The sequence below is a fragment of the Levilactobacillus andaensis genome (assembly GCF_016861695.1).
Lineage (GTDB): Bacteria > Bacillota > Bacilli > Lactobacillales > Lactobacillaceae > Levilactobacillus > Levilactobacillus andaensis.
In genome coordinates this window covers 115,343-166,971 of sequence record NZ_BOLP01000006.1, presented here as the reverse complement: position 1 = coordinate 166,971, position 51,629 = coordinate 115,343, and the positions used below count along the sequence as shown (strand labels likewise).

The 51,629-nt window shown below is 50.9% G+C and carries 43 protein-coding genes (1 of these 43 cut by a window edge); 19 read left to right on the top strand and 24 right to left on the bottom strand.

Features of this window, described 5'->3' with window-relative positions; translation table 11 throughout:
* Positions 1 to 314 precede the first annotated feature (314 nt).
* Positions 315 to 1,211: a hypothetical protein gene (locus tag JUF10_RS06875; protein WP_236008178.1), complete on the top strand. Its 897-nt coding sequence runs from the start codon at positions 315 to 317 to the stop codon at positions 1,209 to 1,211.
* A 1,460-nt stretch (positions 1,212 to 2,671) separates the two neighbouring features.
* On the top strand, positions 2,672 to 4,366 hold the full coding sequence (locus tag JUF10_RS06870; RefSeq protein WP_203641481.1) for an oleate hydratase: 1,695 nt from the start codon (positions 2,672 to 2,674) through the stop codon (positions 4,364 to 4,366).
* Between the two features lie 217 nt (positions 4,367 to 4,583).
* Here JUF10_RS06870 and lepB read toward each other — a convergent pair whose 3' ends face one another.
* Positions 4,584 to 5,168: a signal peptidase I gene (lepB, locus tag JUF10_RS06865; RefSeq protein WP_048734394.1), complete on the bottom strand. Its 585-nt coding sequence runs from the start codon at positions 5,166 to 5,168 to the stop codon at positions 4,584 to 4,586.
* A gap of 221 nt (positions 5,169 to 5,389) precedes the next feature.
* On the opposite strand from lepB, the gene JUF10_RS06860 reads away from it, so the two are divergent.
* From JUF10_RS06860 to JUF10_RS06850, 3 genes are all read left to right on the top strand, one after another.
* Complete coding sequence (locus JUF10_RS06860; RefSeq protein WP_048734396.1) at positions 5,390 to 5,782, top strand: cytidine deaminase; 393 nt, start codon at positions 5,390 to 5,392, stop codon at positions 5,780 to 5,782.
* A gap of 983 nt (positions 5,783 to 6,765) precedes the next feature.
* Positions 6,766 to 7,119 (top strand): PadR family transcriptional regulator, encoded by a 354-nt coding sequence (locus tag JUF10_RS06855; RefSeq protein ID WP_203641480.1) that lies wholly within the window; start codon positions 6,766 to 6,768, stop codon positions 7,117 to 7,119.
* Between the two features lie 2 nt (positions 7,120 to 7,121).
* On the top strand, positions 7,122 to 8,624 hold the full coding sequence (locus JUF10_RS06850) for a DUF4097 family beta strand repeat-containing protein (protein WP_203641479.1): 1,503 nt from the start codon (positions 7,122 to 7,124) through the stop codon (positions 8,622 to 8,624).
* Between the two features lie 886 nt (positions 8,625 to 9,510).
* Here JUF10_RS06850 and JUF10_RS06845 read toward each other — a convergent pair.
* The gene (locus JUF10_RS06845; protein WP_203641478.1) at positions 9,511 to 9,753 is read right to left on the bottom strand and encodes a hypothetical protein; all 243 of its coding nucleotides are present in this window, start codon (positions 9,751 to 9,753) and stop codon (positions 9,511 to 9,513) included.
* Positions 9,754 to 10,001: 248 nt separating this feature from the next.
* Between JUF10_RS06845 and JUF10_RS06840 the strand changes: the two genes are divergently transcribed.
* On the top strand, positions 10,002 to 10,526 hold the full coding sequence (locus tag JUF10_RS06840) for a MarR family winged helix-turn-helix transcriptional regulator (protein WP_048734407.1): 525 nt from the start codon (positions 10,002 to 10,004) through the stop codon (positions 10,524 to 10,526).
* Between the two features lie 837 nt (positions 10,527 to 11,363).
* Here JUF10_RS06840 and JUF10_RS06835 read toward each other — a convergent pair.
* The 3 genes from JUF10_RS06835 to JUF10_RS06825 all read right to left on the bottom strand — a co-directional run bounded on the left by JUF10_RS06835 (position 11,364) and on the right by JUF10_RS06825 (position 13,938).
* Positions 11,364 to 11,978, bottom strand: coding sequence for a sugar O-acetyltransferase (locus tag JUF10_RS06835; RefSeq protein ID WP_203641477.1), 615 nt, complete (start codon positions 11,976 to 11,978; stop codon positions 11,364 to 11,366).
* 36 nt (positions 11,979 to 12,014) lie between these two features.
* On the bottom strand, positions 12,015 to 13,331 hold the full coding sequence (locus JUF10_RS06830) for an MFS transporter (protein WP_203641476.1): 1,317 nt from the start codon (positions 13,329 to 13,331) through the stop codon (positions 12,015 to 12,017).
* Between the two features lie 79 nt (positions 13,332 to 13,410).
* A complete protein-coding gene (locus JUF10_RS06825) occupies positions 13,411 to 13,938 on the bottom strand; it encodes a DUF1440 domain-containing protein (protein WP_203641475.1) in 528 nt (175 codons plus the stop codon).
* A gap of 793 nt (positions 13,939 to 14,731) precedes the next feature.
* Here JUF10_RS06825 and JUF10_RS06820 point away from each other — a divergent pair.
* On the top strand, positions 14,732 to 17,002 hold the full coding sequence (locus tag JUF10_RS06820; protein WP_203641474.1) for an ATP-binding cassette domain-containing protein: 2,271 nt from the start codon (positions 14,732 to 14,734) through the stop codon (positions 17,000 to 17,002).
* A gap of 355 nt (positions 17,003 to 17,357) precedes the next feature.
* Here JUF10_RS06820 and JUF10_RS06815 read toward each other — a convergent pair whose 3' ends face one another.
* Together JUF10_RS06815 and JUF10_RS06810 are read right to left on the bottom strand one after the other, a co-directional pair.
* The gene (locus JUF10_RS06815; protein WP_203641473.1) at positions 17,358 to 17,633 is read right to left on the bottom strand and encodes a type II toxin-antitoxin system RelB/DinJ family antitoxin; all 276 of its coding nucleotides are present in this window, start codon (positions 17,631 to 17,633) and stop codon (positions 17,358 to 17,360) included.
* A gap of 105 nt (positions 17,634 to 17,738) precedes the next feature.
* Positions 17,739 to 18,584, bottom strand: coding sequence for a GRP family sugar transporter (locus JUF10_RS06810; protein ID WP_203641472.1), 846 nt, complete (start codon positions 18,582 to 18,584; stop codon positions 17,739 to 17,741).
* A 234-nt stretch (positions 18,585 to 18,818) separates the two neighbouring features.
* Here JUF10_RS06810 and JUF10_RS06805 point away from each other — a divergent pair, with 234 nt between their 5' ends.
* Complete coding sequence (locus tag JUF10_RS06805) at positions 18,819 to 20,345, top strand: hypothetical protein (protein WP_203641471.1); 1,527 nt, start codon at positions 18,819 to 18,821, stop codon at positions 20,343 to 20,345.
* 399 nt (positions 20,346 to 20,744) lie between these two features.
* Here the strand turns inward: JUF10_RS06805 and JUF10_RS06800 are convergent, their stop codons facing one another.
* Complete coding sequence (locus JUF10_RS06800) at positions 20,745 to 21,137, bottom strand: tautomerase family protein (protein ID WP_203641470.1); 393 nt, start codon at positions 21,135 to 21,137, stop codon at positions 20,745 to 20,747.
* Between the two features lie 904 nt (positions 21,138 to 22,041).
* Here JUF10_RS06800 and JUF10_RS06795 point away from each other — a divergent pair.
* The 4 genes from JUF10_RS06795 (at position 22,042) to JUF10_RS06780 (ending at position 26,422) form a co-directional block, all read left to right on the top strand.
* Positions 22,042 to 22,824: a WxL domain-containing protein gene (locus JUF10_RS06795; RefSeq protein WP_203641469.1), complete on the top strand. Its 783-nt coding sequence runs from the start codon at positions 22,042 to 22,044 to the stop codon at positions 22,822 to 22,824.
* A gap of 123 nt (positions 22,825 to 22,947) precedes the next feature.
* A complete protein-coding gene (locus tag JUF10_RS06790; RefSeq protein ID WP_203641468.1) occupies positions 22,948 to 24,012 on the top strand; it encodes a WxLIP family cell surface protein in 1,065 nt (354 codons plus the stop codon).
* A 34-nt stretch (positions 24,013 to 24,046) separates the two neighbouring features.
* Entirely contained in the window at positions 24,047 to 24,523 is a 477-nt protein-coding gene (locus JUF10_RS06785; protein WP_203641467.1) for a hypothetical protein, read from the top strand.
* Positions 24,524 to 24,529: 6 nt separating this feature from the next.
* A complete protein-coding gene (locus JUF10_RS06780; protein WP_203641466.1) occupies positions 24,530 to 26,422 on the top strand; it encodes a hypothetical protein in 1,893 nt (630 codons plus the stop codon).
* A gap of 252 nt (positions 26,423 to 26,674) precedes the next feature.
* On the opposite strand, the gene JUF10_RS06775 is transcribed toward JUF10_RS06780, so the two are convergent.
* Positions 26,675 to 27,544, bottom strand: coding sequence for a helix-turn-helix domain-containing protein (locus tag JUF10_RS06775; RefSeq protein ID WP_203641465.1), 870 nt, complete (start codon positions 27,542 to 27,544; stop codon positions 26,675 to 26,677).
* Positions 27,545 to 27,655: 111 nt separating this feature from the next.
* On the opposite strand from JUF10_RS06775, the gene JUF10_RS06770 reads away from it, so the two are divergent.
* The 4 genes from JUF10_RS06770 (at position 27,656) to JUF10_RS06755 (ending at position 31,482) form a co-directional block, all read left to right on the top strand.
* Complete coding sequence (locus tag JUF10_RS06770) at positions 27,656 to 28,861, top strand: MFS transporter (RefSeq protein ID WP_203641464.1); 1,206 nt, start codon at positions 27,656 to 27,658, stop codon at positions 28,859 to 28,861.
* A 152-nt stretch (positions 28,862 to 29,013) separates the two neighbouring features.
* Positions 29,014 to 30,219, top strand: coding sequence for an MFS transporter (locus JUF10_RS06765; RefSeq protein ID WP_203641463.1), 1,206 nt, complete (start codon positions 29,014 to 29,016; stop codon positions 30,217 to 30,219).
* Between the two features lie 16 nt (positions 30,220 to 30,235).
* Positions 30,236 to 31,225, top strand: coding sequence for an MFS transporter (locus tag JUF10_RS06760; protein WP_203641462.1), 990 nt, complete (start codon positions 30,236 to 30,238; stop codon positions 31,223 to 31,225).
* A gap of 47 nt (positions 31,226 to 31,272) precedes the next feature.
* Positions 31,273 to 31,482, top strand: a complete 210-nt coding sequence (locus JUF10_RS06755; protein ID WP_203641461.1) for a hypothetical protein — start codon at positions 31,273 to 31,275, stop codon at positions 31,480 to 31,482.
* Positions 31,483 to 31,608: 126 nt separating this feature from the next.
* Here the strand turns inward: JUF10_RS06755 and JUF10_RS06750 are convergent, their stop codons facing one another.
* Entirely contained in the window at positions 31,609 to 31,854 is a 246-nt protein-coding gene (locus JUF10_RS06750; RefSeq protein ID WP_203641460.1) for a type II toxin-antitoxin system Phd/YefM family antitoxin, read from the bottom strand.
* A 66-nt stretch (positions 31,855 to 31,920) separates the two neighbouring features.
* Between JUF10_RS06750 and JUF10_RS06745 the strand changes: the two genes are divergently transcribed.
* Positions 31,921 to 32,463, top strand: a complete 543-nt coding sequence (locus JUF10_RS06745) for a hypothetical protein (protein ID WP_203641459.1) — start codon at positions 31,921 to 31,923, stop codon at positions 32,461 to 32,463.
* Positions 32,464 to 32,624: 161 nt separating this feature from the next.
* On the opposite strand, the gene JUF10_RS06740 is transcribed toward JUF10_RS06745, so the two are convergent.
* From JUF10_RS06740 to JUF10_RS06715, 6 genes are all read right to left on the bottom strand, one after another.
* Entirely contained in the window at positions 32,625 to 33,965 is a 1,341-nt protein-coding gene (locus tag JUF10_RS06740; protein WP_203641458.1) for a hypothetical protein, read from the bottom strand.
* A 506-nt stretch (positions 33,966 to 34,471) separates the two neighbouring features.
* On the bottom strand, positions 34,472 to 34,843 hold the full coding sequence (locus tag JUF10_RS06735; protein WP_203641457.1) for a hypothetical protein: 372 nt from the start codon (positions 34,841 to 34,843) through the stop codon (positions 34,472 to 34,474).
* Between the two features lie 534 nt (positions 34,844 to 35,377).
* Positions 35,378 to 36,040: an ABC transporter permease gene (locus JUF10_RS06730; protein ID WP_048734467.1), complete on the bottom strand. Its 663-nt coding sequence runs from the start codon at positions 36,038 to 36,040 to the stop codon at positions 35,378 to 35,380.
* A gap of 1 nt (position 36,041) precedes the next feature.
* The gene (locus JUF10_RS06725) at positions 36,042 to 36,971 is read right to left on the bottom strand and encodes an osmoprotectant ABC transporter substrate-binding protein (protein ID WP_203641456.1); all 930 of its coding nucleotides are present in this window, start codon (positions 36,969 to 36,971) and stop codon (positions 36,042 to 36,044) included.
* Between the two features lie 12 nt (positions 36,972 to 36,983).
* Positions 36,984 to 37,610 carry an ABC transporter permease gene (locus JUF10_RS06720; protein ID WP_048734472.1) on the bottom strand — a complete coding sequence of 209 codons (627 nt, stop codon included), beginning with the start codon at positions 37,608 to 37,610 and terminating at the stop codon, positions 36,984 to 36,986.
* Positions 37,607 to 38,812, bottom strand: a complete 1,206-nt coding sequence (locus JUF10_RS06715) for a betaine/proline/choline family ABC transporter ATP-binding protein (protein ID WP_203641455.1) — start codon at positions 38,810 to 38,812, stop codon at positions 37,607 to 37,609. The genes JUF10_RS06720 and JUF10_RS06715 overlap by 4 nt, the downstream gene beginning before the upstream one ends.
* A 557-nt stretch (positions 38,813 to 39,369) precedes the next feature.
* On the opposite strand from JUF10_RS06715, the gene JUF10_RS06710 reads away from it, so the two are divergent.
* Positions 39,370 to 39,846 (top strand): Rossmann-fold NAD(P)-binding domain-containing protein, encoded by a 477-nt coding sequence (locus JUF10_RS06710; protein WP_203641454.1) that lies wholly within the window; start codon positions 39,370 to 39,372, stop codon positions 39,844 to 39,846.
* Between the two features lie 918 nt (positions 39,847 to 40,764).
* Here the strand turns inward: JUF10_RS06710 and JUF10_RS06705 are convergent.
* From JUF10_RS06705 to JUF10_RS06670, 8 genes are all read right to left on the bottom strand, one after another.
* Positions 40,765 to 42,138, bottom strand: a complete 1,374-nt coding sequence (locus JUF10_RS06705; protein ID WP_236008177.1) for a DHA2 family efflux MFS transporter permease subunit — start codon at positions 42,136 to 42,138, stop codon at positions 40,765 to 40,767.
* Positions 42,139 to 42,304: 166 nt separating this feature from the next.
* Complete coding sequence (locus JUF10_RS06700; RefSeq protein WP_203641453.1) at positions 42,305 to 43,534, bottom strand: MFS transporter; 1,230 nt, start codon at positions 43,532 to 43,534, stop codon at positions 42,305 to 42,307.
* A gap of 647 nt (positions 43,535 to 44,181) precedes the next feature.
* A complete protein-coding gene (locus tag JUF10_RS06695; protein ID WP_203641452.1) occupies positions 44,182 to 45,135 on the bottom strand; it encodes a Dyp-type peroxidase in 954 nt (317 codons plus the stop codon).
* Positions 45,136 to 45,315: 180 nt separating this feature from the next.
* On the bottom strand, positions 45,316 to 45,510 hold the full coding sequence (locus JUF10_RS06690) for a hypothetical protein (protein WP_203641451.1): 195 nt from the start codon (positions 45,508 to 45,510) through the stop codon (positions 45,316 to 45,318).
* Positions 45,511 to 45,678: 168 nt separating this feature from the next.
* The gene (locus tag JUF10_RS06685) at positions 45,679 to 46,848 is read right to left on the bottom strand and encodes a MalY/PatB family protein (protein WP_203641450.1); all 1,170 of its coding nucleotides are present in this window, start codon (positions 46,846 to 46,848) and stop codon (positions 45,679 to 45,681) included.
* Positions 46,845 to 47,705: a DUF3737 family protein gene (locus JUF10_RS06680; RefSeq protein WP_203641449.1), complete on the bottom strand. Its 861-nt coding sequence runs from the start codon at positions 47,703 to 47,705 to the stop codon at positions 46,845 to 46,847. Before JUF10_RS06680 ends, JUF10_RS06685 begins: the two co-directional genes overlap by 4 nt.
* Before the next feature lie 204 nt (positions 47,706 to 47,909).
* Complete coding sequence (locus tag JUF10_RS06675) at positions 47,910 to 49,982, bottom strand: glycosyltransferase-like membrane protein (RefSeq protein WP_203641448.1); 2,073 nt, start codon at positions 49,980 to 49,982, stop codon at positions 47,910 to 47,912.
* A 13-nt stretch (positions 49,983 to 49,995) separates the two neighbouring features.
* Positions 49,996 to 51,009, bottom strand: a complete 1,014-nt coding sequence (locus JUF10_RS06670) for a glycosyltransferase family 2 protein (protein WP_203641447.1) — start codon at positions 51,007 to 51,009, stop codon at positions 49,996 to 49,998.
* 308 nt (positions 51,010 to 51,317) lie between these two features.
* On the opposite strand from JUF10_RS06670, the gene JUF10_RS06665 reads away from it, so the two are divergent.
* Positions 51,318 to 51,629, top strand: the beginning of a protein-coding gene (locus JUF10_RS06665) for a glucose 1-dehydrogenase (RefSeq protein WP_203641446.1). The gene runs 423 nt beyond the window's last position; 312 of the gene's 735 nt are visible here — the first part of the coding sequence; the start codon lies at positions 51,318 to 51,320; the stop codon falls past the right edge of the window.

Genomic DNA, 51,629 nt, shown 5'->3' with positions numbered 1-51,629 from the left:
CAGAGGTGATATGCCTCTTTTTTTATGCAAAAATGGTGTCGATGGATTTCTCCATCAACACCAAATATCATAGAACCTAACAAAATCGTTTCAGAAGTCGTGTAACCCTTGGTACAGTTGGGTTCACGACTTTTTTGTTTCTTCACTAATAAGGCCCCTTAACGTAAGTTGGCTGAATTTACACTTCAAGCGAATTTATTTATGAAAATTGGGGCAATCCAGGGGGTATTAGCTAGCTAAAAAAAAGCGGCGTGGTATTATGACAATGAATTCAAGATGAATTCAGCAACACAATCTACTGGGGGGTAATTGTTATGATGAAAAAAGTTGCAATGATCGCGGCTGCAGCAGCTATGGTATTACCATTGGGTTTAGGGGCTATTGCTCCCACTAATACCGAAGTTACTGCATTCGCGGCCACTAAGGCAGCTGCTAAGAAGACCACTTACACGTTGGTCAGCAGCAAGGCTGTCAAAAAGGCGGCTTACCACGTCAAGAGTGGCAAACCAGAACTGTTTAGCGCATTGTTCGCGGCAGACAAGCCAACAGTCAGCTTAACCAAGAAGGGGACGTTAGCTGGCGAAAAGACTTACTACGCAACTAAGAAGATCGTGGTTAAAACCAAGGCAACCAAGACGGCCAAGGCTAAGAACGAAACGTTAGTCTTAGTTAAGAGCGGCAAGGTCTCCGGCTGGGTTAAATTATCCAAGTTGACCGCCGGCAAGTTCATGGCAGCCGATGGCAAGAAAGTCGCTGCCAAGGCCGCTGACGTTGCCAAGGCAGGAACCAAGGTAACTGCCACGGCTAAGAAAGCTACTGCTAAAAAGGCTACTGCCAAGAAGACGGTTGCTAAAAAGACGGTTGCTAAAAAAGCAACGACCAAGAAGGCTGTAGCTAAGAAGACGACTGCCAAGAAGGCAACCACTAAGAAAGTTGCCGCTAAAGGCACGACCTTTACTTTAGCAAAGTCCGTTAAGATCAAGAAGACCGCGTTCCACTTCAAGGGCACGAAGCCAGCTTACTTCACCGGCAAATTTGCCGCTGACCAACCAAAAGTGACGTTGACTAAGAAGGGCACTTTGGCTGCTGGTAAGACTTACTACGCAACCAAGAAGATCACGGTTAAGCAAGGTAAGAAGAACGTCCAATACCTCTTCGTTACCAACAAAGGCTGGGTTCTGGCATCAAAATTAGTTGCCGGCAAATTCTAGGCAATTAGTTCGAGACGACTACTCTTCCAGAGTGAGCGAGCTACTTCGGTGGCCCGCTTTTTGTTTGGGACGAATCTAGTGTTAAAAGGTGGCACTGCGGCGGCCAGAGATTCCGTCTGCTATGGGGAACGTCTCCAGCCTGTGAAGCGGGCTTCCGGCTCACCTCAAAGCCACGAAAAACGCGTGTCTTTGAGGCGTCCCACGATGTAAGCCGGGAAAATACCCCGACAAACATCGTCGACACAGCTGGCTCCATCTCTGGCCGCCTCCGGCAATGATTGAGCTTTGTCGCAACGAGTACAAGGTCCGTATGACAGTTAAGCTTGCCCGGTAATTAGTCTGCGGAGGTCCAAAGCGTTAGTGAGATATTTATAATTGGACTGCTTATAAAAGCATTTATAACCCGTCTAGCGTGCTATTGATTACCATGCATGCTACAATGAAGCCAATCAAAAAAGGCCGTCGCATAACGAATTGTGGCCACCTTCTCTGGTTTCGGTTGCAAACACGGTAGCCAGTGACAGTCAACTAAAGTAGCCTTCCTGAATCACTGCTGAATGTTAGAGGAAGGTTATTTTTTTGCTTATGATCGCATTGGTCTTTATAGGTAGCGTATATCAGCGCAAGCACTGATACGGCCACCCCACACCAAGCTGCCAAGGCTGAAAATCCCATTGGTTGGATTTAGTCAAACACCCATCCCCTTAAGAAAAAAACAGCCACCGTTCCCGCAACGTCTACAAGAACCAGCATACCAGAGTGATGGAGAAAGCCTGGTCTGAACCACTTACAAATTTGGTAATACAGGGTAGGTGACGGACTGTGGGGATTTAATTAGTCACTAGGCAATATTCAAAATAAAATCAATCGGAAAGACAGTCGTGGCTCACAATACGACTGTCTTTTAGTCTACATAGGGAAACAGGAAGGTTAAAAAATGGTTCTCAATTTCCTTTAGCCGTTGATTTGGGAAGATAGTAGGTACAAAGTCTGCCCTATTTTGAGGGCTAAACGACCAGTCATGGTAAAGAACAACCAGAGCCGGAGGAGGCCATGAATGAAGCCAGCCGTGGAAATCGTGGTAGCTGGCAGCTACCACGATGGGCGACTTTGAAGACACGCGGCCTTCGTGGCTTCAAAGCGAGCGAGAAGACTGGTGCTCTTCCAGTCTGAAGCGTCCCCACAGCAGGCGGAATCCCTGGCAGCCGGAGTGCGACCATTTTTCCACTACCTGCATCTAACGATTTTGACCTAAAATCCCCCTCAGTTGAAGTAAACCGTTTATAATATTTCAGACCACGTGTAAACGGAACACGACCTGTTGTAATGGCCGCCAGATTAAGGTTTCCTAACGTTTCTTAGAACTTGATAAGGTCTAAAAGTAAACGCTTTACAATGTATGACAAAGCAAGCATAATGGAGGCGTAAAGGCACAAAGAATCTACGGAGGTGTTTTTGATATGGTTAAAACAAAAGCAGTAATGATCGGTGCTGGTCTAGGGAATATGGCCGCAGCGGTTTACCTGATTCAAGAAGCCCACTGGCGCGGAGAACAAATTACGTTCTACGGCGCTGACATGCATGGTGCCAATGATGGTGGCGAAACGAAGGAATTCGGCGACGAATACTGGAATAAGAACCATCCATTGGACAACCAAACAGGTTACGTTGCCCGTGGTGGACGGATGCTGAATTACCGGACGTACGTTGATTTGATGGACTTACTCGACCGGATTCCTTCTGTTACTGAAGAAGGTATGACGGCGGCCGAAGATACCCGTGATTTCGACTCGCATCACCGGACCTATGACAAGGCACGGCTGTTGCAAGGCGGCAAGGGCATCATCGACGGGGGTAAGCTGGGCCTCAACAATAAAGACCGGGTGTTACTCTCCAAGTTAGTTCTGATGCCTGATGAGGAAGAAACCAAGCTCGACAACATTACGATTGCCGAATACTTCAAGGACGACCCACATATGTTCCAGACCAATTTCTGGTACATGTGGGAAACGACCTTTGCCTTCCGCATTGAAAGCTCCGTTCAAGAATTACGGCGCTACATGCACCAAATGATTTATGAATTTACGCAAATTGAACATTTAGTCGGGGTCAACCGGACCCGTTACAACCAGTTTGAAAGTATGATGTTGCCACTGATCACCTACTTAAAGGATCAAGGTGTCACCTTCCTCGACAACCGCATCGTCACGGATTGGGAGTTTGCCGACAGCCCACTGCAAGACGAAATTACCGTTACTGGCTTGCACGTAAAGAACTTGGAGACTGAGAGCGAAGAGTTAGTGGACATCGACGACGATACCGCGGTAATCTTTACCAACGGGTCGATCACCGATTCCGCCACGATGGGTGACTACAACACGCCAGCCAGAGAAAACATGGAATACGGGATCAGTGCCGCTCTGTGGAAGAAAGCCACGGAACGCTTCTACAATTTGGGGACGCCGGATAAGTTCTTTAACGACCGGAAGAATTCCGAATGGGTCAGCTTCACCTTGACCACAAAGAACCATCTGTTGTTAAATGAAATCACCCGGATCACCACGCAGGTTCCTGGGAACGCGTTGAACTCCTTCTTGTCCACGTCGCCAATCACGCCGTTGGGTCAAAAGGATATTACCATGTCGATCGTGGTTCACCACCAACCTCACTTTACGACCCAGAAGCCTAACGAATCCGTTATCTGGGGCTACTTCCTGTACCCACGGCGGACCGGTGAGTTCGTCCACAAGCAGTATATCAAGATGACTGGTAAGGAAATGGCTCAGGAATTGATTGGGCAACTGTCCAAGGTCGATCCAGGTCCTAACAACATTAAGGACAAGGAACCAGAAATTTTGGACAGCATCATCAACAACATTCCAGTCTACATGCCATACGCTTCAGCTCTGTTCAATAACCGGGCAAAGTCAGACCGGCCAGAAGTTATTCCAGCCCATTCCACGAACTTAGCCTTCACCGGTGAATTTGCGGAACAACCTTACCAGATGATCTTCACGGAACAAAGTGCGGTTCGTTCTGGGGAAATTGCGGCTTACCACTTTACCGGCATTTCCATGGATAACTTAGTTGATACGCCACGTTACGACAAGGATCCAAAGACCTTGATGAAAGCAACGAAGCGGATGTTTAGTTAAAAATTGAATTTCTCGGGGTAAAGAGCCATGTGCGGATCGTCTTCCTTGCGACGCCAATCATGATGTGCTGTGGGCACCTTTACCCCAAACGAAAAGACAGTCAGGAATGGCTGCCTTTTTGTTTGGAAAAATTAGTGTGAAAGTGACCGCGTTCTGGTGCCCAGGGACTCCACCTGCGATGATTACCGTCATCACAGCCTGTTTTCTAAGCTCTAAATTAGCTCGCCATATCGTTCACGTTGTCGCGATGGGTCTTGGTTCCTTGCCAGAACGGAACCTTGACGACGCCCATGACCTTGCTGGCGTCCACGTAGCCCCAAGCGCGGCCGTCCTCGGAAATGCTGCGGTGGTCACCTAGCACGAAGTAGTGGTTTGCGGGGACCGTGTTGCCAGTGTATTTCCAATTGCCAGCCTTGGCGAGGCTACCCAGCGTCCAGTCACCGGTCCCCGTCGTGCGTTCGGCGGTACTGATGAAGGACTGCTTGATGGGACGGTTGTTGACGTAGATGTAGCCGTTCTTGCTGACGACCTTGTCTCCGGGCAGGCCGATCACCCGCTTGACGTAGTTGGTGTTCGGCGCGGCGGTCGGGTCCTCCCCGTAAGCGTCAAAGACGATGACACTGAGGCGCTTCAATTTGAGCGGTTTGACCACAACCATCCGCTCCTTGTCGGCCAGGTTGGGTTCCATGGAGCCACCGGAGACCTTAACGATTTCGAATAAATAGGTGCGCACGACCAGAACGACCACAAGGGCCACCAGAATGGGCACGACCCAGCTTAAAATACTGCGTAAAATTTTCATGACGATTTAAACTCCCCCAAGTTAAAGTTAGCACGGCTACCTAAACTAGCAGCCATTATATGGATTTTATTTTAGCATAGTCCATCTCGTTCTTAGCTCGTTTAGCGAAAACTTAAGCAAAATAACGAGAAAGTTTGTGCAAAAGGTAGCGCTTTCAATGAAAATATGTAACAATAAAGAAGCAGAACAGTTCACAACAGGTAATACGAGGAGGAAACAACATGGCAGATCAAAAAGAATTACTGGCAGTTGCAACGGCAATGCTCGACAAAGCTTACACGCCTTACTCACATTTCCACGTTGGCGCGGCGGCAGTCGGTGCTAGCGGCAAAATTTATGGTGGCTGTAACATCGAAAACGCTTCGTATGGCGCTACTAACTGTGCGGAAAGAACGGCGATCTTCTCAGGGGTCGCTGCGGGTGAAAAACACTTCACAGCGCTGCTAGTGACTGGAAATACGGACGGCCCCATCGCCCCATGTGGCATTTGTCGCCAGGTCATCGCCGAATTCTTCGACGCCGACGCTCCGGTTTATCTGACCAACCAAAAGGGTGCGTTCACTGAAACCACGGTGGAAGGCATTCTCCCAGGCGCCTTTACCGACCTGCAGTAAAACGTTACAGCAGTTGAATTTAAATTTGTTATATCGGCGGTCATCGTTTTTTGATGACCGTCTTTTTTGTCGTGGTTTAGATTGTGGATTGTGGGGGACTGGTCGCACTACGGCTGCCAGGGATTCCGCCTGCTGTGGGGACGCTTCAGCCTGAGAGGCGGGCTTCTCGCTCGATTTGAAGCCACGTAAAAACCACGTGTCTTCAAAGTCGCCCATGCTGTAAACAGGCTGATGAACCGCCAGTTAACACCATTTTCACGGCTGGCTACATCCCTGGCCGCCTCCGGCTTGAATTGATGTCGTCAATTACCGAAGCTTGGACCATAAAATCGTCCGTCTGTTTCAATGGATTGTTGGTCAGATATGTTGTACGTGAAATACTTTGGTCGTTTATACATGGCGAAACGCGATGTTGTTCCATCAAAGAATAATTTAGTTGTAGCGCATACCGTCATTCATGATGGTTGCTTTGCAAGGTGAACTGGTAAGCAGTCGGCAAGATGTTTCACAATATTATGACTGGTATCACAGCCTGTACACAGAATAACTATAAGGTCGGACAGGCATCTTGGCACAGTAATTCCATCCAGACCGTGTTGCCATCAACTACCCACAGAATGTTGCCAGACGGTTTCACCAACAGTTCCAGCCCCAAAGCATGTCAGGTTAACAAACCATGTAAAGCCGGAGGCAGCCAGGATGGAGCCAGCCGTGACGACGATGTTAGACGGGGGATCTTCCCGGCTTACATCGTGGGACGCCCTGGGAGACGCGCGGTCTTCGCGGCTTTCAGGCGAGCCGGAAGCCCGCTTCATAGGCTGGAGGCGTTCCCCATGGCAGGCGTAATCCTGGCAGCCGCAGGCGGACAATTTCGGTCTCTTTAAGCACTTGAATCTCTAAAATACTATTCTGAACAAATTACTTTGACACACACAGTAGTATGTGATACATTAAATTCATCGAAAAGGAAAGGAAGTGGCAGCATGGCTGAGATTATTTCCAAAGATTTAATCCGGGGCCATACGGATACCATCATCTTGAATATCCTGCAACAGGGGGATAGCTACGGGTACCAAGTGGCCAAGCGGGTGAAGGAACTCAGCGCGGGGCACTATGAGTTGAACGAAGCCACGCTGTACACGGTCTTTCGCCGACTGGAAAAGAACGGTGCGTTGACCGACTACTGGGGCGATGAGACGCAGGGGTCGCGGCGTAAGTACTATCACGTGACTGATGCGGGTCGCGACCTACTCGCGGAGAATACGGCGGCCTGGCAATTTGCTAAGCCAATTATTGACGATTTGATCACCGGAAAGATTACGACCGAGGAGGATTAGACATGGATAATATTACGATGGAAGTGCGTACGCGTCTTGATCAGCTGTTCAGCCAATACCAACCATCACGGGCATTGACGGAACTCAAGGAAGAATTGGTGGGCGACCTGACCGAGGCCGTGACGGAAAAAATGAATCAGGGAATGGCTGCGGATGCCGCATTGGACGAGGCTATGGACCAATTGGGCGACATCGACACGTTGCTTAAAGACGTGGCGGCAGAAAATGGTGATCAGCAGGCGGCAGATGCCGATGCTGAGACTGGAGCCGACGAGAATCGAGAGCAGGCCAACGACCAGACGGATAATACCGCTGACGACGACCACGATACCACGATTCACATCGACGAAGAGAACGGAGAAGACCGGGTCCAAATCGGTAAGTTGAAAATCGTCGGCGACAAAATCAGCTGGGGCGACCACGTCATCGTTGATGGTGACAACGACAAGGTTGACCTTGGCGGCCTGGTCAAGGTCGATGGGGACCACGTCACCGTTGCGAATGGTATTGTCGATGTAAATGGCGATGACGTCCGTATCAATGGCGAACGGCCCCGCCGGACTTACGTGGAGTCCTTACGACTGGTCAACACCAAGTCATTTTCACCAGCGGACCTGAACCTCTTGAACATCGACTACCGCGACGCCGCCGTTAAAATTGGCCCGGCCGCTGGCGATAATATCGTGGTCAACGAGTACATGAGCCGCGACAACAGCCGCTTCTACCTGCGTTCCAGTCGCCGCGGCAGTGAGCTCGACATCAAGCAGGGCGACCGGCCGCATCTCTGGCCAGTCCACATGCGCGCCGAAATTTTCCTGCCAGCGCAACTCAAGGGCAAGGTGAGCGTCCATGCCGGCAATGGTAGCTTAGAAGTCAGCGACCTCAACACGCCACTGATTGTGGACGCCAAGGCGACGAACGGCAGCATGCGCGCGTTTGACGACCACGTCCAGCTCTTGAACATGAACTCGACGAACGGGTCGGTCAGAATCGACCAGAGTAGCGCGGACAAATTTAACCTCTACAGTCGTAATGGCAGCGTCAAGCTGAAGCAGACGACCGGAGCCAGCGTCATTGAATCCACGAACGGCAGCGTCAAATTGAGCGACTACGTGGGCAACACCATCGTCAATAGCCGCAACGGCTCCGTGAAATTTGAAAACGTCACGGGTCGCGTCGAAGGTCACACGGCGGAAGGCTCGGTGCGGGCCCAGAACCTGAATGGGAGCGGCGTGTTCCAGTCTAAGAACGGCAGTATCAACGTGCAGGTCAGCCAATTGACCGGCGACATCACCGCTAAGAGTAGTAATAGCAGCATCACCGTGCAGATGCCGATCATGACCGACTACACCTTCGATGCCAAGAACGATGACAGCCGCGTCGAGGTGCCCGAAGAAGCCACGCTGACACTGGGTGACAAGCACCACAAAATCGGCCAAGTTGGTGACCAACCAGAAGCCAACGTCATCGCTCATACCAAGAATGGCAGTGTCCACATCAGCTAACTCCTCCAGCTGAAATGGTCATAAAATCCGGTGCGCTGGCGTGACCCCCTCATGCCAGTCAAATCGTAAAATTCTCAAATATAGGTAAAGCCGGCGAGCACGGGTTGGGTGCTCGCCGGCTTTTTGTCGTGGCTAAATGGGTGCACTGCGGCTGTTCAGCGGAATTTGGAAGCTTAACAAGCTGGTTTCAAGCAGAATCTTTGCGTCTTGACTAGTAGGTCTGCTATGGTCAGCCATAAGGAAGATGATTTTCCGTACTGTCAATATTGACAGTAGGTAGGCTACCTGAAATTTAATTCTACGAAAAAAAGTTTTCGGTTAGTAAGGTGACCTAACTATCTTTTCGAAACGAAAATGGGTTCCATAAATTCTCATATTTACTGGCGGTTACAACTGACAACTGGAAAATGAAAGCTTGGTTTGCCAGGATGACTAGTCATTTTGACGTTGGTAAGGTAACTTTGGACGTGAAGCGTGAGAGCGAAGATTATCTGGTGAAAATCAGGGTCAACATGCTATGCTATTGACAGTTATTTTAGTCTGACCATAGCCGATAACATTAGCGTTTGCGGATAATTACATGACTAGATGTTTATCAATGAAAACAACACGCACGTTTACACTCTTATCCCCTCAATCAATCAATCTGTATAATTTTTTGATTGTTACCAGTTCATTCAAAATGGGGTACAGCAGGGCTCCGGGAGTGCGGTATAATCGGGGTAGACTAGGACTAACAAAAAAGGGCTTTTCTCCGCGTAGAATGCACGGAAAAAAGCCGAACGGGTTCAATAAACGTAACGTTTGTTGCTAATTGTAAAGAAAAAAGCAACAATTTCGCGAAAAGGGTTTCTTTTTATTGCGGGAGAGGTGATACTAAGAGAAGCTACTTGGCATTCTGTTCGTAAAGGTGCCACCAAGGTTGCGATTGGTGTAAGTTGACCTGCGTGATTTGGGTCAGTGGAATCTGCCGTGATCTGCCCGCCGTGAGGCCTAAGTAAACGGTCGAGTCGGTGAGGTAGTCAACGGTTCCTGTGTACGTCACGTCATGAAATATTAGTGAAGTTATTTGATTATTTTGATAAGCGGCTCGAAGTAGGGGTCGAATTTGTTGGCTAGCAAGTTGCATAAGTCTCATCACGTCCTCGGAAAAGATTAATTCCATTATAGAACGGATGTTCGCATTTGCAAACCTAAAATTTCATTTTACCCGGTTACTTAATTGGATAGTGAAATAATAGTAGGGTTAGCCACTTTAGAAACATTGGTTGGTGACGTGGTAATAATTATCAGCTACAATTAAGTTCCGTAGCTGTGCAATTCTTAAGAGAAAAAGGCAGTGTCTACCGCTGCCTTAGAAGGAGTAATGGACTGATAATGACTGAAACGACTAATGAGGCTGTAACGGAAGCCCAACTGAAAAAAGAATTTGACGATTTGTACATGCACATCTTCAAGTACATCGGCGACTTCGTTTCCATTCCCACTCAGAAGTACAATCTGACTTTTGAGGCCTACATGGTGATGGACAACGTTGCGCGGAGCAAGAACGGCCAGACCTTAGTTGAGTTAGCTAAGTTAGAGGGCGTCTCCAAGAGTGCGATTGCACGGCAGGTCAACGTTTTGCTGAAGGAAAACTACGTGATGCAAAAGGTTGACCCTAATGACCGGCGGGTGAAGTATATTACCTTAACCGCTGCTGGGAGCCGGGTACAACGGAACTTGGCCCAGGCTACGGACGAACGGTTCCATCGTTGGTTAGGCTTCTTCGGCAAGGACGAAGCGGAACACTTTATCGAAGTGCTCCACAAGGCTAACGAACGCGCCATTGCGGCTGGTTTTGTCGGCTTTGATAGCTTGCATGACAAGCGCCGGAACTCCAATCGGAGCCGCCGGAGCTAATTAAATGAAATTTTTGAGACGACGACCTGTGTAACTGACTGGTCGTCTTTTTTTTGATGGCTGACGGGATTTGTGATGAATGTCAGCACTGCGGCTGCCAGGGATTCCGCCTGCTATGGGGAACGCCTCCAGCCTGAGAGGGCGGGCTTCCGGCTCGCCTCAAAGCCACGAAAATCGCGTGTCTCTGAGGTCGTCCCACGATGTAAGTCGGGAAAGAACCCCGACAAACATCGTCGACACAGCTGGCTCCATCCCTGGCCGCCTCCGGCTTTAGATTGATGATTGCCATCATAGAAGTTTAAAGCCGAGACCGGTCAGTGGCTGGGTGGCGGTCAACAGTTATATAGAGGATTCGCTCAGTCGATTTTAGTGACTGCTTGTCATTCGGCGTCATGAAGAGTGTGGCTGGCTTCGACTTTGAGTGGATGGTTGTCATCATAGAGGTTAGGGGGGCGAGTCCAGTCAGTCTGTCCAACAACGGTCAGGGGTACTGTAGTGGACTCACTCAATCAGTTTCCATAATCACTTATCATGTTACGAGAAAAGCGCCAGAACTGTCCATGTTAATGATGGACAATCCTAGCGCTTATTATTTTCAGTATATTATTTAGTGGTCAGAATCAAACGGTTCATCAAAAACCAATATCAGCCGTGAGGGCAGTCAAAATAGGCTCAGCCGTGGCACTGTCTTAGCTGAGTGGTCTGCTCAGGTTAGACAGAACCGAGTTTTGAGACCTGAACTCTGAGCTCAAAATCGTGTTCACAGCGTTCCAGCCTATTTTGACTGCCCGGTAAGGCGCTGGCAGAGACAATACTGGTTTTGACCGCTGGCAGAGACTATTTCAAAAGGTCCGGGTTGATCCGATGGTCCTTGAAGTAGAACTCGCGGTCGTGGTCGTTGACTGGCCGCATGACGTGGCAGGGATTGCCGACCGCCACTACGTTGTCTGGCAGGTCTTTGGTGACGATGCTACCGGCACCGATGACGACGTTGTCACCGATCGTGATGCCGGGGAGCACGATGACGCCCGCCCCCAGCCAACAATTTTTGCCGATATGAACCGGCGCGTTGTACTGGTATTCCTGTTGGCGGAGTTCAGGCAGGATGGGGTGGCCGGCCGTGGCGATGGTCACGTTCGGGCCGAACATGGTGTGGTCGCCGACGTAGATGTAGGTGTCGTCGACCATGGTGAGGTTGAAGTTGGCGTAGATGTGCGCGCCGAAGTGGACGTGATGCCCACCGAAGTTGCTGTGAAATGGCGGTTCGATGTAGCAGTCCGGACCGATGCTGGCGAACATTTCCTTGAGCATGGCTTGGCGTTTAGCCCCTTCCGTTGGTCGCGTCTGGTTGAAGTCGTAGAGTTGGTCTAAACATTTTTCCTGTTCGATAGCGATGCTGTCGTCGCCGGGCAGGTAGAGGTCGACGGTGTGCAGTTTGTCTTTTTCTTCCATGTGAACGGGTCCTTTCAGGTGGCGTGGCGACTGGCATTACGGGTCAATCGCGGCCATTAGTCTACGTTCATTATACAACAGGAGGATGGCGAACATCACGAGGTACAGGATCAGCGGCAGCCAGGCGTAGTTGAGCGTGATCATGTGCTGGGTCGCAGCGTTTTGCGCGTGGTTAGCGACGTAGCCCGAGAAATGGAAAAGCCCCGCCGTCACCAGGCCACCGAGTCCCAGCCCAACGTTGACGCCAAAATCATCGGTCGACGCCAGGATGCCCTCAGCCTGAATCCCCATCGCCATCCCGTAGCGAATCGTGTCGGCAATCATGATGGAGACGAGGCCGATGATGAGGCCGTTGCCGATCGAGTTGATCAGGATGCCGGCAAATAAAACGACGAGGTGGTTGAGCAGCACGCCCACGGTCAGAATCAGTTGGCCTATGGCGGCGAGCGCGATGCCACCAAGCATAGTGCGCTTCTTGCCCCAGCGGTCGGCCGCGTGAACGATGAGCAACACGCCGATCAGCGCGGCAAAGGTGAAGCTGTTGGCCCACGGAACCAGCGCTACGCTGTGTTGAATGTATTTGAAATAGTAAATGGTGGTCTGATTTTTAATCGCGGTCGTCAGCCAGTACAACAGGATGACCACGGAAATGACCAACCACGGCTGATTTTTCCGTAGCATGGCACCCACTGCTCGCCAGGATTGGTGGGATTGCTCGGAATCGGTAAACCGCTCGCGGACGTGGAAAAAGGTGTTCCAGATGAGGGCGAGGGAAATCAGGCCGAATAACACGATGGTCAATAGGAAACCGCGTTGTTGGCTGCCGTGGCCAAAGAGGGCGACCAGTGGCAGGGTAAAGATGGCCACGATGATCTGCACGGAACTGCCACCGAATTGGCGAATGACGCCAAGCAGGGTCAGTTCCCATGTATTTTGCGTCATGGTCGGCAGGATCGATGTGATGGGGAGGTTGACCGCGGTGTAGAAGAATCCTAGCCCCAGGTAGGTCACGTAGGCCCAGATGAGTTTGCCACTCCCGCTAAACGGTGGAGTGACGAAGGTCAGGACGGCGAAGAGCACGTAGGGGAGCGCGTACCAGAGAAAGAATGGCCGACTCTTGCCCCATTTGGAATGCGTGCGGTCGATCATGAGGCCAATGATGAGGCTTTCGACCACGTCGGCGAGGCGCGCCACGATGAAGAGGATGGCGGCAGCACTGGCGGACAGGCCGTAGACGTCGGTGTAAAAGAAGAGCAGGTAGGTGGTCATCATCTGAAAGACCAGGTTGTCGGCCGCGTCACTGAGACCGTAGCTGATGCGTTCCGGCCATTTTGTTTGCCAAGGTTGATTCAAAGGGCAAGCCTCCTAAGGAAGAAAATGGGGGGATACAAAGGGCCAACCGCTGAGACGGAAGGGTTGGCCCTGAACATTACTATTTATTTTTCTCAGCGACTAAGCGGCGGTAAACTTCGGCGCCGACCAAATCGTTGGTGACCATCCACGCCACGTGACCGAGGGATTCGGAGATGTGTTCTTCTTTTGGCTGGTTCTCGGGAGCGGGTACGGTGCCCATCAGCGGCATGATGCCGAGGTGAAAGGCGACCCAGATGGCGAGGCCAAACCAGGTGCCGGCGTCCTTCTTAACGGCGGGCAGCTTCTCACCGATGATTTGATAGAGGACGGCAAAAGTGGTTGAAAAGCCAAAATGAATCACGTAGCTGACCCATGGCAATTCGTGACCGGAGTAGTGGTAGGTGGCGTGAGTGACCTTAGCAGGCACGCCGAATTGTTCGAGCAAGGTCTGCGGTGGGTTCGTGGCGTCGCGTTCCTCGGTACGCGGTGGCAGGACATTTTCCCAGCCCAGCTTGACCAGTCCAGAAATGACCCCGGCAGCACCGCCAGCAATGACGGCCGCCTTCAGGTCGAGGGGCTGGCGTTTTTTAGATTTAAATAAGGACATCATTGATTCCTCCTTCAATGTTAATCACAGAATAAAGTATATGCCTCTCGCGACAGTTTAGGTAAAAATTAGCTTGTAGCGTGATGCACAGAATTGGGATTGGCTGGGGCTGTTCGCACTGCGGCTGCCAGAGACTACGCCTGCTGTGGGGACGCTTCAGGCTGGAAACCCACCAGTCTTCTCGCTCGATTTGAAGCCACGAAAAGCGCGTGTCTTAAAATTCGCCCATGGCCTAGGCTAGCAAAAGACGCCAGCCAACGCCATTACCACGGCTGGCTCCGTCCCTGGCCTCCTCCGGCTTTGGTTGAGGTTATACCGCCAGAAAGTGGTGAATGATGACGCGGGTTTTATACGATATACTTGCTGAGCCTCTGCTGCTGATGTGATTAGAATTGGTGCTTCAAATGGTTCGATTAGAAGGTGGCTAGAAGTTATCCCCTCTCTATTCAGTTCAGAATGCTAGCTCTGGTTTTTCGCTCACTAAAGTAGCCATTACGTCAATCTATGGTCTAAGCACAATGTAGTCGAAGGCTGGCGGGAACGGAACCCCGTGTCGGTTCTCTTAGACTGAGTGGCCTTCTCAGCCTTAGAGGAGGGGCCGAGCTTGAAGACTCGATTTTTGAGGCTGCAAGTCGCCCTGGGGACCGCTCCTCAGGCCCCAGGCCTGCCCCACAGGGTGGAGTTTCTGCCAGCCGAAGACGGAATTTCTAGCCCCACATTAAGCGGAAAATTTTAGAATATGGTATGGTGGGAAACGTAGCAGTTGAGATGAGATGAAGAGAGGAGCAACGGGATGCAACCAACTTTTAAATCGGGATACATCGACATCAAGGATGCCACCCAAAACAACCTGCAGCACGTAAATTTGCGGGTACCCAAGTACCAGACGACGGTGTTTGTCGGCCTGTCGGGGTCGGGAAAGTCATCGCTGGTCTTTGATACGATTGCGGCGGCTTCGCGGCGAGAACTAAACGAAACGTTTCCTAGTTTTACCCAGCAATATCTGCCTAAATTCGGGCAACCGCACGTCCAGGACATCGAACACTTGCCAGTCGCCATTGTCATTGAGCAACAACGGCTGGGCAAGAACGCGCGGTCCACGCTGGCAACGTACACTGGCATTTATTCTCTGTTGCACCTGTTGTTCTCGCGAATTGGCAAGCCGTTCATCGGGTACTCCGACAGCTTTTCGTTTAACCTGCCGCAGGGGATGTGCCCGGCCTGTCAGGGCTTGGGGTACGTGGACGACATCGACGAGGCTAAGCTGATTGACCCCGAGAAGTCGCTGAATCAGGGCGCCATCACCTTTGTCAGCTTCGGGCCGAACACCTGGCGCTGGCGGCGGTACGCGACGAGTGGGCTGTTCGACGATGACAAGCCCATCAAGGATTACACGGCCGAGGAGTACGACCTCCTGATGCACGCGCCGCAACAGAATCTGAAGCATCCGGGCAAAGGGTTCCCGCGCACGGCGCTGTACGAAGGCGTCGTGCCGCGGATTCGGCGGTCGGTGATCGGTAAAAAGGAAGCGGAACACCACCGCGAGGCCATCGCTGAAATTGTGACCCGCAAGCCGTGCCCCGTTTGTCACGGAACGCGGTTGAAGCCGGAAGTTCTGACCAATCATATCAACGGCCATAACATTGCCGAGGTCAGCGCCATGGACCTGCGCCACGTGCTGACATTTTTACAGGGCATCACCGAGCCGCTGGCGACCGACGTGGTTCGGGAACTCAGCACCAAGATTCAGTCGTTGGTCGACATTGGTCTGGGTTATCTGACGCTCGACCGGGGGACCAGCTCGTTGTCCGGTGGCGAGGCCCAACGCATCAAGATTGCCAAATACCTGACAAGTGCGCTGGTCGATATGGTCTACATCCTGGATGAACCCAGCGTGGGCTTGCATCCACATGACATCCAATTGATCAAACAAGCGTTGACCAAGTTAAAGGAAAAGGGCAATACCATTTTAGTGGTCGAACATAATCCGGCGATGATCACCTTTGCCGATTACGTAGTCGAAATGGGTCCCCAGGCCGGTCAGGGCGGCGGAACCGTCACGTTTACGGGAACGGTGCCGGAGTTGTTGGCGTCGGAGACGTTGACCGGGACATGGTTGCGCAAGGCCCATCATTGGGGTAGCGAACGCCAGCCCAACGGCCAACTGGCACTGCGGCACGTGACCCAGAACAATTTGAAAGATGTGAGTGTTGACGTGCCCTTAGGCGTGATGACCGTGATCTCCGGGGTCGCTGGGTCAGGGAAGTCATCGCTGGTAACGGCGTTGAAGTCACAGCTCCACGAGGACTACATCGACTTGGCACAGACGCCGGTGGGCATCAACATTCGCTCGACGCCGGCCACCTATCTGGGGATTTTGGACGATATCCGGAAGCTATTTAGCCAGGCGAACGGCCGCGTGGGGACCAGTTGGTTCAGCTACAACGGCAAGGGCGCCTGTCCGCGGTGCAAGGGCAAGGGCGTCACGATTACCAACATGGCGTTCATGGACCCCGTCGTTCAGACCTGCGAGCTGTGTCAGGGCAAACGGTACAGTGAGGAGGCGCTCCAGTACGCGTATCGGGGCAAAAATATTGCGGAGGTCCTCCAACTGTCGGTCAAGGCGGCTGCGGATTTCTTCCAAGACACGCCCAAATTAGCGGCGAAATTGGCCAATCTGGACCGCGTTGGCTTGGGCTATTTGACGCTGGCCCAACCATTGACGACGCTGTCGGGTGGCGAGCTCCAACGGCTGAAATTAGCGGTCGAACTGGGCAAGCAGGGGACGATTTACCTGCTGGACGAACCGACGGCGGGCCTGCATTTAAAGGATACGGCGCGGTTGATGACGCTGTTCAACGACTTGGTCGCGGCGGGCAACTCGCTGATCATTATCGAGCACAATCTGGCGGTCATCAGTCAGGCGGATTGGCTGATCGACGTGGGCCCGGACGCCGGGCGTTATGGTGGTCAGATTCAGTACAGTGGCACACCACGGGAAGCTATCACCGTCGCCGATTCGCGAACCGGGGTGGCGTTGAAACAGTGGATTAACGAGAATTAGAGTGTGAATTAGTCGCACTGCGGCAGCCAGTGATTCCGCCTGCTATGGGGAACGTCTCCAGCCTGTGGGGCGGGCTTCCGACTCGCCTGAAAGCCGCAAAGTTCATGCGTCTCTCAGGTCGTCCCACAATGTAAGTCGGGAAGTACCCCAACTTACATTGTCGTCACAGCTGGCTTCATCCCTGGCTGGCTCCGGCTCTGATTGTCTTTTGCCACAATAACTGTTGAAAGACATTTACGACCATTCAACTGGCAGTGATACACAATCTGAAGATGACATCAAAAAAATCACCAGTAAAGTCGGTAAGTCGGCTTCACTGGTGATTTTTAATGGGTCGGTGCATTCAGAACATGACTCACTCGTTCAAAGAACGCTCAAATTCATCGCCGGTGCTCCCACCGGGTAGTGGTTTGTTATTAGCCAGATGATCAACCATTTCTAAGATGGAGGCTGTCACTTCGGAATTAGGTTCTAGAAAGTCTTCAGGTAAACCGTTATTGGCTACAGAGTTTAAAACGAGTTGTAGGTATTCGGAAAGGGTAAACCCATCATATTCTAGTTTCTCTTGCGCGCGAGCCCTAATGTCCGGTCGAATAGCAATTGTAATGCGTTCCAGGTCGTCACTTTTCATAATGGTTGTCGCCTCCGAGTAGTATTCTACGTTGTTTAACAGTCAAAGCAACTATAGATACTTGAAAGCAGCGAGGTCGCGTTTACAAGGGGCTTTATTTTCCCATTAGATAGTCACCATCATCACAGCCCCACCAATCAAGATGGCCAGCCCAATCGCCTTAGGAATCAACTTTTTCACGTTGGCTTCCTTTAGGACAATCACGCCAAGCAGCGTGGCGACCACCACGTTCAGTTGGCTCAGCACGAACCCGTTGACTAGGCCATTTAGGCTCAGTGACATCAGGTAGGTCCCTGCGGCCACGGCGAAAATGAAGCCGGAGGTGATGTTGCGCAGGCCCCACGGATCTTGACCCGGCAACCGTTTGCGACCGACAACGTAGATGATTAGCGCGCCGACCATCATGCCCAGCGTTTGCGGGAGAAAGCCGTTCAGTCCCTTAGCCGTTGCGTAGTGGGGAAAGCCGGAGTAACCCCAATAGCCGAGACAGGTCACGACTAACAGCACGTAGGCGCCGAGGTCCTTGCGCGAGACGTGAATCATGCCGTTGCTGACCATGACGCCGGTCAGGATAATCAGGAGGGCAATCACGCCCAACACGCTGTCGTGCCAGCCGACCCATTCGCCGAAGACCCAGCCGCCAATCAGGGAGTTACCAATGATCTGCAGCGCCGTGGAAAATGGGACCGCGTTATTGACCCCCAGGGCGCCGTAGCCCCAGTAGAGACCGCCTTGCCCGATACTCCAACAGATGCCGGATGCGAAGTACAGCCAAAAGTCCGTGAGACTGTAGTCGTAGTGAAAAATAAGCTGTAAAATAATGGCGCTAATGACGCCGCCAATACTGGTTCCAAGCAACTGTTCCGTCCAGTTACCACCGGTCTTGCCCTGCATCCAAATGGGAAGGATTCCCCAAAATAGCGCGGGCAATAGGCCAATAACGATGTTCATGCCGATCACCTGATCTCTAATTTCAATAGGGCCCAATCGTACCGCTTTTGTGAAAACGCTGTCAATAACAATTTGACCGGATTTATTGGGGATGGTAATCGGCTGTTAGGCTTGATGATGTAAATGGCAACTGGCATATAAAAATCAAGTCTAAAATACAAAACACACGTTCGCTTTCAACGCGAATTATGGTACACTAAAATCACTGAATTTTTCCCAGAAAGGATGTTTTCCATGCCGACCACAATTCTGACGCCCGCCGAAAATCGGTTCCTGCAACTCAGCCAACGGGCGCTCAAACTACCCGATTTGACGCGCCTAATGCCACTGTTACGCGACCATCCCACCATCAAGGATACCAGTGACTTTTTGTCGCGCTCGGCCAGACAGGCGCTGCTGGACCAGCGGGTGGACTGGCTGGTGCAGGGGAGCGAGGCGTGGAAATTGCTGGCGGATTCGCCGTACATTATCAATCCCAGTAACCAGCGGACGGATTGGCGGCATTGCGCGCTGTGCCACAAGCCGGTGCGCTACGAATACCACGTGGTGTTGCGCCAGGACGGCCATAAAATCGTGGTCGGCTCGGAGTGCGTCAAGAAGTTTATGAGCGATGAAATGCAGTACCTGATGACCATTACCACGGAGGACAACATCCATGCGGTGGCCCAGTATGATGATTTGACCGCCCATTACCCGCAGGTGCCAGAGATCATGTGGGACCAGGAGGCCTTACCGAATCTGCCCAAGCAACATCAGCAGCGCCATCGGTGGGTCCAAAAGGGAACGCGTAGCACGGTGACCGGTTACTTGAAACACCGGTCGACAGCGGTGCCGGGCAAACAACTCTCTCCCTATCTAACGGAGTACACGGACTTGCAGGCCGCTGACCGCGCAGCCACGGCGGCATTAGCGGAGCAGCAGCAACAACGTCAACGCCAGGCCCAACAGGTAGCCGAACACGACGAACAAGCCGCCTGGGCCGCGGCGGATGCGGCTCAAACGGCAGCGGAAAAGCAGTTGCGGGCGTCTGCGGACTATCAAGCCTATTTGACGGCGGTGGCGACACTGATCGTGCAACATTTACCGCTGGCGGCGTTCAAGGACCAATTGGCAAAATTGACCATGCCCCGCAGCCTCCAGAAACTAGTAAACTCGTATCAGCTTGGCGTGATGGCCACGGAGTTCGCCCAACGCGGTGAGATCAAAGCTGCCCGCCTCCAAATCGTGCCTCGGTATCTGGTCGCGGACTTGGACCGGCTAAGTCGCCATCTGGCGGCCCAACGGCAACGCGACTGGAACGACGACGTGTTTAATGTGGCAATCGGATTTGACCTGACCCCGGAACAACGGCAAGTGAGCTTAGTGCCGCTCCGAAAGAGCTGGGAGGGGCGCCAAGTCCCGGTGAGCGTGTACGCGGACCTGTTGACGGTGAAGGCCCGTTTGGCGCAGGGACAGGCGTTACCGAAGTGGCCGGCGGCATTGATGCGAGCGTTTCAACAACGACTCGACCGGCAACCGCAGTCGGGCTGGGTGCCAGCCCGGAAGAATCACGTGACGCCTAAGCAATTACGCCAGTTGGTGGCGTCCAAGGCAGAGTTTGAGCAGGTCACGGCACAATTCCATCGGCTATACGCGCTACCGCAAGCCGATGAGGACGTGACGCTGTCGGCATTAGCCCACTACTATTTAACCGTGCGCGACCAGCAGAAGAAACGGACGGCGGCGACGCGGCGGTTGGTGGAGCAGCTGTTGAATGAATAGAAGACAAATCATGAATGCGTGACTTGTTGGCTAACTTATATAGTAGGTTTGTCCCGTAAAAAAGTTTTGCGAATAGGAAAGGACAGTTTATTTTGAAGTGGTTAAGACTAGCACGGGGATGGTCACGACTCCTTTATGTAGTGGCGTTAGGCTGGCTAATCTACAAAATATTTGTGACTGATTGGACAACGGCACTTGCAGGACTGGTATTCTTCCTGAACGGTATGCTACTGGTTATTCTTGATTCAGCAATTACAGCTAGAGATACCAGCCATGAAGACAGTTTGAGTGAGACACTGTGGCGCTTCCTGCTATTGCCTTGGTTTTGGATGATGTGATTAGATTTTAAAATGTAAAAGAAATGGCTAGTCCGTATTTTGGGCTAGCCATTTTTGATATTTATTTTAGCTTACCGTTCATAAACTGGGCCTCACCATTTCCGAAGCTCCAATCAGCCTTGGTGTTCGTGGTGATATTGACCATGACATCTGCCGGGGCCACACCAGCGTGAGCTTCCAGTTCTTTGACTAGTCGCGCATAAAAGCGTTTTTTGTCGGCTTCCTCGCGGGGACTGGAGGTGAGGCTAAAGACCATGACGTCCTTGGTCCGATCAAGACCTAGACCAACGTCGAGAATGATCATTTCTTCTGGATCGTGTTGGGTCACGATTTGATAGCGGTCGCGTGGTAACAGGTGAAGTTCCTCGGTGGCGACCTGGTAGGCGATATCCAAGATGTTCTTGATTTCGGCTTTGCTGCGGCCACGGTACATATCTACGCGCATTAATGGCATAAAGTTTCCTCCTATAAAGTTGCTCTTGAGATTGAAATGAATGACGACAACTGACTGAGTGTCTTGACATTGGCAACAGCGATGGCCAAGTCGTGTGAGTCGAAAAGCGATATCAGTCTTAAACTGATAAGCCTAGTTTACAGCAGAAATAGCGGGGAATAATTGATTATTATCAAGAAAATAGTTAAATTTTGAGCAGAAAGGGTTAAAAAACACCACTAATAAGTTGTGGGCAATGAAAAATTCGCTCGTTTTTTTAACGAGTGTGAGATTACCGGAATTTTAGGAGTGTGGCAAACGTGTGTTAGGGAACAGAACTAACAAAGTGTGAGATAAACGTTAGAGCCGTAAGGGGTTTGAACGATTCGCTTCATCTTGAAAATTTATCGTGTGATAGAAAATCAGCCTAAAAATTGACGAAAACTCAAATAAGTCGTTTATAGGGTGTTAGCTATATGTGATACACTGTGAACGATTGTATCCGGTTTGAAACCGTTACAGATACTGTTATACCGGGGATTGCAGTATATATAACTATTAAACTCGTTTTTTAGACGAAAACAGGCTTCTGGGGCACGTTATCCGGCTTTTAATTAGGCGCAAAACGCACACAAATTCGCTATAAGCGTTGCTATGACAGTAGTTTTAACTGTTTTAAGATTATTTTAAAAAAACTTTTATTTTTTGATCAAAAAAGGTTTACAAGTTAACATCTTAGCCATATAATGATGTTGTTACATAGTTAAGTAAGTGTTACGGACATTGAGGGCCTTAACATTTACCGTTGCGGCGAACGACTAATTCATCACTACTATGGGAGTGACAATTAGTTAAGGGCCACAGCAAAGACTATCGTGAAAAATTTAGCTGTTACGTAAAATCATACAAGAGGGGTGCATGAATCATGAACAAAACAGTAAGTAGTTTATTATTAGCCGGAGCATTGTTATTAGGTTCCGTTGCGCCAGTAGTTGCCAATGCGGATGGACTTCATGGAACAACGTCAAACTCAATCACATTTAACAAGCCAGATACAAACACTGATCCAGCTGATCCAGATAATCCAGGAACTAAGGTACCAGGTGGTGATCATGGTGGTGTTACCGATCCAAGCGGTGACTTAACCTTCCTATATGTTTCTCCTAAGATGCAATTTGGGGATGTTAAGGGCGAGGCAATTCAAACAACCGATGCTGCAGCGAAAGACAAAACTTACAACCCAACAGTAACCAACGCTGCCTCAGTTCAAACTGATAAGGATGGCGTCAAGACGGACAACACGAACCTCGTTACTGAAGTTCAAGATAGTCGTGGGACTAATGAAGGCTGGACAGTCACCGTTAGTGCTGACCAAATGCTTAACGAACACGGTGTTGTTTTAAAGGGTGCAACGTTAGGCTTAGCTGCAAGTAAAGCTAAGATTACAAACTCCGCTTCAGCATCAGATGGTGTTGCCGGAACCGACGTTAGCACCGCAACGAGTGGGATTGCCGCAACCGACACCACTGCCGCAACTGACGGTACTGAAAACACCATTTACTCAGCTAAGGCTGATAGCGGGATGTTAACCACTGCATTCCAGCTTGATCCTTCAAACATCACGTTAACTAACATTCCGGCCAATGTTAAGTACGGAACTTACACGGGCAACCTGAACTGGACTTTAACCGACACACCAGGTGCTTAATATTTAAAGACGGCAAAGGTGTTCATATCTAAAAAATGAGCACCTTTTTCGCTTACATAGTAGTACCATTAAGGTATTACAGAATTTATCAAATAACTTAACTAGGGTAAGTAGGGGTGTAGGATGCGCGGGATTAAAAAGATTCAACTCATAGTTTTATTGATTGTCGGTGTAATTATTGGTGGCGGTGTCCCATTGATTGCGAATGCTGCCTCGGCTGGTGATATTGGCTTCAATGTTTCAGCGCAGATTCCTAAGAACCAAATTAATAAGAAAAATTCGTTTTTCGATTTACGCATGAAGTCTGGTCAGACAGAAAAGTTGCAGGTCAAAGTCTTTAACATCTCTAATGAAGATGTGACGGTCAAGGCAGCGATTCATACAGCATGGACGAGTACCGGTGGTGCCATCGAGTACGTTAAGCCAGCCAAGACGTTTGACTCTTCGTTGCGCTACAAGATGAGTGACATTAGTAAGATTCAAGGGAAACAAACCATCACGATTCCTGCGCATAAGTCCAGAGTCGTTACGGCTAATGTCAAAGTACCTAAGACTAATTTTAATGGGGTCATCTTAGGCGGCTGGTATTTTGAACGGAAAGATTCTAAGGTTACCGGGACGGTTAAGGGCTCCAGCAACATGACCAACAAGTATTCTTACGTCATTGGGATGAAGTACACGTTAGGACAGGTTCCTAATCCTTCAATGAGTTTGGGTAAGGTCGAGGCTGGCCTGGGTAACTATCACCGCGGGGTTATCGCTAACTTACGAAATACCACTGCGGTCATCATTCCTAATTTAAAGATGGATACCACTATTACCAATCGGGATGGCGGTAGCGTCGTTAAACATGCTAAGAAGGAAAACGTTCAAATGGCGCCTAATACCACTTTCAGATACGCCATGCTTTATGACAAGACACCAATGAAGGCCGGCAGCTATCATCTGCACATGGTCGTCAAGAACACTGATCGTAAATGGGTTTTTGACCGTGACTTTACGATTACCCAAGCAGAAGCTAGCAAGGTCAACAAAGATTCTGTTGAATCTGCTGGTATCAGCATTTGGCTCTTAGTCGCTTTAGGGGCGTTAGGGATGCTATTACTGGTTCTCTTGATTTTGTTGATCATCTACTTAATCCGTCGTCGCCGTCGTGATGAAGATGATGACGAGGATGAAGACGAATAACGAATTAAGTCGTTATAGAGAGGGGGCGTTGCTCATGAACAGAACACTTAAGCAGCTCATGTTGGTGCTCACACTAATCTTTGGACTAGCCATGGGAACATCAACGCTCGCTAATGCTCAGACGGCAGACACTGGGTCAACTAGTGTTGGGATTACGTTTATTGGAAATGGGTCCAAAGGAAATACCGTCGATCCAGCAACGCCCACTGTTCGTGACGGCAGTGACGGGGATATTGCAAATGGCGGTATTCCAGATGGCACAAAGCCAACGCAAACAGCCTCTAAGGGAAGTGCTGATGATACGGCGTCACCAGTAACGACGCCAAAAAAAGGTGGTTCTGGAGCGGCAGCAGTTAAGTCAGCCGTCGCAGCCATTGCCTCCGGTCGGTTGCCCCAAACAGGTGAAGTTCAAAGTATTTTAGCAGATTTAGTAGGAATTCTACTGTTGATGGTCTTGATCTTAGGATTGGTCGTATATCACCAAGCACGCCTGCTAAGGGAGAGGGAGTGAGTCAAGATGAAGTTTAGAAAGTTTATACTGCAACTTGGCTTACTGCTCACTGTTGTATTTGGTGTCGGGATATTTGGCGGAGAGTCAGCGAATGCGGAAGTACCGCAGGATGCGCCAGCACCACCAACTGGAGCACAAGTACTTGATGATTCACACGGATGTACGAAATATGCTTATACTGATAGTAAGGGTGTTTTTCAGGTTCCAAAGTCTGCGGTAACATTAACAGGAACGCCTAGTAATAATGGTTGGTCGTTTAGTAAATATCCGAATTTTGTTGCCCTTGCTGCTAACAATACCTCTAGCACTAATCGAATTACGGATAAGACAACTGAAATATACTTGGCGGTTAAAGGGTCATTTACAACAAGTGGAACGACAAAAATTACAAGTATGGTGCCGTACATTACGAACGGTAATGGTATGACTTCCTTTGCTTCAAACAGCTCTCCGGATTTAGTGTCTACGCCAAAGCAAACAGTTACGCCAGCTACTACTTACTATAAATTTGATGTAAATATGTCTGGAATAATAAACAAATTTCCTTTGTACGTCGGGTTTAAGGGGAAAACTAGTGACAAGTCTGCTTCAGCATACATGGGCTTTGCCGTTCTTGGACCAGATTCATCAGTTACGGACGTTTGGCAACATGAAGCGAATAGTTATATTAGAATTAATGGTACGACACATGTACCAGCAACTGGTTCGATGGTAAATATTAAGTCATCAGATAGAGTAATAACAGGAATTGCTTATCCGAGTCCAGAGATTAGTGCAGAAGTATACTATACGACTGTTTCTGGAGTAAAAAGATTCCCCGTTACAGTCAATGCAGATAAAACTTATTCGTTCGATTTTGGTGCACCCATTGGGAATCTTGCCTCGAATTCTGTAGTTAGTTTTGATGAATACAATGATATGGGGGATATAGCGTATGCCTCAGCACAGTTCAAGCAAGTCCTCGACCTCGATGTGGCCAAAACACCGCTAAACATCTATCCGGATGATGTCCATGACCTCAGCGGAAAAACTGATCAGCAAGTTTTAGACTGGTTAGTGAAGGCTGCGGGAATTACGGTTACTCATAATGAGGCACCGGTTAACATTTCTGATGTCACGTTTAATTCCACTGAGAGTGGGCTGGCAAATCAGATTGCGAACTTAAAAGATGGTGAATCAACGACGATTGATGTTGGGGCAGCTTTGACGGCAACGCCTAGCACGGCTACTGATACAACCAAGCCTGTTCGAATCGTCAATCATGAAGGAACTTTGAGCTTCCAGTCAATTAGTCCAACCATGGATTTTGGGACTGTTGCTGTACCATCTAAGGAAACTTTGTTTGCGCCAACAACGATGCCAGAAGTTTTCGTTGAGGATACGCAACTATCTGGGACCCCGTGGTACGTTACGGCTTCTGCTTCTGATTTGGAGTCGGCTGACAACCGGAAGTTAAACGGGCACATGGTCTACGTCGACGCTAATGGCGGCAAACAGTCAATGGCTAGTGCAGTTCAAATTGCTGCTGGTCAAAGCACGCGAGATATGAAGGATGGCATGAACGTCGTCACTGGCTGGTCAAAGGAAAACCAACAGCTTGGCAACCCGGCTAACGGAATGTATCTGGACGCCTTACCAAGTATTTATTCTGGTGATAAGGGGACAACATATACAGGGACCATTAGCTGGTCATTAACAAATGCACCAGGTTCTGTTGGAACTGGGGACAGCGGTGATCTAGGTGATGGGAGTGTAAGTACTTCGTCTTCTTCCGCCGATTCTTCTAGCGAGGAGGAGACTAACTCTAGTTCTGAAAGTGAATCCGGTGGTGATCAGAGTATCCCTGGCGGTAGCACTGTTGGTTCAAGCGGTACTCCTGTCTACAACGCTTTTGGTTAAACTAGTCTAAAATAAAAAGTAAATCGGTTCGTTGCTTCACCAGAAATGGTGTCAGCAACGGACCGATTTTTTAGGCTCTTTGTTTTGTTGAGATAACTTTCAGTATTTACAGTATGTAATCTCGACAATTGCTGCTGGTCTACCGAAACTACTAGGTTACTGGCGACCGCTGGGAAGACGATAACGTTAGGAGGCATGAAAAGCGCACAACCTGAACTGATTTTCACAGCACAGGTAGTGTTCTTTTATACCTTAGGGATGGGCCACAAGCCATTTTCCAAACCAATCGTTAAAATTGTCCGCCCATCTGGGAGCACTTAAGTGGTAACAGCTATCAATGACCTTACGAATATCTTCGCACGCCGTAACATCTTTAGCAGAATTGACTCTTAGTATCTTACTAAAGAAAATGACTTTGATGTTGCTGATGGTGACGTGCTCGAAATCCAGCGTTTTCAGGGCGGTTGCGCTAATAAAATTGGCCGTCTCAAATTGGTTGCGAGTAATCAAGAGTTCCAGTGCGTTGCCAAAAAGCGTTGAGAGTAGTTCTGCGTACCCCAGAAGATCCAGATAGACTTTAGAGCGTTCAATAACCGTATGTAGGAGTGGCGATAGAATATCATTTGGGAAAATAAACATCGCATTATTGAATAGTCTTAACTCATAAATGCCCCATGAGTCTGTGTTCAACAGAAAGTGTTGAAGTTGCTGGATACTTTCCTGTGGGAGTGGTGCTTTTCGTATTTCGGCCAGATAGCACTGGGCTAAAGTCATATTGTAGAACGACGTTGTGTTGCGATTATTTTCTACCGTGAACAATTCTTTCTCTTGCTCGTAGAGTGATTGAAGGCCGTAGATGTTGTCGTTAACCATATATTGGGATAGTTGCTTTAGAAAGATTGCTTGATGAGTTAAAGCGTAGCCATTTTTATGATAAGAAAATTCATCGTATGAGACGTGTAGTCGGTCCAGTAAGACCTCGAATCGTGACAGAGAAATATCTGATTCGTCTCGTTCAACCTTTGAGATAAATGCTGTGGAAAGCTGATCAGTCGCGATATCTTTTAAGCGTAGGTCCTTAGCGAGTCTAATTTCACGTAAAACTTGCCCATTCGTTGGCATTCCAGCACCCTCTTTCAACCTCATTTTACTATATGAGAAAATTATAATTCAATGAGAAAGAAAAGGCTATACTAAACTCTATAATCAATTTTAGACTGGAAGTGATGGCGAATGGTCCACAATAAGCGTTTGATTTTAGTTAGTCAGTTTGTCGATAATTTTGGGTCGGGGTTTTCACGAATTGCATTAATCATTTTAGTTACGAATTGGTTTCATAATGCCCTCTACGTTGGGATACTGTCGTTCTTTCTATTTGTGCCGGGAATTCTCTTGGCAGCCCCAATTGGCCGATATGTCGATCGCCGTCAACGGTTGAAACCACTGCTGATGCAGACAAGTTTGGCGGCTGCCGGTGCGGTGCTCTTTCTTTTTCTTTGCGTCTACCTTAACTGGCGGGTCTATAGCCTACTGGTTTTGAGTGCGGTCATTTATGATATTTTCACGGAATTCTTCGATCCAATCGTGACCAAATTGACCGTCCATCTCTTCGACGTTCCTGTTTATAAGCAGATCAATGCGGCCATTAGCACGGCCCGGACGAGCGCCAGTTTGTTCGCTGGCATTCTCGTGACGGCGTTGATTACTATTATTCCTATCTATTGGCTGTTTCTATTTGATTTCATGTCGTACCTCATTGTGTGCGTGTGCCTGATTGGGCTAAACGAGGGGGCTACTGATTACCATAATGGCAGTCAGCTAGATGTCACGTTTACCAGTGCTACGTGGAATAGTTTCGGTTTTGTTAAACAGTTGCTCGACCAATTTCCGGCTATGCTACCGGTGTTGGTTACAGCGCTACTGTTTAATATCTTGTTGGCTCCCAATGCCGTTTACTTCACGCAGATTGCGACGACAGTGTACCACGACTCGAATTTAACAGGGATTATGGACTCCATGTTTTCCGTAGGGTTCCTGTTGGGGTCGATTCTGTACCGCTGGCTAGAAGACCGGGTCAAAATTCATACATTCATTCAGATTGCGATTATTCAAGTCCCAATTGCTTTTCTGGCCTTTAGTCAGTCGCGGCATATTCTGGGGTGCTTGTTGGGCTTGCTACTGTTGGGTGGCGCGTTGCCAGACTTCAACATCTCGTGCAAGACGATTTTGCAGGAGCGAATCCCAGAGAGTGATTTGGCAACGGTATCTAATAGCTACTACGCGCTGATCAATCTTAGCCAACCGGTGGGCCTTCTGGGGATTCCCATCCTGATTAGTGGCATGGGGATTCAACAATTTTCGTTGCTGGCCGGCGTAACGTATCTACTGGTAACGCTGGTGATTATTGGGACGCGGAAAATTTCGGTTCAGTTGGACTGAGAGCATGACGGAGTATGAATTGAAATGGCCGGTAGTCAGTTCATTAGGCTAGGTAAGAAATTTACAAGGAAAAAATCAACATTAGAAAATGATTAGGATATTCATGATATACTTCTCTTAATTCAACCAATTCCCAACAGCGAGGCCTTCCCATGACAACCACCAACACCGCAACCATCCGCCAGCTTCTAGCCGGCCGCATACTTACCAACATCGGCGACAGCCTGATTTACATGTCCGTGCTGTGGTACTTCAACACGCGCTATCAGTCGGCACTGTTCGTCACGGCGGTCTTTGTCATCACGTCTGGGGTGGACGCCCTCTCGTTTCTGCTCGGCCCCATTTTGGACCGGGTGCGAGTGAAGCACGTGTTGGTGGGGGCGACCGCCAGTCAGGTCATTCTGGCACTCGTACTAGTCGGTGGCATGGCGTTGCGGCTAAATGGGAGTTTCCTAGGCGTCTTTCTCCTGTTGTTTCTTCTCCTATCGACCATCAGCTCCGCTTTGATTTACCCCACGGAGGACAAGCTCCTGCCGCTGCTCGCCAGTGGTGCCGACCTTCTGCACGTCAACGGCCTGTTTCAAATGAGTTACCAGGTGTTGGACCTGATTCTCAACGGGGCCGTCCTGGGCCTCCTGTCGCTGTTGTCCGTGCAACACACACTCCTGCTGGCAGTGCCGGTCTTTGGCATCGCTCTGCTGGTCTTCAAGCTGTTGCGCCTCAAACCAGCCGGTTCGGCAAATGACACCGCAGACTCCTATGGTCACTCGCTAAAAGTCGGTTGGCAAACGTTCGCACAGCACCCGTTTATGCTAAAAGTCCTGATTCCATTTGCCACCCTCAACCTGTTCTACGGGGCCGCCGACGCTGCCTTGCCGCGGTTCGCCCGCGTTTATCTGAGTGGTCAGGCGTGGGGCTACGGCGCGTTACTGACCGGTATCGCCGTGGGTGGCCTCGTGGGCGCGTTGCTGGTGCAGAAATTAACGCTTACCGGGAACCACTTGATTTCCTTTGCCGGCGGCTGTTTGATTTTGGGCGGTGGGTGTCGGCTGTTACTGGCCGTGAGTCGGCAGGGCGTCGTGGCGGTTCTCCTGATTTCAATGAGTGCGCTGTTCGTTAGCATGATGAACATCAACTTCATCGCTTACGTTCAGTCGGCCTTTCCCGCCACGGTTCTGGGCCGCATTTCGACCATCAATGAGAGCCTGATCTCCGCCATGATTCCGGTCGGTTCGGCGCTCGGTGGGGTCATGGTCACGCACTGGGCCGTCGTTTGGCCGCAATTGATTTATGGTGGCGCCACGGTTTTGGATGGGCTGTACTTTCTAGCCGTCATCCGCCGCACCAAGTTCGAGTAAAGGGGAGCTGACCGGCATGACGGTCTTTCTACACAACAGGCGCTACCGCCTGCTGACGCTGGCAACGTTTATCAGCATGTTGGGATCAACGCTATTCAATATTGTTTTCGTTATTTACGCGCGGGGGATGCCTAACGCCAAGCTGGCCGTCAGCATTGCCTCTGTGGTGGCGACGATTCCCTTTCTGCTGGACATCATCGCCGGATATCTGGCCGATGAGGCGAACAACCACTACCGCAGTATGGTTGGCGTGAAATTTTTCCAAGCCGCGCTATTTCTCCTGCTTAGTGGGTTGATTGCCTTTCGTCCCAGCTGGTGGGTGTTCACGGTACTCCTGCTCATCAACATCGTCAGCGACTTCGCCGGCAGCTTCAGCTCGTTCGTGTCCCTCGCCGTGATCAAGGACGTGGTGACGGCGGACGACTTGGCCGAGGCCCGTGGTTTTGAAAGTGGGGTGGGGTCCACGATTAGTTTGGTCGGCGGGTTAGTCGGCGCCGGGCTGATTGCCGCTTTGCACTACAACTACGTGCTCTTTGGTCTGCTCAACGCGGCATCATTTATCGCGGCCTTCCTGATTCTGTGGGTCGCACGTCAGCAATTCCGTCAGTTGAGGAGTAGTCAATTTCAGCACCACGCGGCTTTTCTGGGGGTCCGGCGCGAGATTCGTCACTTCTTTACGACCAGTGTGAAAAATTTCAAATTATTAAAGACGTTTTCGACCGTCACCGGATTCATGGTGGCCTTTTCCATCGTCAACTTCATTGGCTCCGGCCAGAGTACGCTGCTGAACCTGTCCTACATTCAAGAAAAACGGCTACTGTTTGGCAACTTTGGCTATACCGTAGCGCTGATCGATATGGTGGAGTCGGTGGGGATGATTCTGGGGTCGTTTACGCCGATGAAGCGGGTGACATGGTTGTCGATTCCGGGTAACCTGACGCTGGTGATCGGCGTGAGTGGCGTCATCGGCTGCAGAACCGCTACATCCTGGTCGCCTGTATCTTAGTCAATGGGGTCCTGATTGGCCTGCTCAATCCACGCATCCAAGCGGAAATGATTACGGAATTGCCGGAGGAGTCGATCGGGTCGATTCTAAGCGTGTTCTACACCGTGATTCAGCTGACGGTTCCGGGCGGCGCGGTCGTCTTTGCCTTCCTCGCGAACGGCTGGACGGTGGCGATTGCGTGGCTGGGTTTGGTGGTCGCCATCGTGGCCGGCCTGCTGTACGCAGAAATTTTACGGCGGCGCTTGGCCCGGGCTTAGTTTGTTCGCGGGAAAAACAAAGGCGTTGGTCGGCTTCTCGTACTGAAAATTGCATATACTGAAACCGTGCTTAAATGTTCGGTATAGAAAAAGAGGGCTGTGACGTGTGTCATGGCCCTTTAGTGACTAATGCTGTTTTTTGGCGGTGCGGCTGGCTTCAAGTTGTTTTCTGGACTCTTCAAGCCAAGCTACGTTTGCTGGATTGCTTAAAATAAATTGATTTTCTAGCAGATTGTTATAGGCTTTTTCGGAGATGATGACAACACTTGGACGATGTTTACGCGTGATGGTTAGGGGTTCAAAATCGTCTGTAACGCGGTTTAAGTAAAACTTGATCCTTTTTTTAAAGTCCGAATAAGTGATAGCTTCCATGGTTTTCCTCCAAGCTGAGTGGCTGTCCGTGAAATTAAATCTTATAGGCAAAAGAGATGACGATAGGTGTTATTTAATACAGAAATAACATCGTTGACGCGACTGCTACGTGTGTACAATGGTCTCTTACTAAGCCTGGTTTGGCTAGTTCAAATCTTAGGCGTTAAGTGGCTGTTTGTCCAGCCGATACGTTCGCTGACGGTGTTGCTGATATTTACGGTCGGGTATTTTCTGCTAGGGATGTTACCGCTCGGAACGCGGTACGGGGCAGCCTTCAGGCGAAAGCTCACGGTTGATATTGCCGTCATTTATCTGCTGTATTTGGGTGTGTTGCTCTTTCTTCCCCAGGCCTTTATTGGAAGAAACTTCTTTGATGGAAACGGAATCGTTAGCACGTTCATCGACTTCTTTGGACTAGTCATTTTGTACATGCCGGAGGAAAGTCCAGGCTATTTCCACTTCCTGCCAACACCTCACCAGTCACGGTTTATCAAACTCCGTTACCGTCGAATAATTGCGATTATATTCATTGGACTCAGTGTGGCTTGGCTATTGAATGGCGGGATTGCCAATGGGGTGGGTTTTAAAGTCGATCAATATAATGTCTAAACTAATTAAAAAACCACCGGCCACGTCTTCGTTAGGGGAGATGTGGCCGGTGGTTTGTGATTCGTGGGGACAGTATAGCATTGGCTAGGAAATTAGGGTAGAGAAATGCTCAGTGAAATTGGGGACAGATTATGCGCTTATCTTTCATGCGAAATTGACTGTTACGCCACGTCACGGGTCTTCGGTTCATGCAAAATATTTCCAATCGAAATCCCCAATGAAATCAGCACTAGCGGCCAACTCATCGTAAACGTATACAGCCAGAAGTTCCCGGCATCGCTAGGTTTAAAGAAGTCCAGAATGTGTGTCTGGGTCACGGCGCTGACGGCGACCAGTAAGCCGAACATCGCCAGTTGGCAACATAACCCGCCATACGTGGAGAAACGGTACTTATTGACGATGGCGGTGTCGCTGTCGATTTCCGCCGAGCCGTACAGCGTTTGGTTGATGGTGGGGTTGTCGTAGCCCACGTACAGCGTGATTAGCAGGAGGCCGACCAGGTAGCTGCCGACCCACGGAATCAACAGGAGCACGTGGCCGGCGACCAGACTAATTTGACTGAGGCGCAGGGCGCGGGCCTCATCGTGCTTGCCCAGGGCCTTGAAGACTGGGTAGCCCGTTTCAAAGCCAATCAGGTAGAGGGCAAAGACGGCGTACATACCGCTGCCGCCGAGATAGAAGTAGGCGAAGAAACTGTTGAACAGGAGCACCAGGCTCACCAGAAATCCGCGGTTCAGGAGGCGCACCTTGTAGTTGGGCAGGACGTGGCGGTCACTGTAGAGTTCGATGGCTAGAATGACCAGTGCCACGCCGATAATGGCGAGCACGATGCCGCTGGGAATGCTGACGCTAGCCTTCCGCAACGTGGTCAGCACGGCGATGACGGCAAAGCCAATCACCGACAGAATCCAGCGCCAGGTCTGCGTGATGCCGTGAACGTGATTGGGCCGATTCTGATAAAAGTCGTTGGTAAAGTTATCCAGCAGGACGCCCCCGGGCACCGCGGCGAGGTACAGCAGGGCCAACAGCACAAAGGTCAGCGTGTAGCTCAACTTGGCCAACAGGTCGACGCCAATCACCAGCGCCAGTCCGGCAAAGATGGCCCAGTAGAGGCGTTTCATGCGAAATTCGGTGGTCGCACTCAGGTGAAGCTTCACGGTCAAAAAGTACGGCCAAATCGTGGCGGCGCTGTAGCCCCAAAGAAAGCTACCGATAATCAGCCAGCCAACGGCATCGGTCAGTGCAAAGGTCAGACTCCCCAAGGCGCCGAGTACCAGGCTCAGAATCAGGTACGTCGTAGATCTCAAATTCAGGCGTTTGGTATAAAAAATACTGGCAGCACGCGAAATATAAAACGCCACCAGGGCAATCAGAAACGTTTCGCTGTGGGAAGCCTGGTACTTCGCTAGGATCAGCACGTACGGCAACATAATGCCGATGTTTGCCAGGAAGTTCAGCGTGCCCACGGAAAAGTCGATGCCACTTTGTCTCAGCCGGTTCACCCGACCATCTCCTCTATCAATCATTTACACTCAGTATAGCAAAAAATGGCGATAGTGACTGGATAGTTCAGAGATAGAGGGAAAATGGCCGCGCTCCGGCTGCCAGGGATTCCGCCTGCTGTGGGGACGCTTCAGCCGAAGGGCGGGCTTCTCGCTCGTTTTTGAGCCACGTAAAGACCACGTGTCTCAAAAGACGCCCATGGTGTAGGTCGGGCAAAATCACCCGACCAACGCCATTACCACGGCCGGCTGCATCCCTGGCCTCCTCCGGCTCAGGTGGCGTGCTAGTGGTTTGGTTGCGGTGATAATCGTTGGGATTTTATGGATTGGGGGATGACTAGTCTGTAGGAGTTAGCGGAATTGGTCGCACAGTTCAAAAGGCGACGGCCGTAATTAAAGTATCGTTCACCGCTTGTTCGACGAGACCTGTCGAGCAATCAATGGCAGTGAAACGCGTGCCAACAAACAGCAAACGTCATAGCTAGCGACTAAATAATTAACTCAATTCATTGCAGCCCAATTGAATTTAACTCCCATGAAGTTTGACTTGTTTTTTTCATATAGACTGACACGTCTTTACCGCTGATAGTCGTCACATAATACAGCAACCTGTCCGAGCCACCCTGCGAATCCGATGTATGAGATACTTTTGTCTCAACAGACGTTTTCTTCAAAAAATCATACGTCGCCTTATTAACCGACAACTTTTTCATTTTTTGGTGGTCTTTGTTCTGAATCATACGGTTAACTTGTCCGTCTAACTGATTTCTTGTAAACATGTCTGATTGAAAATACATAACGCCGCCAGCTACCACAAGAATCACCAGTCCGACTAGCGTTATGATAATATTTCTTTTCATTATTTTACTTTTTAACATGGTATACCCCCATTCACATTAAACCACTACGAAAATATCTTTTCCCCTGGACTATATCAGTTTTTCGCTGTTTTTCCCTGGCCTTGACGCTACGGCACTCTCGTATAGTAGATTCTAAGCAATACAGAAGGTGGTCTTCGTGGCCTACAGCATTCTCAAGTGCGTTGGCATCAGTACACGCCAACAAGGGAACAGACACAAACAGCCGGTGCACGTCCAATCAGGACACCACACCGGCTGTTTTAAGCTTTTTTAGTAACAAAGAAATCAGAATTAATGACGACAAAGAATAGTGCAACCGACAAGTCGTCTCGGAACGCTGGGTTATGTCATAGTCGCAGGCAGTCAGGAACGGAACCCGGTGTCGGTGGTGTTAGCTGACGTTCTGAGTCAGCTTACAGCACGGGACGCTTTGAAGACTCGTGGTTCTTCGAGGCTCCAAAGCGAGCTTCAAGACCGCTCCACAGGCTTGAAGCGTGCCCCACGGGGTGGAGTTTCTGACTGCCGAAGACGGTGTCATGGCAACCAACCCGGTTAGTGTTCCGAAGACGTCTTGGGGGTGAGGCGTTTTTCGACGAAGGAGAGGACGAGATCCGTAATAATCGCCATCAGCGCCGTCGGTAACGCCCCCGCTAGAATAATCGCGCCACCGTTCGTTGCGTTGGTCCCGCGGATGATGATGTCACCCAGACCACCGGAGCCGATGAACGAACCGATCACGGTAATCCCGATACCGATGACTAGCGCGTTACGGATGCCGGCGATAATGACGGATAGCGAGAGGGGAATCCGGATGGTCGTCATGACTTGCCACCGGGTCATCCCCATCCCTTTACCAGCGTCCAGGACGTCCGGATCGACGCTCAACATGCCAGTGTAGGTGTTCTTGATGATCGGCAACAGGGAGTACAGGAAGACAGTGACCACCACGGTCGTTTGCCCGAGTCCCAGCCCCAGCATCAAGATGGACAGCATCGCTAGAGACGGCACGGTCTGAATCACGTTGGCCGCGCCAATGATGACGGGCGAGAGTCGCCGGTACTGTGAGATCCAGATGCCCAGTGGAATCCCCACGATGGCCCCCAGCAGGACACCGTAGATGGAGACCAAGAACGTTTGGTTAAATTGACTCAGCACGTACATCCCGTTGTGGGAGAAGTAGTAGATTAATTGACTCCATAAGCCTAAGTCTTTCACGTTACTTGCCCCCTTCGAAATAATGGTGTTGCTTCAAGAAATTCGTCGCGACCGTCTGTGGTTCTTCGAGTTGGTCGTCGACTTGGTAGTTTAATTTTTGCATGGTCGATAATGAGATCTTGCCAACCAGCCGATTTAGCACGCCTTTTAGCTCGGGATGCTGCTTCAAAATGGCATCCGTGGCGACGGGGCTGGCATCGTATGGTGGGAAGAAGTTCTTGTCGTCCTTGAGCAGCTTCAGATGGTAACTGCCGACCCGGCCGTCGGTGGAGTAGCCCAGAATGGCATCCATCTTATCGGCGGACAACGCGTCGTAGAGCAACCCGGTCTGCATCGGCAAGACCTTGCCAAAGCTATAGCCGTACATCTTCTGGAAGGCGGGATAGCCGTCTCCCTGTCGGTTCTGCCAAATTTGGTCGATACCGACGGTCATGTTCGGCGCTAATTTCTGCAGGTCGCTGACGGTCTCCAGGTGGTGTTTCTTCGCATAGCTCTGCTTGACCATCCACGCGTAGGTGTCGGCGAAACCATAGGACTTGAAGTAGGTCATCTGGTAACGCTTCTCAAACTCGCGGACAACGGTCGTGTTGACCTTGGCCGGGTCCCGTTCGAATTTTTCGTTCAGGATGGTCGTCAGGTCGGTCCCATTGAATCGAATGGAACTGATGTCCGCGTTGTTGTTCTTGAGGGCGTTGAAGCTGACGTTCCCGGACCCCAAGTTGTTAATGATCGAGGTGTGTAGGTTAGTATAGTGACCGATCATCCCAGCAATCATGTAGGCCATGATCTGTTGTTCGGTCGTGTTCTGTGAGGCAATCCGGACGTTGTTATTGCCGGCGCCGGCTAAGCCTGGCAGCGCGCATCCGCCTAAGGGTAGGAGGACGACGGCAACCAGAAAGGCGGTGAGCCATTTACGTAATTTATTTCGCATTAAACGAACCTCCTATCGTAAGGGTCGTGGCGTGACGGCCCATTCCACTTTACCCAATAAGTAGTCCACCAATAGGGCTAAGAGGATAACGGGAATCGAGCCGCCGAGAATCAGGTCAGACCGGTAGAGGTTTAAACCGTTAAAGATAAAGTCCCCCAGGCCACCGGCACCGATGTAAGACGCCAGTGTGGCCCAAGCAATCACGTAGGTCGCGGACAGCCGGATACCGGCCATGATGACGGGCGCAGCCAGTGGAATCTCGGCGCGGACCATCATTTGCCACCAGGTCATCCCCATCCCCTTGGCCGCGTCACGCACGGTCGGGGAGACGCCTTGCATCCCGAGATAAGTGTTCCGCAGGATGGGCAGGAGGGAGTAGATGAATAACGCGACGATGGCTGGCGTGGAGCCAATCCCGAAGATGGGGATCATCATCGCCAGCAACGCCATGGCCGGAATCGTTTGTAGCACCCCGGCGAGCGTGATCACGAAGTTGGCGCCGTGTTTCATCCGCGTCAACAGGATTCCTAACGGCACGGCCACAATGACCCCAAGGGCCAGTGCGGCGGCCGAGATATATAAATGTTGGCCGGTCTTGGCAACGAGTTGCCAGCCGTATGTGGCTAAGAAGTGGGTCATTGGGCAGTGTCGCCTCCTTCATGGTTGGCGGCGGCATGGATGTCGGCGTTGATCGGTGAAGCTGGTTCTTCATCGGCGTCTGGCGCCCCCCGCAGCGCATCGTAAACGATGTCGACTAAGGCCGTTCTGGTCACGATGCCGACCAAGTGTTTCTTGGCATCGACCACGGGAACGTTTTTAACCCCCTGTTTCAGAATCCGGTCGACCGTGTCCCCGATGAGGGAGTTGGCCTGCACGTAAAAGACTTCGCGGTTGGTGAAGCGGCTGATGAGTGTGGAGCCATCGGTGATCCGGTTGATGTCATCCAGGTCAACGAAGCCTTGGAGCACGCCGTTGTCATCGGTGACCAGCAACGTATCAACTCGCCGGTCATGCATCAGGTCGATGGCGTCGTCTAGCGTCTTGTCAGGCGTGATGGATACAGGCGTCTTCAACATGATCTGACTAACCGTTAAAATGTTGGGTTGGGCCCGAATCAAGCGTTCCTCACCAATCAAGTTGGTGACGAATTCGTTGGCCGGGTGCCGCAAGATATTTTCGGGTGTGTCGACTTGGACCTGCTTGCCGTGACTCATGATGACAACGCGCGTTGAAAGGTGCAGCGCCTCGTCCATGTCATGGGTGACGAAGATAAAGGTCTTGCCGAGGTCTTCTTGTAAATGTTTGACCAGGTCCTGCAAGGATTCCCGGGTGATGGGGTCCAAGGCACCGAACGGTTCATCCATCAAAATGATCTGTTGGTCGGCGGCTAAGGCCCGCACGACACCGATTCGCTGTTGTTGCCCACCGGAGAGTTCGCCGGGATAGCGTTGCAGCATGTCATCTGGCAGTTGGGCCAGTTCGATCATTTTGTGGGCTTGTTCGGCACGTTTTTCCTTTGACCAGCCGAGGAGCTTGGGGACGATTTCGATGTTTTCTTGAATCGTCATGTGCGGCATCAGGCCTGTGTTTTGGATCACGTAGCCGATGGAGCGCCGCAGCTTGACCGGGTCCATTTTAGAAATGTCCTTGCCGTCGATCTTGATGGTGCCGGAGGTCTGGTTGAGCATCCGGTTGATCATCCGCATGGTCGTCGTCTTACCGGAACCAGACGTCCCGATGAAGGCGATGAACTCGCCGCGGTCGACCTGTAAATTGAAATCGTCGACGGCAACCTTACCATTGGGATATTCTTTGCGTAGATGTTCCATTGAAAGTAGCATTGATTAACCTCCTGTAATTTTACGAATTTTGAAGCAGTGACGAGAAAGCCAGTCGCCCTGAGAAAGTTTCAAGACCGGCTCACCGGCGTAGCACAGCGCTACGACTAATTAACAACCAACCACGGTTTAACTGTTGGTTGAGGGGCACAACGGCCAGACAGAAATCGCACAGCGTGAACGAGTCACGACCTGCGCGCTATAAAAATAACGATCGGTATGCCGAGAAGCACCTAAAAGAAAAGGGCATCCTGGAGACCGGTCGTATTTGAATGTCAGCCTGTAATTATGCCCATTGTACACGAAATGGGTGGATTTTCCAAAGAAAAACTATTGCCGATGTTGATAATATTCGGGTGTAAACGAATTCGTGACTGTTGCTTAAGCCCGGTGGCATGCGGGTTCGTCGCGAGTTACAACTTAACATAAAAAAATATGTTTCAGATAAGAAAAACCTTATTTAATTTAATCGAAATTATTTAAAAAAAGGGGTTGCCTTCGACCAACTAGAACCCTTTATAATCTAAAACATCATCAAAAAACGAAAGGGAGTTACGACCTTGAAACGAATCTTACTCGCTGGGGCGCTGGACGCCGCTAGCCAAACCTTTGTCCGCCAATTAAGCCAAAATAGTCAGTTAGACCTGACGGTGTACACCCCGAGCGCGGTCACGTTGCCAACGACGGTGACCGCACTGACCGGTGAAGCCATTGACGAAGGCGGTCTGACCGCAGCGATGTTGGATCAAGACGTGGTCGTGGCGCTGGTGCCAACGATTCATTTGTCCCAAATGGCGCGGACGTTAGCCACCGCAGCGACCGCGGCGGGTGCCGGTCAAGTCATCGTTAGCCGCACCGACGACATCGTCGAGCTACCGGGCGAGATCCGCGATGCCCGGCGCACTCTGATGACGGCGGGAATCAACTTTGACCTGGTCGAAGGCTTTGCGGGTATCAGCACGCTGATGGCGTTGGAGACCCCACGTGTTTTTACCGCAAAGCCAGCCGACATTCCGTTAGATGATTTGGCGGGGTAACGGTCGGGTCTCAAGTGCAAGAGCGTGTAGCGCAGAATGGCCGCGCTCCGGCTGCCAGGGATTCGGCCTGCTGTGGGGACGCTTCAGCCTGTGGGGCGGGCTTCTCGCTCGCTTTGAAGCCGTGAAGAACCCACGTCTCCAAAGGCGCCCATCCTGTTAGCTAGCCAGCGGCCAGCTAACAGGATTACCACGGCTGGCTGCATCCCTGGCCTCTTCCGGCTCTGGTTGTGGGCTTTGTTGCGGAATGGCGGTAGCCCGTTGAAGCACAGGTGAATTACTTAGTGATCATTGTGATCATTGTGGTCATGGGGGTGTCGGCTGGTGCTACTGGGAGGGTGTCGTGCCAGTTGGGACGGGGGCTTGGAGGCTTAGTGGCTGTGCTAAAATCAAATGAATAATTGGGAATTATTTTCAGCAGAATAGAAGATAAAGCGTATTTCAGCAGTAAAAATTACGTTTAAAACCAAAATGATCGCAGGCCACCATATTTCATGGCAGCTTGCGATCATTTTTTTGTAGAGTCTAAGCGTTAAAAGATGGAATACTTGTCGCGTTCCAGTATTGGTAAGAATTTGTATCGGTTAGGTTAGTATAGATTGGCCGCACGCGGTTTTGATTGTGTTTTACCACGACAACGGTCGAAGGGACGAGCGCATTCGGTTCAATCGATAACGACTACGACTGTTCCAGTCATTATCCTCGTCGTCTAAGCACACTATGTAAGTCGAGAGGTCGGCAGATATGGGCTCAGGCGCGTCGTTCTACTTAGCTGGCGGTTTTTGCCGGCTTAGTAGAAAACCAACCTTGTAGACGCGGCTTTTTCGAGGCTTCAAGTTGCGTTCGCACCGTTCCAGCCCATATCTGCCGGCCGGTAAAGCGATGGGACTACCAGGTTGCCTAGTGTTAGTCCCAGATTGATTACGCGACCTCGCGGACGGTCAACAGTTTGGTCGATACGCCGAGGGCAATCAGCAGGAACAGCAGACACATGGTGAACCCAGATTGAATGCCGATTTGCGGTGCGTTGGCGTTGGCACTGAAGAACTTCGTTGCCAGGTTGATCGTAGCAATAATAATTGCGGTCCCAAATGAGCCAGAGATTTGCCGGAGGGTATTAAACGTTGCGACCCCGTCGGCAATCAGCCGGTTGGGAAGCTTGGTCAACGCCTGCGTCTGAATCGGAATTAGGATGAGAACCAAGCCCAACTGACGTACTGTTTGGCCGACCGTTAGCATGGCGACCGAGGCATTCACGTCGATGAAGGCTTGCATCATGGTCCCGAAGCAATCGATCAGCAGGCCGGTCGTCACGATGACCCGTACCGGATAGCGGTCAAAAAGCCGGCCACTGATGGGCGACATGACCCCGGTCAGACAGGCCCCGGGTAGAATGGCCAGCCCAGAAATGATGGGGCTTTGGTGCATGATCGTTTGGATGAGTAGTGGTAGGAGAATGGTGTTGCCGTACATCGTCGCAACGATTAAGGCATTTAAACTTGTGGCCGTAGTGAATTGGACGTTCTTAAATATTTGGAGGTTAATTAGGGGGTTCGCAGTATGTATTTGCTGGCGAATGAAGAGACCTGTGAACAAGAGGCCGACCGCGAAGGGCACGATGACAAATGGTGAGGTCAGGCTGTACTGGCCCACGTTGGAGAAGCTCCACAGGAGGCCCAGCGAACCGAAACTGATCAGGATGAGGCCAACGACATCCAATTTTGGCGTCTCGTTGGTTGGCACGCGCGGCAGAAAGCGGAGCGCTAGGGCAATATCGATAACGATAAATGGGAGCACTAGGATGAAGAGGTAACGCCACGACAGGTAGGTCAAAATGACCCCGGACAGCGTGGGGCCGATGATCGGCGAGAAGTTAAAGGCCAAGCCGACGATACCCATCACGGCACCTTTTTTGGTGGGTTCGGCGTAACGAATCGCCAAGATATTGACCAGCGGCATCATGACGCCGGACCCGATGGCCTGAATCATGCGGCCGAGAATTAGAATGAAGAAGCTCTGGGCGATGCTACCGAGCAACGTTCCCGCCAGAAAAATCACGGAGAAGGTGATGAAGAGGGCACGGAACGTGTATTTCTTGGTGAGGTAGGCACTGACAGGAATCATCATGGCGCTGACCAGCATGTAGCCGTTGCTGATCCATTGGACGGTGGACGAGTTGACGTGAAAGACCGTCATGAAGGTCGGCAACGCCACGTTCATCAGCGTTGAGCAGAGGATGCCGAAGAAGGTACCAAATACCATAATAAATAGTGAATGCTTGATTTCCTTAGACAAAGTTGGGCCTTCTATTCGTTTGAGAGTTTAGGGACAATGAATTTTGGAGTCGATTACGGGAGGTGCGACACCCGGTTTATATGTAAACGCTTGCGTTTAGGGACATGCTATTTGTTTTATAAAATAGCATGCCCGCTAGCAGTCGCAGGCGAATCAATATCTTCTATTAAGCTGGTTGAGTTTTGCTGTGACGGAGTTCGGGGACGAGCCACCAGATGAGGGCCAAGTTGACCAGCATCAGTGCCGCCGTCGAGAAGAATACCGCGTTGTAATTGAACACCCCGGCGATCCAGCCGCCGAGTAGCGACCCCATCATGTTGCCGATGGCCTGGAAGGATTGGTTCCAACTGAAGACCGTCGACGTCAATTCGACCGGTGAGTTCTTGGTCAGCAACGTTTGAATTTCGGGGAACAAAGCCCCATCGGAAATCCCAATCATGAAGCGCAAGGCACCGAGCATCCAGACGCTGGTGACGAAGCCTTGTGGCAGGTACATTAGAAAGGCGAAGACGTAGCCAAAAATCAGCACTTTTCCGGACCCATGCTCGTCACCGTAACGGCCAAGTCGCGGCGAAGCGAAGATGTTGGAGATCCCCGGTAAAGCCGCGATGATGCCGGCGACCACGGTAATTGGGCCGACGTTGTGCATGAGTTCCTTGACGTACAGACTGATAATGGGCGAGATGGAGATGTTCCCAAATTGAACAATCAACGTGGAAGACAGGAGCACCAGAATCAATTTGGGATTGGGGAAAGCGGCCAGTGGATTGTGACTGCGTTCGCCTGCTGGTTTGGGCGCAACTGGCTTGAACTTCTCTTCGACCAGGACCCAGCTCAAGACAAACGTGGAGAAGAGCAGGGCGGCGGTGATGAAGAAGGTCAGGCGAATCGAGAAGACTTGCGCCAGCACCCCACCGATGACGGGTCCCAGCAACATCCCGCTGGTCACCCCGGTCATCAACGTGCTGAGCGATGCGCCACTGTGTTTCCGCGGCGTCTGCGAGGCGACCAAGGCTTGGGCGTTAGAAATGAAACCGGCGAAGACCCCTTGGAGGGCCCGCAACGCGACTAACTGCCAAACGCTGGTGGCAAAGCCCATTAAGGCCATGGCAAACGCCGTCCCCAGTGAGGAGCGCAACAGCATTAATTTTCGACCCTTTCGATCGGCGACCATGCCCCAGAGTGGGGACGCGATGGCGCTGACGAAGAAGTCGGCGGCGTAGACCAGGCCACTGTACATGGTGACCTGTGACTTGGTAAAGTCGCCCAAACTACTAATATATAGCGATAAAAAGGGCATGATTTCGCTGAAGGCCATGCCGGCCACGAACGTACAGAACCACAGCACGCGTAAATTACGCCGCCATGGGCCGCTCTCTCTTTCAGCTTCATCCAAAGTGGTTCAACTCCTTATTTTGTGAATTGATCGGCGGAATCACCTACTGTGACGCCCGCTAATTTGACCATTATTCGTGATGGTAACGACCACTACATTACCCGCATGACGGCGAAACGTCAACACTTGATACTTAGTTGTATGCGCTCGCAATCGTTTAATGAAAAGGGGATTGGCAATTGCAAAAATTATTTTTGATTATAGCGAGATTGATTGGTCTAGCAGGCACTGCGGGAGAATTAAGACCGCAATTGAAAAACGTGTCCCCAAGTGATGTGGCGGGACACGCTTTTTGGTGTACAAACAGTATATATTTTAGACGAGACTAGAAATTATGGTTACTAGCTAATTTGGTGTAGAAGCAAAGCACACACGATTGCTACCATTTGATGGCGAAACAGATGCAAAACTTGTTCCTGTAATCGTCAACATTAGCCGGAGGAGGCCAGGGATGGAGCCAGCCGTGGAGGTGGTGTTAACTGGCGTTCTTTTCAGCCAGTTTACAGCACGGGCGACTTTGGAGACACGTGTTCTTCGTGGCTTCAAATCGAGTCGGAAGCCCGTTTCTCAGGCTGAAGCGTCCCCACAGCAGGCGGAATTCCTGGCAGCCGCAGTGCGGCCAATTTTAGCAAGTTTATCTTTAATAGCTATTTTTGGGGGAACAGTTCGCCGTCAGCGATGTGTTCGAGCAGGCGACGGGAAGGGATAAAGAACGCCGCCCCCGTGATCGGTGTACTGAAGTCCAGTAGTCGGTCACTTTGACTGAACATGTTGTCCAGCATCCGTTGTGTCACCGTAAAGTGCCGTGCATAACCGATGAAGTAGGTGCCGACGATGCCTTGACCGGGCTTGGCGTAAGGCACGTTCATCCGCACGATTTTGTGTTCGATGCCATCAGCGTTATCCTGTGACGCGATGTTGTGGGCGTTTGGTAATTTTTCGTCGTCATCGAGCTCGCGGTCGCTAAATTTATGCCGACCAATCGACTTTTCCTGGTCCTCAGTCTTGAGCTTGTTCCAAGCGTCCATGTTGTGCGTGTATTTCTGAGCAAAGGCATAGGAGCCATTCTCAAACTCGGGGTCTTCGTCACCAATCAGGGCGTACTGCGTAGCGTCAGGGCCGGCTGGATTTTCCGTACCATCAATGAAGCCAATGATGGCGCGACCCTCAAAGTAGCGGAAGCCCGGCGTCTCATCGACCACGGTCGTCCAGTCGCGGAGAAATTCGCGCGATTGGTCCATGACTTCGTAGACTACAGCCATGTCTTTGGCCCGAACATGCATAAATAGGTCGCCAGGTGTGGCCGGTGCCGTGTACTTTGGTCCCTTGATTTCGGCAAAGTCTACGAGTTCCTTGGGCTTATTGGCGTCTGGAAAAAGCAGGTCCCAGGCCGTTGAGCCAATCCCGAAGGCTACGCGGAGGTTCGCGTCGGGGTAGCGGATGGCCATGCTGCGTTCGATGGCCGCTAACCGGTCGGCGAACTCGGCCAACGCGTCACGGTCGTGGTCAAGGTGATCGTGGTCAATTAGGTAGGTGGTAAACATAATATTGTCGCCGGCGTCGCGGTAGACGTCTTGAGCATCGGCTGGATTAATCGTCATGGTAAAGAGTCCTCCTCATTGGTCGTTGTGGGGTCAATTTCTCCACAAAATACACACTGGATATCTCTATCAGTATAGCATGCTGGCCCGGATTATCGGGCTGGAAAGGCTTTCGTTAGAAACGTTTGATTGGACAAATTAAAAACCCGTGGCCGTCAAGGGCGACACGGGTTTAAGGCATTACTTGGTCTTTCTGATCTGCTTTATTTTTCCAGATACAAAGATAACGGTGAACCCAATTAGCGACCCCACGATGATCCAAAGAATTGTCGACCAACTGAAACTAAAGCTGTTTGGCCAAAGAACTGGCAAGGCAATTAAAACAGCAAACATGATGGCGTAAATGATGACGCAATTTTTCAGTATGCTTTTCAAGTAGACGTCCTCCTCGTAAAAAATCCCCGATTAACTATTTCAATAGTAGCATATGACCGGTTAATGTATCAGGGAAGAAATTTCGAATTGAAGCAAATGAAAAAGAGAATATCTGGTGGAAACGATACTCTCTTGGGTGAAGCGAATTCAGTTTAATGATGCAAAACGTTATTTGTTTTCCGCAAACTGGTTAATACCAGCGGCTAGGCGATTCAGACCATCTTGTAGTCGTTCTGCGGGGCAGGCCACGTTGATACGGACAAAGTCATGCCCGTCACCGCCGTAGACTTCGCCGGCCGAGATGAAGAGACCCGTGTTTTGGCGAATAGCGTCGCAGAGCGTCTTGGTATCGGTCGTTAGTTTGTGACAATCTATCCAGACTAGGTAGGTGGCGTGACCCTCGATGACATGTAGGACCGGCAAATTCTTAGCGATGAATGCCGTCAATGTTTGTTTGTTCGCCGTGATGGTCGCGTTGAGGTCGTGGACCCAGTCACTGCCAGTCGTGTAGGCGGCAATACTCCCGTCGATGGCAAAGGCGTTGGGTTCGGCGAGCTCGTCGGTGTTGATCCCACGGTCGACCACGTTTCTGAGGTTTTCGTTAGGGATGATGATGGTCGCCGCGTGCAGGGCTGCCACGTTGAAGGTCTTGCTGGGTGAGACCGCTGTGATGCTATTCTGTGCGGCCGTGTCACTGACAGAGGCAAATGGCGTGTAGCCGTGCCCGGTATCGGTGATGTCCCCGTGAATTTCATCGCTAAAGACCGTAACGTGGTTGGCAGCAGCGAGGTCGGCGATGCGGCGAAGCTCATCCGGTTGCCAAACATGGCCGATGGGATTGTGAGGGTTGCAGAAGATCATCATGGTCGTTAGCGGGGCCGCCATTTTTGTGGCGAGGTCATCCCAGTCGACCGTGTAGTTGCCATCTTGATAAACAAGGTCGCTCGACAGCACGTGACGACCGTTGTTCACGATGGAATTATAGAAAATATTGTAGACCGGTGCTTGGACCAAGACGTTATCGCCCACGTGACTGACGCGGCGAACGGCCGAGGAGATCGCGGGTACAACGCCCGTGACAAAACGCATCCAGTCCGTGTTGGGAGCCCAATCGTGTTCGGTCGCGTACCAGTGCTGAACGGCCTCAAAGTAGTCTTGGGGGACTTCCTCGTAACCAAAAATGCCAGTGTCAGCCTTGCGTTTGATAGCGTCAACGATTCCCGGGGCGGTCCGGAAGTCCATGTCAGCGACCCACATGGGAAGCTCGTTATCCTTGACATCCCATTTGACGGAATTGGTGTGCCGCCGGTCGATCATTTCAGAAAAGTTATAACTCATCGCTTGAGGGCCTCCTTGGTCAACTTAATGGTCGTGTTCGCTGGGTCGATCTGGTCGTCGTCAAAGATCACTTTGCCGATGGCAGGGGCGGTGATCTTACCATTAATAGGGTTTTTGACACTGTCAATCTCGGTATTGATGGTGGCATCGATGTCGCTGCAGTATTCAAAGGCGAGGTCGGTGTTGATCAGCGAACAATTCTTCATGGTCAGATGGTCGACGTAACATAATCCCTGGTCACTTTCGAGCCAACAGTTGACGAAGGTAATGTTCTTGGAGTTCCAAGCGAGGTATTCGCCGATAATGGTCGAGTCATAGATGGTGACGTTGTCGCAATTCCAGAAGGCATCGTGCGTGATAAACGTAGAATCATGGACTTCGACATTCTTACTGCCATCAAAGGCGTAGTTTCCGGTCACCTTTAGGTTATGGGCAACGACATTTTCGTTGTTCATGCCAAAATAATCGCCGGTCGCCGTGACGTTGTTGAGTTCAACGTCGTTACACCACCAGAGGGTCTCGCCGGCATCGGAAAAGGTCACGTTGTCGAGGCGAATGTTGCTGGCATGCCGGAACGTCTTGGTGGCCCGCACTAGGGAGTTGGCCATGGTCAGGTCGTCGGTGTACCAAATGCCAGCATGGGCGTCTGGTTGCCAAGTGGTGTGATTCAGTTGCGCGTGGTGCGTGTACCACAACGGGTATTTCCATTTGAAAATGGTGTGGTCAATGGCAATATCCTTCGCGTGTTTCAGCGGGGATTCGCCGTCGACGAAGGTGCTGTTCGTAATATGGAGGTCGTGGGCCTGAAAGAGGGCCCGTTCTCCGGTTAAAGTTTGTTGATTGATTTCAATGCTCAAGATTTAATTCGACTCCTTTTGTCCGATCAAGTGGCTAGAATGTGGGCACTGCTTGAGAACGGCCGGAGATAGGAAAATCTGCGCCGATGTTCAAACAGGCTTTTAGGTGAGAAGGTTAACGATGTAATTCAGCTAATCGCATCATTAATTAGTCTACAATAAACATTTTAGTACCTTCGAGTGGGCTTAAGGCAAGTCATTTGTTCAAATTTGTCGGCGATACCAGTAAAAACGGTCGATGATGAGCAGGCCACCTAACCAAATCGTGGCGAATAGCAGCCAGAACTTGTTCCGCGTGAGAATAGGACCGACTCGGTATTGTTGGACGGTGAGCCGCAGGTATTGATGGGGATGATCCGTTAAAGCCTGCGGTAATAGCTTAAAGTTAGCTGGAGCTGTGACTAGTTTCAGTTTTTTTTGGCTACGGTTTTGAATCGTCAAGTAGTAGTTACCAGCCGGTTGCATTGGAAGACGTTGGTTGAGGATGGCGCTTTTTTTGCTGGACTGCCAGACGGTTTTGCCGGCGGCGTTCTTAAGTGTTAACTGGCCAGTGATTTGCTCGCCACGGTCGATATAGAGCAAATTAAAGGATAGGGGTGCACTTAGCGGCTGGGTCAGGTGTTGCCGCGGTTTCAGCGTGAGCTTATGGTTCTGGTAGTAGCGGCCCTCATTTTGGCTGATGACGTTGATCGGTTGCGCCCAATTCTGAGTCGTCAGGGGGCTATTTTGCCAGGCAATAACGCCTAGTAACAGGGTGAAGACGCCGGCCATGGCAAGTGGGAGCCAAGTCAGTGGTTGTCGTGACCAGCGTAAAAGATTGATGGGTTGCCGATAACCCGCGGCACAACCCGCAATCAGGAGAAATAGGAGTGGCAGTGCATAGCGCTCTTCCGTTTCCCAGAAGACGATGTGAAAGGTCATGAGTCCCAACATAAATAAACCACCTAATAGGTAGGCCGATGAGAGATGTCGCCGGCGGAGCTGTTGAACGCCCCAGCCGAGATTGACCAAGATAAGGGCTAAGTAAGCGACCTGACACCAGTTGGCGAACAACCAGTCAACGGTGCTGCGGTGGCGGTGATACCACCCCGGGGCACGTTCAAAGGCCGAATTGACCTGAAAGGCGTCAAAGGTCCCGGTGGCCAGGAGGAGTTGAGATTTGCGGAAGAGATGGACAATGATGCCGGCGGGGCCGAGGGCAGTCAAGCGGTCATCGAGGAGCTGTTGTGCGGCCTGCTTTTTCGCCATCTCAGTGGGTTGATGAATGATCTTCGTGGCATCAAAGCGGTCATATTCCCCGTGGCGGGCTGGATTCCAACTCATGGCGATCCAACTGGTGGCGGGCAGGGCGCTGTTAGGAGCGGCTTGATACCCATTAGCACGTTGGAGCACGTGATTACCGCTGACACCAGCAAGGAGAATGCCCGCCATGAGGACGGTCGTCCCTAGGCGGACCAGCCAGTGATGGGGATGAGCCAAGGGAATCAGCCATAATAACAGAAGAACTGCGATGACTAGGACGATGTCGTTGGCCTTGAGTAGAACAGCACCAGTCAAAGAGAGGCTGAGAAGTAGCGCCCAGCCAGTCGTTGCTGGCCAATGATGGCTCCGTTTGAGCTGGGTGAAGGCCACCACCGCCAATAGAAGGAGTGGGAGCACAAACGTATCGCTATAGGTGTTCAGCGCGTAGGCGTATAGCGGTACGGTCGTGAGCAGCATGCAGATCCAAAGGTTGGCCCGTGCCGGGTTACGACGCTTTAAGGCTAGCCAGACCGCCAGAAAGCCGCAGTCCAGCCAGACGAACTGAACTAGATTTAGCCAGACGCCGGAGTAACTTCCGGTCATCAGATGATCCAGGCGCAGTAGGCCACTGAGGAAGACCGTAAACGTCACGTTGTTCGCGTACGTTTGAAAATAGGCTGGCCAGCTTGTACTGCCACGAAGCAGATTGAGCGCTTGTTGGTGGACAAAGTACAGGTCGGCACGGGGAGCGGCAATCCAAGAGACGGCGACCCAGGATTGGACGGCGAAAAGTACGAGCCACAGTCCCGCGGCGACCCAGCGACTCTGACGCTGAGAAATTCGGTGGAGGGCACGGAAGGTCAACCCCAGAACACCAAGGTAGATGCCAGCGCCAAGAGCAATAGCCAAGGGACTCAGCCAGTTGTGGTCGATACGAAAGGTCACCGGCATAAAGAGCGCCAGTCCGCCAGCAAAAAGCAGAGCAAGACAAATTAAGCCGCATAATAGGGCGTTGATGTGCTGACGATTAGCCATGGCGGGAACCTCCTTAGGACAGGGTATGTTGGTGAATGGTCAAAGCGATGGATTGAGATTGAAAAGCGGTGGAATAGGTGTCCGTTTGGACGATGTAGCGTGGCCGGTGTTTGACCTCGGTGAAGGTGCGGCCAACGTATTCGCCGATAATGCTGATGGCGATGAGTTGAAAGCCGCCTAGGAACCATAGTGAGGCCATGATGGAGCTCCAGCCCGTGATCACAGCGCCGCGTAAATGCTGGACCATGATCCAAATCAGCATGAGAAGGGCCCCACCACAGATAGTTGTGCCAGCGTAAAGGACGGCACGAATGGGCGCAATGGAAAAGGAAAGAATGCCATCTAAGGCAAAGCGAATCATTTTACGTAGCGGGTACTTGGAAACGCCGGCCCGACGTGGCTGCCGTTTATAGTAGAGTTTAGTGGCTGGAAAGCCGAGTTGGGGGATAATCCCCCGGAGAAAGGGCTTGTCCTCGTGGCATTGCATCAGCGCCGTCACAACACGCTTGGTCAGCAGACGGAAGTCGGAGTGGTTCGGTACTAAGTTGACGCCCAGCTTACGCATGGTCCAATAAAATCCGTTAGCCGTGGTGCGCTTAAACCAAGAGTCGCTTGAGCGGTCATTACGAACGCCATAAACGATGTCGTTTCCGCGCTGGGCCTGAGTGACCATGGCGGAAATCAACGAGGGGTCGTCCTGAAGATCAGCATCGATGGTAATGATGAGATCAGAATGCCGGTGGGCCGTTTGCATGCCCGCCATTAACGCGGCCTCCTGACCGTAGTTACGACTGAAGCGGAGGCCAGTAAAAATTGGATTGTGCTGTTGGAGCTCACAAATGAGCTTCCAGGTTTGGTCTTGGCTACCGTCATCGACGAAGAGAATTTTACTGTCATCGGCGACTTGGTGGCTGAGAATCAACCTTTCCAAAATATTTTGTAAAACGGGTGCGCTGGTTGGCAACATGGGTTCCTCGTTGTAGCACGGGGACACAATGGTTAGACTCGGTAGATTTGTTGGCAGCATCTTTGTTCCTCCCCAAAGAAAAATAGATGAGCGATGATTGATGGATTGATATCACGATGATGATGGCATTAGCCCATTAGTTAGTGGTACAGTCCTTTGCCCCATGAAAAGGCTGTATTTTAGCCTAAATGATAAGCCACCTGAAACGCAAAAAGTAGCCAGAACTCTCAAAGTTTACGGATTCTTTAGCAGGATTAACTATGCTAATAGGCAAATTAAGTGTAAATGAAAGCGGATTCAGATATACTGCTTAACACAAACTAGTTAAGGCTGTATGTCCTTTAGCCAATTTAACGGAGGTTTTTCTAATGGGAAAATTGGATGGTAAAGTTGCAATTATCACGGGTGCCGCACAAGGAATGGGGGCTGCTCATGCCCGGTTATTCGTTAGTGAGGGTGCCAAGGTGGTCATCACTGATATCAAGGAAGATGAGGGCCAACAATTGGCTGCTGATCTGGGTGACAACGCGTTATTTATCAAGCACGACGTTGCCAGTGAAAGCGACTGGCAAAAGGTTTTGGACCAAACAATTGCCGCTTTTGGCAAGGTGGATATTTTGGTCAACAATGCTGGCATTACCTTTGCCAAGGGCCTGCAGGACACCAGTGCAGACGACTAC

Excerpts from the sequence above, each read along its gene's own strand:
- JUF10_RS06875 (WP_236008178.1), top strand. The coding sequence starts at position 315 with ATGATGAAAAAAGTTGCAATGATCGCGGCTGCAGCAGCTATGGTATTA.
- JUF10_RS06870 (WP_203641481.1), top strand. The coding sequence starts at position 2,672 with ATGGTTAAAACAAAAGCAGTAATGATCGGTGCTGGTCTAGGGAATATG.
- lepB (WP_048734394.1), bottom strand. The coding sequence starts at position 5,168 with ATGAAAATTTTACGCAGTATTTTAAGCTGGGTCGTGCCCATTCTGGTG.
- JUF10_RS06860 (WP_048734396.1), top strand. The coding sequence starts at position 5,390 with ATGGCAGATCAAAAAGAATTACTGGCAGTTGCAACGGCAATGCTCGAC.
- JUF10_RS06855 (WP_203641480.1), top strand. The coding sequence starts at position 6,766 with ATGGCTGAGATTATTTCCAAAGATTTAATCCGGGGCCATACGGATACC.
- JUF10_RS06850 (WP_203641479.1), top strand. The coding sequence starts at position 7,122 with ATGGATAATATTACGATGGAAGTGCGTACGCGTCTTGATCAGCTGTTC.
- JUF10_RS06845 (WP_203641478.1), bottom strand. The coding sequence starts at position 9,753 with ATGCAACTTGCTAGCCAACAAATTCGACCCCTACTTCGAGCCGCTTAT.
- JUF10_RS06840 (WP_048734407.1), top strand. The coding sequence starts at position 10,002 with ATGACTGAAACGACTAATGAGGCTGTAACGGAAGCCCAACTGAAAAAA.
- JUF10_RS06835 (WP_203641477.1), bottom strand. The coding sequence starts at position 11,978 with ATGGAAGAAAAAGACAAACTGCACACCGTCGACCTCTACCTGCCCGGC.
- JUF10_RS06825 (WP_203641475.1), bottom strand. The coding sequence starts at position 13,938 with ATGTCCTTATTTAAATCTAAAAAACGCCAGCCCCTCGACCTGAAGGCG.
- JUF10_RS06820 (WP_203641474.1), top strand. The coding sequence starts at position 14,732 with ATGCAACCAACTTTTAAATCGGGATACATCGACATCAAGGATGCCACC.
- JUF10_RS06815 (WP_203641473.1), bottom strand. The coding sequence starts at position 17,633 with ATGAAAAGTGACGACCTGGAACGCATTACAATTGCTATTCGACCGGAC.
- JUF10_RS06810 (WP_203641472.1), bottom strand. The coding sequence starts at position 18,584 with ATGAACATCGTTATTGGCCTATTGCCCGCGCTATTTTGGGGAATCCTT.
- JUF10_RS06805 (WP_203641471.1), top strand. The coding sequence starts at position 18,819 with ATGCCGACCACAATTCTGACGCCCGCCGAAAATCGGTTCCTGCAACTC.
- JUF10_RS06800 (WP_203641470.1), bottom strand. The coding sequence starts at position 21,137 with ATGCCATTAATGCGCGTAGATATGTACCGTGGCCGCAGCAAAGCCGAA.
- JUF10_RS06795 (WP_203641469.1), top strand. The coding sequence starts at position 22,042 with ATGAACAAAACAGTAAGTAGTTTATTATTAGCCGGAGCATTGTTATTA.
- JUF10_RS06790 (WP_203641468.1), top strand. The coding sequence starts at position 22,948 with ATGCGCGGGATTAAAAAGATTCAACTCATAGTTTTATTGATTGTCGGT.
- JUF10_RS06785 (WP_203641467.1), top strand. The coding sequence starts at position 24,047 with ATGAACAGAACACTTAAGCAGCTCATGTTGGTGCTCACACTAATCTTT.
- JUF10_RS06780 (WP_203641466.1), top strand. The coding sequence starts at position 24,530 with ATGAAGTTTAGAAAGTTTATACTGCAACTTGGCTTACTGCTCACTGTT.
- JUF10_RS06775 (WP_203641465.1), bottom strand. The coding sequence starts at position 27,544 with ATGCCAACGAATGGGCAAGTTTTACGTGAAATTAGACTCGCTAAGGAC.
- JUF10_RS06770 (WP_203641464.1), top strand. The coding sequence starts at position 27,656 with ATGGTCCACAATAAGCGTTTGATTTTAGTTAGTCAGTTTGTCGATAAT.
- JUF10_RS06765 (WP_203641463.1), top strand. The coding sequence starts at position 29,014 with ATGACAACCACCAACACCGCAACCATCCGCCAGCTTCTAGCCGGCCGC.
- JUF10_RS06760 (WP_203641462.1), top strand. The coding sequence starts at position 30,236 with ATGACGGTCTTTCTACACAACAGGCGCTACCGCCTGCTGACGCTGGCA.
- JUF10_RS06755 (WP_203641461.1), top strand. The coding sequence starts at position 31,273 with ATGATTACGGAATTGCCGGAGGAGTCGATCGGGTCGATTCTAAGCGTG.
- JUF10_RS06750 (WP_203641460.1), bottom strand. The coding sequence starts at position 31,854 with ATGGAAGCTATCACTTATTCGGACTTTAAAAAAAGGATCAAGTTTTAC.
- JUF10_RS06735 (WP_203641457.1), bottom strand. The coding sequence starts at position 34,843 with ATGTTAAAAAGTAAAATAATGAAAAGAAATATTATCATAACGCTAGTC.
- JUF10_RS06725 (WP_203641456.1), bottom strand. The coding sequence starts at position 36,971 with ATGCGAAATAAATTACGTAAATGGCTCACCGCCTTTCTGGTTGCCGTC.
- JUF10_RS06720 (WP_048734472.1), bottom strand. The coding sequence starts at position 37,610 with ATGACCCACTTCTTAGCCACATACGGCTGGCAACTCGTTGCCAAGACC.
- JUF10_RS06715 (WP_203641455.1), bottom strand. The coding sequence starts at position 38,812 with ATGCTACTTTCAATGGAACATCTACGCAAAGAATATCCCAATGGTAAG.
- JUF10_RS06695 (WP_203641452.1), bottom strand. The coding sequence starts at position 45,135 with ATGACGATTAATCCAGCCGATGCTCAAGACGTCTACCGCGACGCCGGC.
- JUF10_RS06685 (WP_203641450.1), bottom strand. The coding sequence starts at position 46,848 with ATGAGTTATAACTTTTCTGAAATGATCGACCGGCGGCACACCAATTCC.
- JUF10_RS06675 (WP_203641448.1), bottom strand. The coding sequence starts at position 49,982 with ATGGCTAATCGTCAGCACATCAACGCCCTATTATGCGGCTTAATTTGT.
- JUF10_RS06670 (WP_203641447.1), bottom strand. The coding sequence starts at position 51,009 with ATGCTGCCAACAAATCTACCGAGTCTAACCATTGTGTCCCCGTGCTAC.